At 52.2% G+C, this 56,155-nt stretch carries 50 protein-coding genes and 1 other annotated feature; of the genes, 40 read left to right on the top strand and 10 right to left on the bottom strand.

Going from position 1 to position 56,155, the window contains the following annotated elements:
• Window positions 1–211: 211 nt before the first annotated feature.
• The 6 genes from ACE99V_RS12975 to ACE99V_RS12950 all read left to right on the top strand — a co-directional run bounded on the left by ACE99V_RS12975 (window position 212) and on the right by ACE99V_RS12950 (window position 6,861).
• Window positions 212–565: a YisL family protein gene (locus tag ACE99V_RS12975; RefSeq protein WP_400491511.1), complete on the top strand. Its 354-nt coding sequence runs from the start codon at window positions 212–214 to the stop codon at window positions 563–565.
• Between the two features lie 108 nt (window positions 566–673).
• A complete protein-coding gene (gene hemQ, locus ACE99V_RS12970) occupies window positions 674–1,426 on the top strand; it encodes a hydrogen peroxide-dependent heme synthase (RefSeq protein ID WP_400491510.1) in 753 nt (250 codons plus the stop codon).
• A gap of 117 nt (window positions 1,427–1,543) precedes the next feature.
• Window positions 1,544–3,802 carry a YcdB/YcdC domain-containing protein gene (locus ACE99V_RS12965; RefSeq protein ID WP_400491509.1) on the top strand — a complete coding sequence of 753 codons (2,259 nt, stop codon included), beginning with the start codon at window positions 1,544–1,546 and terminating at the stop codon, window positions 3,800–3,802.
• Between the two features lie 16 nt (window positions 3,803–3,818).
• A complete protein-coding gene (locus ACE99V_RS12960; protein WP_400491508.1) occupies window positions 3,819–4,550 on the top strand; it encodes an Ig-like domain-containing protein in 732 nt (243 codons plus the stop codon).
• Window positions 4,551–4,676: 126 nt separating this feature from the next.
• Window positions 4,677–5,210, top strand: coding sequence for an RNA polymerase sigma factor (locus tag ACE99V_RS12955; RefSeq protein ID WP_400491507.1), 534 nt, complete (start codon window positions 4,677–4,679; stop codon window positions 5,208–5,210).
• Window positions 5,197–6,861 (top strand): hypothetical protein, encoded by a 1,665-nt coding sequence (locus tag ACE99V_RS12950; RefSeq protein ID WP_400491506.1) that lies wholly within the window; start codon window positions 5,197–5,199, stop codon window positions 6,859–6,861. Before ACE99V_RS12955 ends, ACE99V_RS12950 begins: the two co-directional genes overlap by 14 nt.
• A gap of 12 nt (window positions 6,862–6,873) precedes the next feature.
• Here ACE99V_RS12950 and scpC read toward each other — a convergent pair whose 3' ends face one another.
• Both scpC and ACE99V_RS12940 read right to left on the bottom strand, forming a co-directional pair.
• A complete protein-coding gene (scpC, locus tag ACE99V_RS12945; RefSeq protein ID WP_400491505.1) occupies window positions 6,874–8,397 on the bottom strand; it encodes a succinyl-CoA:acetate CoA-transferase ScpC in 1,524 nt (507 codons plus the stop codon).
• A gap of 134 nt (window positions 8,398–8,531) precedes the next feature.
• On the bottom strand, window positions 8,532–9,203 hold the full coding sequence (locus ACE99V_RS12940; RefSeq protein ID WP_400491504.1) for a LytTR family DNA-binding domain-containing protein: 672 nt from the start codon (window positions 9,201–9,203) through the stop codon (window positions 8,532–8,534).
• 144 nt (window positions 9,204–9,347) lie between these two features.
• On the opposite strand from ACE99V_RS12940, the gene ACE99V_RS12935 reads away from it, so the two are divergent.
• The 18 genes from ACE99V_RS12935 to ACE99V_RS12850 all read left to right on the top strand — a co-directional run bounded on the left by ACE99V_RS12935 (window position 9,348) and on the right by ACE99V_RS12850 (window position 30,933).
• On the top strand, window positions 9,348–10,319 hold the full coding sequence (locus ACE99V_RS12935; protein WP_400491503.1) for an aromatic acid exporter family protein: 972 nt from the start codon (window positions 9,348–9,350) through the stop codon (window positions 10,317–10,319).
• A 122-nt stretch (window positions 10,320–10,441) separates the two neighbouring features.
• Window positions 10,442–11,431, top strand: coding sequence for an ornithine cyclodeaminase family protein (locus tag ACE99V_RS12930; protein ID WP_400491502.1), 990 nt, complete (start codon window positions 10,442–10,444; stop codon window positions 11,429–11,431).
• A gap of 26 nt (window positions 11,432–11,457) precedes the next feature.
• Entirely contained in the window at window positions 11,458–12,579 is a 1,122-nt protein-coding gene (locus ACE99V_RS12925; protein ID WP_400491501.1) for an aminotransferase, read from the top strand.
• A gap of 143 nt (window positions 12,580–12,722) precedes the next feature.
• Window positions 12,723–14,135, top strand: coding sequence for a YfcC family protein (locus ACE99V_RS12920; protein WP_400491500.1), 1,413 nt, complete (start codon window positions 12,723–12,725; stop codon window positions 14,133–14,135).
• Window positions 14,136–14,152: 17 nt separating this feature from the next.
• The gene (locus ACE99V_RS12915; protein ID WP_400491499.1) at window positions 14,153–15,316 is read left to right on the top strand and encodes a M20 metallopeptidase family protein; all 1,164 of its coding nucleotides are present in this window, start codon (window positions 14,153–14,155) and stop codon (window positions 15,314–15,316) included.
• Window positions 15,317–15,320: 4 nt separating this feature from the next.
• On the top strand, window positions 15,321–16,289 hold the full coding sequence (locus ACE99V_RS12910) for a threonine ammonia-lyase (protein WP_400491498.1): 969 nt from the start codon (window positions 15,321–15,323) through the stop codon (window positions 16,287–16,289).
• Window positions 16,289–17,395 carry a mandelate racemase/muconate lactonizing enzyme family protein gene (locus ACE99V_RS12905; RefSeq protein WP_400491497.1) on the top strand — a complete coding sequence of 369 codons (1,107 nt, stop codon included), beginning with the start codon at window positions 16,289–16,291 and terminating at the stop codon, window positions 17,393–17,395. The genes ACE99V_RS12910 and ACE99V_RS12905 overlap by 1 nt, the downstream gene beginning before the upstream one ends.
• 147 nt (window positions 17,396–17,542) lie before the next feature.
• The gene (locus tag ACE99V_RS12900) at window positions 17,543–18,430 is read left to right on the top strand and encodes a LysR family transcriptional regulator (protein ID WP_400491496.1); all 888 of its coding nucleotides are present in this window, start codon (window positions 17,543–17,545) and stop codon (window positions 18,428–18,430) included.
• Window positions 18,431–18,532: 102 nt separating this feature from the next.
• The gene (locus tag ACE99V_RS12895) at window positions 18,533–18,820 is read left to right on the top strand and encodes a hypothetical protein (RefSeq protein ID WP_400491495.1); all 288 of its coding nucleotides are present in this window, start codon (window positions 18,533–18,535) and stop codon (window positions 18,818–18,820) included.
• 162 nt (window positions 18,821–18,982) lie between these two features.
• The gene (locus ACE99V_RS12890; RefSeq protein ID WP_491624844.1) at window positions 18,983–20,161 is read left to right on the top strand and encodes an ROK family transcriptional regulator; all 1,179 of its coding nucleotides are present in this window, start codon (window positions 18,983–18,985) and stop codon (window positions 20,159–20,161) included.
• A gap of 45 nt (window positions 20,162–20,206) precedes the next feature.
• Window positions 20,207–21,319 (top strand): extracellular solute-binding protein, encoded by a 1,113-nt coding sequence (locus ACE99V_RS12885; protein WP_491624845.1) that lies wholly within the window; start codon window positions 20,207–20,209, stop codon window positions 21,317–21,319.
• Window positions 21,320–21,374: 55 nt separating this feature from the next.
• Window positions 21,375–22,457 (top strand): ABC transporter ATP-binding protein, encoded by a 1,083-nt coding sequence (locus ACE99V_RS12880; protein ID WP_400491492.1) that lies wholly within the window; start codon window positions 21,375–21,377, stop codon window positions 22,455–22,457.
• A 12-nt stretch (window positions 22,458–22,469) separates the two neighbouring features.
• Complete coding sequence (locus tag ACE99V_RS12875) at window positions 22,470–24,197, top strand: ABC transporter permease (protein WP_400491491.1); 1,728 nt, start codon at window positions 22,470–22,472, stop codon at window positions 24,195–24,197.
• A gap of 124 nt (window positions 24,198–24,321) precedes the next feature.
• Window positions 24,322–26,850: an NEW3 domain-containing protein gene (locus ACE99V_RS12870; RefSeq protein WP_400491490.1), complete on the top strand. Its 2,529-nt coding sequence runs from the start codon at window positions 24,322–24,324 to the stop codon at window positions 26,848–26,850.
• Window positions 26,851–26,915: 65 nt separating this feature from the next.
• Window positions 26,916–27,689 carry a creatininase family protein gene (locus ACE99V_RS12865; protein ID WP_400491489.1) on the top strand — a complete coding sequence of 258 codons (774 nt, stop codon included), beginning with the start codon at window positions 26,916–26,918 and terminating at the stop codon, window positions 27,687–27,689.
• Window positions 27,686–29,194, top strand: coding sequence for an argininosuccinate lyase (gene argH, locus ACE99V_RS12860; RefSeq protein ID WP_400491488.1), 1,509 nt, complete (start codon window positions 27,686–27,688; stop codon window positions 29,192–29,194). The genes ACE99V_RS12865 and argH overlap by 4 nt, the downstream gene beginning before the upstream one ends.
• Window positions 29,194–30,174 carry an N-acetylglucosamine kinase gene (locus ACE99V_RS12855; RefSeq protein ID WP_400491487.1) on the top strand — a complete coding sequence of 327 codons (981 nt, stop codon included), beginning with the start codon at window positions 29,194–29,196 and terminating at the stop codon, window positions 30,172–30,174. The genes argH and ACE99V_RS12855 overlap by 1 nt, the downstream gene beginning before the upstream one ends.
• 21 nt (window positions 30,175–30,195) lie before the next feature.
• A complete protein-coding gene (locus ACE99V_RS12850) occupies window positions 30,196–30,933 on the top strand; it encodes a PIG-L deacetylase family protein (protein ID WP_400491486.1) in 738 nt (245 codons plus the stop codon).
• A 109-nt stretch (window positions 30,934–31,042) separates the two neighbouring features.
• Here ACE99V_RS12850 and ACE99V_RS12845 read toward each other — a convergent pair whose 3' ends face one another.
• From ACE99V_RS12845 to ACE99V_RS12820, 6 genes are all read right to left on the bottom strand, one after another.
• Window positions 31,043–31,696 (bottom strand): glycoside hydrolase domain-containing protein, encoded by a 654-nt coding sequence (locus ACE99V_RS12845; protein ID WP_400491485.1) that lies wholly within the window; start codon window positions 31,694–31,696, stop codon window positions 31,043–31,045.
• 104 nt (window positions 31,697–31,800) lie between these two features.
• Window positions 31,801–32,025, bottom strand: a complete 225-nt coding sequence (locus ACE99V_RS12840) for an alanyl-tRNA editing protein (protein ID WP_400491512.1) — start codon at window positions 32,023–32,025, stop codon at window positions 31,801–31,803.
• A gap of 276 nt (window positions 32,026–32,301) precedes the next feature.
• Window positions 32,302–32,925, bottom strand: coding sequence for a LysE family translocator (locus tag ACE99V_RS12835; RefSeq protein WP_400491484.1), 624 nt, complete (start codon window positions 32,923–32,925; stop codon window positions 32,302–32,304).
• A 16-nt stretch (window positions 32,926–32,941) separates the two neighbouring features.
• Window positions 32,942–33,760 (bottom strand): TrmB family transcriptional regulator, encoded by an 819-nt coding sequence (locus ACE99V_RS12830; RefSeq protein WP_400491483.1) that lies wholly within the window; start codon window positions 33,758–33,760, stop codon window positions 32,942–32,944.
• Window positions 33,761–34,110: 350 nt separating this feature from the next.
• A complete protein-coding gene (locus ACE99V_RS12825) occupies window positions 34,111–35,427 on the bottom strand; it encodes a Cdc6/Cdc18 family protein (RefSeq protein ID WP_400491482.1) in 1,317 nt (438 codons plus the stop codon).
• A gap of 109 nt (window positions 35,428–35,536) precedes the next feature.
• Entirely contained in the window at window positions 35,537–36,430 is an 894-nt protein-coding gene (locus ACE99V_RS12820) for a hypothetical protein (RefSeq protein ID WP_400491481.1), read from the bottom strand.
• 104 nt (window positions 36,431–36,534) lie between these two features.
• Window positions 36,535–36,785: a binding site (T-box leader), on the top strand.
• Between the two features lie 196 nt (window positions 36,786–36,981).
• On the opposite strand from ACE99V_RS12820, the gene ilvA reads away from it, so the two are divergent.
• From ilvA to ACE99V_RS12785, 7 genes are all read left to right on the top strand, one after another.
• Window positions 36,982–38,226, top strand: a complete 1,245-nt coding sequence (gene ilvA, locus ACE99V_RS12815) for a threonine ammonia-lyase IlvA (protein ID WP_400491480.1) — start codon at window positions 36,982–36,984, stop codon at window positions 38,224–38,226.
• Between the two features lie 179 nt (window positions 38,227–38,405).
• Window positions 38,406–39,215, top strand: coding sequence for a hypothetical protein (locus tag ACE99V_RS12810; protein WP_400491479.1), 810 nt, complete (start codon window positions 38,406–38,408; stop codon window positions 39,213–39,215).
• A gap of 141 nt (window positions 39,216–39,356) precedes the next feature.
• Entirely contained in the window at window positions 39,357–40,622 is a 1,266-nt protein-coding gene (locus tag ACE99V_RS12805) for an efflux RND transporter periplasmic adaptor subunit (protein WP_400491478.1), read from the top strand.
• A 9-nt stretch (window positions 40,623–40,631) separates the two neighbouring features.
• Window positions 40,632–43,760 carry an efflux RND transporter permease subunit gene (locus tag ACE99V_RS12800; protein ID WP_400491477.1) on the top strand — a complete coding sequence of 1,043 codons (3,129 nt, stop codon included), beginning with the start codon at window positions 40,632–40,634 and terminating at the stop codon, window positions 43,758–43,760.
• 72 nt (window positions 43,761–43,832) lie between these two features.
• Window positions 43,833–44,519: a response regulator transcription factor gene (locus ACE99V_RS12795; protein WP_400491476.1), complete on the top strand. Its 687-nt coding sequence runs from the start codon at window positions 43,833–43,835 to the stop codon at window positions 44,517–44,519.
• The gene (locus ACE99V_RS12790; RefSeq protein WP_400491475.1) at window positions 44,512–45,777 is read left to right on the top strand and encodes a sensor histidine kinase; all 1,266 of its coding nucleotides are present in this window, start codon (window positions 44,512–44,514) and stop codon (window positions 45,775–45,777) included. Before ACE99V_RS12795 ends, ACE99V_RS12790 begins: the two co-directional genes overlap by 8 nt.
• Window positions 45,778–45,917: 140 nt before the next feature.
• On the top strand, window positions 45,918–46,685 hold the full coding sequence (locus tag ACE99V_RS12785; RefSeq protein ID WP_400491474.1) for an Abi family protein: 768 nt from the start codon (window positions 45,918–45,920) through the stop codon (window positions 46,683–46,685).
• A gap of 154 nt (window positions 46,686–46,839) precedes the next feature.
• Here the strand turns inward: ACE99V_RS12785 and ACE99V_RS12780 are convergent, their stop codons facing one another.
• Window positions 46,840–47,538, bottom strand: a complete 699-nt coding sequence (locus ACE99V_RS12780) for a Crp/Fnr family transcriptional regulator (protein ID WP_400491473.1) — start codon at window positions 47,536–47,538, stop codon at window positions 46,840–46,842.
• A 186-nt stretch (window positions 47,539–47,724) separates the two neighbouring features.
• On the opposite strand from ACE99V_RS12780, the gene ACE99V_RS12775 reads away from it, so the two are divergent.
• From ACE99V_RS12775 to ACE99V_RS12735, 9 genes are all read left to right on the top strand, one after another.
• The gene (locus ACE99V_RS12775) at window positions 47,725–48,720 is read left to right on the top strand and encodes an aminotransferase class V-fold PLP-dependent enzyme (protein ID WP_420998571.1); all 996 of its coding nucleotides are present in this window, start codon (window positions 47,725–47,727) and stop codon (window positions 48,718–48,720) included.
• A 10-nt stretch (window positions 48,721–48,730) separates the two neighbouring features.
• The gene (locus ACE99V_RS12770; protein ID WP_400491471.1) at window positions 48,731–49,390 is read left to right on the top strand and encodes a YitT family protein; all 660 of its coding nucleotides are present in this window, start codon (window positions 48,731–48,733) and stop codon (window positions 49,388–49,390) included.
• A gap of 32 nt (window positions 49,391–49,422) precedes the next feature.
• Window positions 49,423–50,838: an amino acid permease gene (locus ACE99V_RS12765; RefSeq protein ID WP_400491470.1), complete on the top strand. Its 1,416-nt coding sequence runs from the start codon at window positions 49,423–49,425 to the stop codon at window positions 50,836–50,838.
• A gap of 286 nt (window positions 50,839–51,124) precedes the next feature.
• Window positions 51,125–51,559, top strand: coding sequence for an Lrp/AsnC family transcriptional regulator (locus ACE99V_RS12760; protein ID WP_400491469.1), 435 nt, complete (start codon window positions 51,125–51,127; stop codon window positions 51,557–51,559).
• Window positions 51,560–51,563: 4 nt separating this feature from the next.
• Window positions 51,564–52,160: a LysE family translocator gene (locus ACE99V_RS12755; RefSeq protein ID WP_400491468.1), complete on the top strand. Its 597-nt coding sequence runs from the start codon at window positions 51,564–51,566 to the stop codon at window positions 52,158–52,160.
• A gap of 74 nt (window positions 52,161–52,234) precedes the next feature.
• Window positions 52,235–52,444 (top strand): hypothetical protein, encoded by a 210-nt coding sequence (locus ACE99V_RS12750; protein ID WP_400491467.1) that lies wholly within the window; start codon window positions 52,235–52,237, stop codon window positions 52,442–52,444.
• A 178-nt stretch (window positions 52,445–52,622) separates the two neighbouring features.
• Window positions 52,623–53,000 carry a VOC family protein gene (locus ACE99V_RS12745; RefSeq protein WP_400491466.1) on the top strand — a complete coding sequence of 126 codons (378 nt, stop codon included), beginning with the start codon at window positions 52,623–52,625 and terminating at the stop codon, window positions 52,998–53,000.
• Window positions 53,001–53,050: 50 nt separating this feature from the next.
• Window positions 53,051–53,719: an NUDIX hydrolase gene (locus ACE99V_RS12740; RefSeq protein WP_400491465.1), complete on the top strand. Its 669-nt coding sequence runs from the start codon at window positions 53,051–53,053 to the stop codon at window positions 53,717–53,719.
• A 26-nt stretch (window positions 53,720–53,745) separates the two neighbouring features.
• Window positions 53,746–54,822 carry an NAD(P)H-dependent flavin oxidoreductase gene (locus ACE99V_RS12735; protein WP_400491464.1) on the top strand — a complete coding sequence of 359 codons (1,077 nt, stop codon included), beginning with the start codon at window positions 53,746–53,748 and terminating at the stop codon, window positions 54,820–54,822.
• Between the two features lie 440 nt (window positions 54,823–55,262).
• Here ACE99V_RS12735 and ACE99V_RS12730 read toward each other — a convergent pair whose 3' ends face one another.
• A complete protein-coding gene (locus ACE99V_RS12730; RefSeq protein ID WP_400491463.1) occupies window positions 55,263–55,955 on the bottom strand; it encodes a DUF421 domain-containing protein in 693 nt (230 codons plus the stop codon).
• Window positions 55,956–56,155: the final 200 nt, after the last annotated feature.

Raw genomic sequence — 56,155 nt, 5'->3', positions numbered from 1 at the left:
CAGGTACTTCTTTTTTCCGTAGTCGCTGGGGATTTTCCTTTGTTTAAGGACATTATTTCATACACCAGAATTTATAAATTTGGACATCCCATACAGCCGCTAGAAAAGTGTTCGGGGCCCCGCCCGGCGAAGCGTTAGCTAATGCCGGGTGGGTTTTCTTGCACATTCTGATATAATAATGATGCCAAAATGAAAATGGGAGTTGAAAGGTATGTACAATGCGTTGGTACAATCCCACGTAGGCGCATGGGAAGTAGCGTTTATCCTGCTTATCGCCGGTTACATCCTGTACCGTACCGGAAAGCATAAGCCGGCCAAAATCTTGCATATGATTCTTCGATTGATGGCAGTCATCATCGTCGTTTCGGGAGTGTGGATGCTGTTCCAGTTCCATGCTGCAGACGTCCTCTACTACGTGAAAGGGCTGCTCGGCATCATGACCATCGGATTGATGGAAATGGCGCTGGTTCGGGGTGGAAAAGGCACGCCCAGCGTCGGCTTTTTTGCGGGCGCACTGGTGCTTTTGGTCGTGGTCATCCTGATCGGCTATCGCGTGATCGTGTAGAAGAGGCGGGTTCTCGTCACGATTTCGCCCCGAATACCGATGAATCCCTTATGCTATACTGAATGTGTTGCGATACATACGTAATTCCGAACAAGGAGTTGATCCCTGATGAGTGCGAATGAAGCGCTTCTTACGCTGGAAGGCTGGTATACCTACCACAATTTCCGCAAGCTGAACTGGGAAAAGTGGAAAAAAGCGTCCGCCGAAGAAAGACAGGCGGCAGTAGACGAACTGCTCACCCTGATGCATACCTGGGAAGCCAACGAAGAAGCAAAGGAAGGCAGTACTGCGGTGTACTCCATCCTCGGCCATAAGGCGGACCTGGTTTTCATGTTCCTGCGCCCGACGATGCAGGAGCTGAACGAGATCAAAACAGCTTTTAACAAAACCCGCTTTGCCGACTACACGATTGCGGACTACTCCTATATCTCGGTGGTCGAGCTGAGCAACTACGTAAACAACCCCGGTGAAGACCCGAAAGCAAACCCGCACGTGCGCGAGCGTCTCTACCCGATTCTCCCAAAATGGGAGCACATCTGCTTCTATCCGATGAACAAGAAGCGGGACGGCAGCGACAACTGGTACATGCTTACCATGGAAGAGCGCGCCCAGATGATGCGTTCACACGGCTTGATTGGCCGCAAGTACGCCGGCAAAGTCAAGCAGATCATCGGCGGATCCGTCGGTTTTGACGATTGGGAGTGGGGCGTTACCCTGTTTGCCAACGACCCGTTGGAATTCAAGCACATCGTCTATGAAATGAGATTTGATGAAGTAAGTGCCCGCTTTGGCGAGTTCGGCAACTTCCTGGTGGGCAACCTTTTGACCAAGGAATCGCTGCAGACGATGCTGAACGTGTAAGAAGAGAGAACGACGACTCAGGTTGCGAAGCCTGAGTCTTTTTCGTTTTGGAATCAAAACCAGATTATGGTAAAATTCTCGTTGGTATCCATTTTGGGAGAGGGAGAGGGAGAAATCATGACAAAGTCGAGGAAACGGAATCGATCCTGGGGGCTGCTCATGGGGTTGTCAGCTGCCATTTCGTTGACGCCGGTGACGATGCAGGGAAACGGTATGATGGACAAAGCGTACGCCGCTGAACAGAAACAAAGCGGGATCACCCAAGAGGAAGCGATCAAATCGGCCCAGCAATGGGTGACGATACCGGGAGACTACAAGCTGGAACATTCCTCTTTCCTGGATGAGCGCCGTGAGCATTATTACGGAAAAGCGGTTTGGCGTCTCAGCTGGGAAAAAGGGCGGGACGGGCATATTGCCGTCACAATTGATGCGGCAACGGGTGTGCTGATGGAATTTTCCCACTATTCCAAAGAGCGGGAGGAAGGACATTCCAGTCAAACTGTTTCCACTGAGCAAGCAGTCGACATCGCTCAGAAGTTCCTGCAGCGAGTGGCGCGAAAAGAAGAGCTGGAAAAGCTGTCCAGGCCAAACGAGTATGGAAATACGTCTCCTTACTTTACCAGTCGGCTTGGCGAGCATGCCGTAATCTTTACCCGAATGGAAAACGGAACGCCGTTTTTGGAAAACGGCTTTCGTCTGATCGTGGGCGGTGACGGCCGGATCTTCCAATTTCAGCGGGAATGGTACGAAGGAGTGCTGCCGGACGCAAAGGAGGCGATCTCCCTCGAACAGGCGGAAAAGCTGCTGGAAGAGAGGCTGTCCCCCTCATTGGTTTACACGCGGATGGATCGGTTGACGGGGATCTATCGTCAGGGAAACAACCACTACCAGCTCGTTTACAGGTACAATGAGACGGATCCCCAGCTGCTCGATGCCGTCAAGGGGACGCCGCTGAATGTGTATGGTGAACCCGCCGGTCCATCGGTGCAGCCGAAGGCTTTGGGGACGACAATCCGCGTGAAAAAAGAGAGCGAAAAGGTAATCACGAAGGAGGAAGCGCAGAAGATCGCCGAGGAGTTGATCAAAAATCTGCCCGGATCCTATCGCTCGGAAGGAAGCCGCGGAAGCGGTGCAAGCACTGGCCCTGACGGCATTACCCGGCGCCATTGGGGATTTGATTTTACGCCGCTGCACGTTGCAGGCGAACAAGTGGAACCGGTGGAGTTGAGCATCAGCGATCGCGGAAAGCTGTTCGAGTATCGGGCGAATGAACGGGCCATTTACAGGGAAGACGGACGAAAGATCGAAAAGGCGGTCCCATGGGAACAAGCGCGTGAGAATGCACTCAAGCTGGTGTCGTCTCTCCTGGGAGACAGGCTCGGGGAGATCTATCTGATCGAACGGCAGCCGTCAGAAGCCGCGATCAAAGAAATTCTGGAGCGGGGGGGAAGGTACATCATCCGCTTTGGCTGGCTGAAAGATGGCATTCCGATAGAGGGGGCCGAATTCGACGTGTCCGTAAACCCGGAAAACGGGGAAGTGGAATGGCTGCGGGCACGGGATGATGATGCGCAAACCCCGGTGGGCAGTGATACGGAAAAAATCATCGACAAGGAAACAGCCAAGAAAGTGGAGCGGGAACAGAAAAAAGGGCTGCTGGCCTACTACCTGCCGCCCCTATGGAAAGATGACAGGATGTCAGAAAAAAGGGAGCCGCTGCTCGTTTATCGCTATGTGGGCGACAACGGGGTTGTCAACGCGGCTACCGGCGAGTGGCTCAGCTTTGATGCACTGCAGCAAAAGAAAAACCCGCAGGACATCGCCGAGCATCCGGCGAAGGAAGCGCTGCAGTTTGCGATCAACGCCGATTTGTTGACAGTGACGGACGGCAAGGTAGAGCCTGACAAGCAGTTGACACGCGGGGAAATGGCTGAGATGATGGCCCGTATGTCCAATCAGTACGAATTTCATAACAGGCTTCGTTCATCCGACATGGATGAGGAAACAACGCCATATGTGTTCACAGACGTTGATCAGAAACACCCGTTGTATTCCGCCATCCAAAAGTGTGTACAGGTAGGACTGATTGCCAAGGAAGGAAAACGGTTTGAACCGGATCGGGCAATCACACGCGTGGAAGCTGCGGAGATGGCCGTCCGTCTGCTGGGATACGAAGAACTGTTGCAGAAACAGGAGATTTTCGTATCCCCCTATCTGGACGTCAACAAGAAAATGGTGCCCGCCGTTTCACTGGCGTACGCGTATGGGTTGTTCCCGACAACGTCAGCGAAGGCGTTTGAACCGGATCGCTCATTGACCAGAGCGGAAGCGGCACAATTGATGCAAATCTTGCAGAAGATCAGTAAGAAAGAATAGTGGGAGGTTGGTTTGCATGAATCGGTTAACCAAATGGCTGGTCAGTATCATCATGGTGGTCGGTATCGTTCCAATGCCGCAGGCGAAGGCAATGACTTCATCCCTATTCCATCAGGGTGTGGAAAAAACCTGCCCTCTCCTGTTTCTGGCGATCGACCATCTGAAATGGAACGCAAAGGAAAAAATGAAGAAAAATGGACCGGATGCACGCGACATGGCAATCGAAACCGAACAAAACAGGGAGGTAAGGGGAAATCTGATCGGCTATCAAACGATCTTGGGAAAACGCTCGTTCACCATTGAGGAGAATGGTGCCAAAGGAAAGGCGAGAGTACTGGACCAAAATACGGGAGAGTTTCTCTACCAGCCTTTTGCCGACGACACAGGTACGGACACCTTCACCTATCGGGTGGAAGACTTGTTCGGCCACTACGACATCGCGGAGGTAACGGTCACCATCAACCTGCCGAACAACGCTCCTGTGGCGAAGGATCTTTCAGTCCATGCCAGCAAAGACAAGCCGGCTTCGAGCAGGTTGTTGGCGGATGATCCGGATGGAGACACGTTCACCTTCTCCATCGAAGTCCTGCCGGAAAAAGGCGCGGTAACCATCACCGATCCAAGAACGGGAGCGTTTACCTACACACCGGATCAGGGGGCAACCGGAAAGGATCGCTTCACGTTCTCCGTTTTTGACGGAAAAGCAAGATCCAACTGGGGTACCGTCACCATTGAAATCACCGAATAGAGCCATAAGCTGTTGGTACAGCCAACGGCTTCTTTTTTTGGAAAGCATCACAGGCTGTTTAGACGTGTCGGAAAAAGTGAAAGAAAATGCCGGAGCGACCGTCTAATGCATGAGGAGGTGAACAGGGTGAACGACGAGGAACGGGTGGAAACCTGGTTTCGCTTGTATCATCAGGATCTATACAATTATTTGGTCTATTTTACGGGGAACCGAGATGTAGAAGATTTGGTTCAGGAAGTGTTTATCAAGGCGATCAGAAAACAATCACAATACCAAGGGTTTGCCAGCGTGAAAACATGGCTGTTTCGAATTGCGCGCAACTGCGCCATTGACGAGGCGCGGCGTCGGCGTGTACTCAAGTGGATCCCGGAGGAATGGCTGCGGCTGGTCCTGTCAAAAGAAAGAGAACCATCAGAGATTGTCATCCTGCGGGAAGACGTGGATTTTCTCTACCAGGCCATTCGCACGCTAAAGCAGAGCTATCGAGATGTGGTTTTGTTACGGCATGTTCAGGGGCTGACGGTTAGCGAAACGGCAGAAATCCTTGATTGGAGTGAATCGAAAGTGAACACAACTGTACACAGGGCCCTGAAACAGTTGAAGAAAAAAATGGAAATGGAAAGAAACGGGATTGGGGTGGGTACATGTGCTCAAAGATGAAGAATTGCTGTCCCTCTTTAAGCAGTTGCCCCGATATGAAATGAAATCGGAGAGAGCCGTTCCGATGGTAGCGACTCTTCAAAAAATAGAGCAGCAAGAGCTTCGAATAAAGCGACAGCAGCTGATTGGGCGCCGGTTCCGTAGATGGATGGCGGTTGCAGGTGTACTAGCGATGTTCATGGTGTACTTCCCTTTTGGAGGAGAAGAGGTGCTTCAACGAATTCTCTTCAGGGTCACGACAACAACCCTTCCCGAAGTGAACGATACAAAACAGGTGGAGAAGACACTGGAAAAACTGTTTTCCTACTACCCCGAGCTGCGTGCGTATCAGCTATCTCGCCGTGATACAGGAAGCATCATTGAAATTCACTTGAAAAAACCGCAAAGTGCGGCAAATGCAGACATTCGGGTAGAGACTGTAACGGGAAAACTGCTTTCCTTCCATTGGGATATCAGCGAGTCCCCGGCACGTATATCGAATGCGGGAAATGACCAAATCGCCCGCTCGTTCATGGAAGCCATTCGCGGAACGGAAAGCGGCATCGATTTCTCCAATCCCCAGCCAAACCTTTTTCAGCGCGTGGTGAATGGGATCCCGGTTCAAGGTGAGTGGATCGATGTTTTGACGGATCAATCGGGACGCGTCATTTCCTATCAAGACCATATGGAACAGACGTTCATCCCGGACAGCCATTTTCCTGGGACATCTGACGTGTTGCCTGTTCAACAGCTGGCGAGCAAGCTGTCTTCCGAAATGCGCCTGGTCTATGTAGAAAGTGTACCGCAGAAATCGCCGCAGCCGCATGCATCTTCCCGTGAAGCGGCACTGATCTACACGCCGGGAGTGCGGTTTCCCGACAGCGTGAAGTTCGACGCCAAAACAGGAGCCATTCGTTATTCTTCCAATTATGATCGGGATTTTGCCCGCCGTACGGAGCCGCTCAAAGTTTCATCGCCAAGGAAAACCTTCACGGTAAAAAACAAGGCTGAAGCTGCCGATTTGCTTCGGACCTTTGGCTATCCGGTGAAAAACTCCAATGAACTGAAGCGGCAAGAGGCACCCGCGCGGAACGCATGGATGTATTTTATTGACTTCCTGGACGGGCCGAAAGTGTATGCGGATCGTGATACCGGGGCTCTCCTGTATGTTGGCGGACAACCGGCCGACAAGCCTGTGAGAGAGCCTTCCCTTTCAATGTCCGAGGCAGAAAAAATCGCGATCCGCCAACTGGAACCGTACCTCGATCCCGGCGTGAGCGAGGTTCAAATGGCCCATCGGCAGTATACGCCTGAAGCAGGAACGTACAGCTTTTATTATTTGGCAAGCTACAAGGGAGTTCCCGTTGTGAAATACCACGAAGGCGATTTGGCCTACAGCGTCACAATTGATGCGACAACGGGAGAACCAAGGGGATTTACGCGCGGTGATGTGCCGTATCAGCTTTTGACCAACATGCCCGTGAGACTGCAAAAGCCGTTTGTCATATCAAAAGAAGAAGCGGCAACCATCTTTCTCAAAGAAAGTGATTTCCGCCTGGTGTACATGTATGAGGGAACGGGAATACAGAGGCTGCCCCGCCTTGTGTATGTGCTTACGAACGAGCAGCCTGTCCGAATTGACGCCACGACTGGAAGTGTCATCACAAAATAAATGGCACTTCCATCACTTCGCCATGCACGCTTCCCTGCTCTCTGCCAGCATGGTTCCTTCTCGAGCAAATCGCACGTGCCAGGACAATGCTTTTTCCAAAACGTGAGGGGTCTGACCGCCTCTTTCCAGGGCTTCATGGTAGTACTCGTAAAGCTGCGCCCGATACGCCGGATGTGCGCACTTTTCAATAATCAGCGGGGCCCGTTCCCGGGGAGCCAATCCGCGCAAATCTGCCAATCCTTGTTCCGTTACGATAATGTCCACATCATGCTCGGTGTGGTCGATATGGGAAGCAAACGGAACGATGCTGGAGATGTTTCCGCCTTTTGCAGTCGATTTGGTGACAAATACGGCCAACCGGGAGTTTCGGGCGAAATCACCTGAACCGCCAATTCCGTTCATCATTTTGGTTCCCATCACATTGGTTGAATTGACATTGCCGTAGATATCCACTTCCAGTGCGGTATTAATGGAGATTAACCCCAACCGGCGAATGATTTCCGGGTGGTTGGAGATTTCCTGCGGGCGCAGCACGATTTTGTCCCGGTAGGTTTCAAAATGAGTCAAAACGTGCTGCATCTTTTGCGCCGACAGCGTAATCGAGCATCCGGAGGCGAATTTGATCTTGCCTGCATCCAGCAAATCAAACACGGCATCCTGAAGCACTTCCGAATACACTTCCAAATCAGAAAAATCAGAGTCTAAAAATCCGTTGAACACAGCGTTTGCGATGGTGCCGATCCCTGATTGAAGCGGTGCCAAATGCTTGGGAAGTCTGCCCGCTTTTACTTCGCGCTGAAGGAATTCAATCAAATGGTTCGCCATCACAGCGGTTTCCTGATCAGGCTCCACAATCGTAGAGGGAGAGTCCAGTTGATTCGTAATCACAATCCCTTTGATTTTATGGATGTCGACGGGAATTCCCGCGCAGCCGATACGCTGATCCACTTTTGTCAAAGGAATCGGCAGACGCTCGCCCTGCATTCCCGGATCATAGATATCATGTACGCCTTCCAGTGCAGCAGGTTGAGCGGTGTTTAACTCAACGATAACCTGTTTTGCCTGCTGGACGAAAATACTGGAATTGCCCACGGAGGTTGCCGGAATAATCAGTCCGTCTTCGGTAATTGCAACCGCTTCCACAATTGCATAATCGATCGGGGCCAGGATGTTTGCTCGGAGCAGCTCCGCCGTATGAGACAGATGCTGATCGACAAACAACATCTCCCCGTTGTTCATTTTTTGACGCATGACGGGATCTGCCTGAAAGGGCAGCCTCTTATGAATGATGCCGGCTTCCGCCATAATCGCATCCACATCCGAACCAAGTGACGCACCGGTATAGACGTTGATTTTAAACGGCCGGTTTTCCCTTTTTGCGCGTTCGGCCAGGGCGATTGGAACGACCTTTGCGTCCCCTGCGCGTGTAAAACCGCTGAGGCCGACTGTCATGCCGTCTTGAATCCAGCTGGCCGCCTCCTCGGCTGACACAATTTTCTGATGTAGATGTTGATCACGTAAGCGTTCCCATAACATAAGTCCACACCTGCCATCCCACGAGTTCTTGTTCATCAAGATAGCATGACGAAAAGAACCTCGCACTTGCTTTTCCATGAAGCAGAAAATACGGGGATGAAGCAGAAAAAATCGGGATAAACCGCCGGCGCCGTTTAAAACCTGAGAAACTGTCGGAATTGACTGGCGTATTTTTGGCTGACCGGTATATGGGTTCTTTTTTGATCCTTCATGACCAGCATGAAAGTGGAATGAAAATGGGGATGAATTTCCTCGATCGCGTTTACGTTTACAAAATAAGAGCGATGGGTGCGAATAAATTGGTCCATCGGCAGGATCTTCTCTAATTCAACCAGACTGTATTTATTCAGGTAGGACTGACTCTCCGTATGGATCACCGTCTTCCCGTCCAGGGCTTGCAGAAAGGAGATCTTGTGAAAAGGGACGGGAACCCATCGCTCTTCCCGTTTGCCGACGAGAAATGGATGTTTGGGCAGCGGGATGCTTTCTGAATCCATCACATGGGAAAAGATCGCGGTAAGGCATCCTTCAGCCTGTCCCTGATGAATGAGGGGAATGGACATCCCGTAATAAGCCACGCCAAACAGATCGCTGGCGACATACTGCGATACCTTCTGCTTCGTTTGCAATGCCTTGTACGTAACAGACCCTTTGCGAATCGAGTCCCCTGGCTTGATTTTTAAATCAATGCTGTCACTGGGTTGATAGTAAAGGTACTTGGAGCGATCGGAAATCGCAACAGACACTTCTTTTGAAAATACCTGGCTGAAAGCTGCGATGATTGGCGAAACCGATGAAATCTCCATCTCTGTCACTCCTGTAAAAATGGGTTCTCCCCCTATTTTAGCAGATCAACCCGGATCTCTCGCCCAACTGGAGCGCTTTTTTCCCTTCTTCTCCTTGTGGTACAGTGAAAAAAAGGCTTTAGAGTGGGGAAGGAATGTGTCTTCGTGAAAATCGGTTACAGAACGATCAAAACAGCCATCGGCACGGCGGTCTCGATCTTTCTCGCCCAGCAGCTCGGGCTTGAATTTTACGCGTCTGCGGGCATTATCACCATCCTGTGCATCCAGGTGACGAGGAAGCAGTCCTTTCAGACGGCGTTGAACCGGATTTTCGCTTGTCTCTTGGGCATACTGCTGGGCATCGTTTGTTTCCTTGCATTGGGCTATCAGCCGGTAGCCGTACTGTTGTGGATTCTCGTGTTCATCCCGCTCACTGTACGCTATCGGATTACCGATGGCTTCGTGACGAGCGCAGTCGTCCTCTTCCACCTGTATTCCTTGCAGCGGGTCGACCTGGCGAGTGTGTTAAACGAGCTGGCCCTCTTAAGCATTGGGGTAGGCGTGGCTCTTCTCGCCAATCTGTACATGCCCAACGTGGAAAAGGAACTGAAGCAGCTGCAGCGTCAACTGGAACACAACTTCTCCGTCATTTTCAAGGAGTTTTGCTTCTATCTGCGCAACGGGGAGAGTGACTGGGACGGCAAAGAGATGATTGAGACGGCGGGACTGTTGGAAAAGGCGCTCGATCTCGCCTCGAGGGACGTGGAAAATCGCTTCGTACGGCAGGAGAACTCCTACTACCAGTACTTCGTCATGCGGGAAAAGCAGTTTGAGCAGCTGGAGCGAATGCTGCCGATCGTCTCTTCGCTGCACCTTCAGGTTCCCCAGGGGCATCAGATCGCCGATTTTCTGGAAAACCTGAGCAATTCCATTCACCCCGGCAATACGGCGCATATTTTTCTCGATGAGCTGCGGAAGATGCGGGAAGCGATCCAGCGCACAGCCCTGCCGCAGACGCGGGAGGAGTTTGAAATTCGCGCCTCGCTCTTTTTCCTGCTGCGGGAGATTGAGGAGTATCTCTACATCAAGCATCGGCTGGGAAAAAATCAGGAAGGAAAGGTGGCTGCCCTCGGTTAGGGCGGCCTCAACCCAAAAATAAGACTTAATAATGGTAACCATTACTTTTTCTCATTTTTCTGCAGATTCCACTCTGTGTTACTGTTAGGCCAGAGCATATCTGACAGGAAAGGAGCTTGCGTATGTTGCCATTTCGTGTTGTGGATCAAGCAGCCATTGAAGAGATATTGGAAATGAAAACGGTTATTGAGGTGGTAGAACAAGCCTATGCCTTGAAGGCGGATGGGCAGGCAAGCTTGTTTCCGCTCGTGTTTCACGAGTTTGAACCGGGAAAGGCGGACATGGACATTAAGTCAGGCCATGTGACGGGCGCGCATGTATTCGGGCTGAAATTGGTTTCCTGGTTTGGAGAAAACAGCGCAAAAGGGTTGCCGCAGCTGAACGGAGTCGTCATGGTGCTGGACAGTCGGACGGGGATGCCGATGGGAATTCTCAGCGGCGAATATATCACCTGCATGCGGACCGGTGCCGCGGGAGGGATCGGAGCCAAGTATCTGGCGCGGCCGGAATCTGAGCACCTGCTGATCGTCGGCAGCGGACATCAGGCTCCTTTTCAAATCATGGCGACACTCCAAACCATGCCTCACATCAAGAAGGTATCGGTGTGGAATCCACGGTCGCATGCGAAAGCTGCGGCGTTTTGTGAAGCGGTACAGAACCAATTCCCGGTGCCATTGACTGCAGTGGAGGATGGTGAGCGGGCCGTCGGGGAGGCGGACATCATCATTACCGCCACATCCGCACGGCAGCCGCTGATCCGACGGGAGTGGGTAAGGCCGGGAACACATCTGAGCTGCATCGGTGCCGACATGGAAGGAAAGCAGGAAATCGACGAGCGGTTGTTCGCCGATGCGCGGGTGTTTGTCGATGACGTGCCGCAGGCGGTGCACGTGGGTGAAACGGAAATCCCCGTAAAAAAAGGAATCATTACCCCTGACCGCATTGTCGCCGAGATTGGGGAGGTCATTTTGGGCCGCGCAGAGGGGCGTCAGTCCGATCGTGACATCACCATTTTTGACAGTACGGGTATTGCCATCCAGGACCTGCTGACAGCCGGTCACGTTCTGAAAGAGGCGGAGCAGCGAGGATTGGGAACCGTCGTTCACCTGTAATTTGGGAGGTAGGGAGGAGGGTCATCATGCTGGTAAAACCGTTTAAGGTAGAAGAGTGGATGAACGCGTATGAACATGAAGCGGTATACAACATTGCGGAAACCTGCGTCGATTCGTTGACACTTGGGGAACTGATTGCATTGTCGGAGGAGCCGGAGGATTTTTTACGGGCGCTTTCCACAAAGAAGCTGACGTACGGCCATATTGAGGGGTCCCCGGAATTCCGCTCGCACATTGCAGCGCTGTACAAGACGATGAAGCCGGAAAACATCCTGTCCATGAACGGAGCGATCGGGGCGAACTTTCTGGTCTTTTACACGCTTGTACAGCCGGGAGATGAAGTGATCTCCGTGCACCCGACGTACCAGCAGATGTATTCCGTGCCCGAGTCGTTCGGGGCTTCGGTGAAACTGCTCAAGTTGAAGCCGGAAAACGGCTTTATGCCTGATCTGAACGAATTGCGTTCGCTCGTATCCGACAAAACCAAGCTAATTTGCATCAACAATCCAAACAATCCGTCCGGTGCGCTGATGGACGAAGCCATCCTCCGTGAGATCGTGGAAATCGCCCGTTCTTGCGATGCGTACATCCTCTGCGACGAGGTGTATCGCGGGTTGTACCAGGATCCTGAGGCCAACATTCCGTCCATCGTCGATTTGTATGAAAAAGGGATCAGCACTGGCAGCATGTCAAAGGTGTTTTCGCTTGCCGGACTGCGCCTGGGGTGGATCGCCGCACCTGCAGACGTCATCAAGTCCTGCTTCCAGCACCGCGATTATACGACCATCAGCTGCGGGATGCTGGACGACACTCTTGCCGTTCACGCACTGAAAAACTACGACAAAATCATGGAGAGAAATCTCAGGATCGTTCGCGACAACCTGCAAATCCTCGATGACTGGGTGCAGCGGGAACCCCTGATTTCTTATGTGAAACCGCAGGCGGGTACCACCGCGATGCTGAAATACGAGGCACCCATTCCGTCCGAACACTTTTGCTTGGAGCTGTTCAAGAAGACAGGCGCGTTCCTGACGCCCGGAAGCTGTTTTGATATGGAAGGCTGGGTCCGCATCGGGTATGCCTGTGATACCGAGATGCTGAAAGCGGGCTTGGAAAAAGTCTCAGAATTCTTGCACACCCTCTCGTAATCTCTCTCATAAAGCCCTTCCTGCCATCGAGTAAGGAAGGGCTTTCATTAACTTTGACAATAGAAACTATTAAAGAATGCAATTAGTTGTATAATTATAAGTGTGCTACTATTTAGAAAAAAGTTTTGGGGGGATTTTGTCCTATGAGTCAACTGCAACTGAATACGGAACCGGCAAAGTCTAAACTCAGAGAAATCAACGTGTTTGTACTGCTCTTCGCGGTACTGGCCATCGCAGTCATTCTCACGTATATTCTTCCGGCCGGTGAATACGCACGAGTAGAGATGAACGGGCGAAGCGTAGTCGATCCCGCCTCTTTCAAACTGGTAGAGTCGTCTCCGGTGAAACCGCTCGGCCTGGTCAACAGCATCCACACGGGTATGGTGGAAGCGGCCAACATTATCTTTTTTGTGCTGATAATCGGTGGGACGTTTGGAATCTTGACTGCTACCGGGGCGATTGAGGCTTTGATTGTAACCCTGTCCCGCAAGCTGGCCAACCAGGAGAGGTGGCTTATTCCGATCATGATGCTGTTCTTTGCCGTGGGCGGCTCTTTGATGGGGATGGCGGAAGAGACTCTTCCTTACATCGCCATCATGGTCCCGTTGGCCGTCGCTCTGGGCTTTGACGTGATGACCGGTGCGGCCATCGTGCTGGTGGGCGCTTCCGTCGGATTTACCTCGGCCATCATGAATCCGTTCACTGTCGGTGTTGCGCAAGGGATTGCAGAGCTTCCGACGTTTTCCGGAATGGGCTTTCGAATTGGGGTTTTTGTCGTCATGTATCTCGTTTCTGTCGGCTTTATCTATCGTTATGCGATGAAAGTAAAACGGGATCGTTCCCAAGGATTTTTTGGTGAGTTTCAAACGCAAAACGCGGATGCGCTGCTTCGATCCGATATTCGCTTGACCACCGCGCACAAATGGATTTTATCCTGCTTCCTGATCAACTTCGTCGTTCTGGCGTTTGGCGTGATCAAGTACGGCTGGTACATTACGGAGATTGCGGGCTTGTTCGTTCTGCTTGGGATCGTCATCGGTCTGATCGGAAAGCTTTCTCCCAATACGATTGTGGAATCGTTTATGAAGGGCGCAGCCGGGTTGATCGCCGGAGCGTTGGTGATCGGCGTCGCAAGAGCAGTGGTAGTGGTACTGAACGAAGGGCATATTCTCGACACCATCCTGTATTACGCGGCTGGAGCGATCAATCAGATTCCTCCTGCGTTCAGTGCGGTAGGCATGCTCATCCTGCAAACGGTCATGAGCTTCATCGTTCCATCCGGCAGCGGGGAAGCTGCGCTTACCATGCCGCTCATGACGCCGCTCGCCGACCTCGTAGGCGTAACCCGGCAAACGGCGGTGCTCGCCTATCAGTTTGGCGACGGGATTTCCAACATATTCATCCCGACCTCCGGGTACTTTATGGCCGGATTGGCTCTTGCAGGAATTCCGTGGACGCGTTGGATGAAGTGGATCCTGCCGTTGATTCTCGTTCAATACGGAATTGCCGTCGTTGCCGTTGTGGTGGCACAGATGATCGGATACGGACCTTTTTAACGTAAGGAGGGAGTCTCATGACGACCGCAGCTGCCCAATCACTGGCAGAATGGGCGGTGCACCATCGCCGCCATTTGCACCAGTACCCCGAGCTGTCGGGACAAGAGTTTGAAACGTGCGCCTACATCAGACGTTGTCTGGAAGAGCTTCAACTGGAAATTCTTCCGTATCAGCCCCCCAACGTGGTTGCGCTGCTTCGCGGAACCGGGGGGAGAAAAACGATCGCGCTCCGGGCCGATATCGATGCACTGCCCGTAATGGAAGAAGGAGACAAAAGCTATCTTTCAAAAAATGCGGGTGTAGCTCACGTATGCGGTCACGACGGACATGCTGCCGTTTTGCTGGCGGCAGCCAAGTGGCTGTCGGAAAACAGGCAGCAGGTGAAGTCGAATGTGCTGTTCATCTTTCAGTCATCGGAAGAAATGCTCCCCAGTGGGGCGGAAGCGCTGGTGAAGCAGGGTGTGGTTGATCAAGCGGATGCGGTATTCGGCATTCACCTGTGGCAGCCGCTCGCCAAAGGCAAGGTCGGGGTGGCACACGGTGCGATGATGGCTTCCGCCGACGATTTTCGAATCGAGATTGAGGGGAAAGGCGGACACGGTTCCATGCCGCACGAAACCGTCGATCCGATTTACATCGCCAGTCACGTGATCGGAGCCCTGCAATCCGTCGTCAGCCGCCGCGTCAATCCGATTCAACCGGCTGTGATCTCGGTGGGAAAAATCGAAGCGGGAACCACCTATAACATTATTCCGAACCGGGCTTACCTGTCGGGTACGCTTCGTGCCCAGTCGGAAGAGACCCGACGATTCATGGCGGCGGAGATGAAACAGGTGGTGGAGGGAATCTGCGCCAGCTTCGGTGCGAAGGGGACATTTGAAATAGACTGGGGAACGCCCGCTGTCGTCAACGACAAAGGCATGAGCCGGTACGTGGAACGGGTTGCGACCGAGACGTTTGGCAGGGAAAATGTCGTGCACGTTGATCCGGTAATGGGAGGAGAAGATTTCTCCTACTATCTGGAGCGCAAACCTGGGGCATTCGTGTTCATCGGAATGAACGGGGAAAAAAGCCGCTATCCACACCACCATCCGCGTTTTGATCTGGACGAAGAGGTCTTTCCGATTGCCATCAACTTGTTTGTCCAACTGGTGCGCCAGTTTGAAGAGGAGGTAGTGTAACCACATGTTGTCTGTATCGTTTCTCGATATCCTAAAAGCTCATAAACGCTTGGGCGGCGAAGTCATGCAAACCCCCCTGATCCGTTCCGCGGCGCTGTCCAAGGAATCCGGCGCGGATGTATGGCTCAAGCTGGAAAGCTTGCAAAAGACCGGTTCGTTTAAGGTGCGGGGGGCTCTCAACAAGATTGCCTCCCTCACCGAGACGGAGCTTCATAACGGTGTCATCACCGCCTCTGCCGGAAATCACGCACAGGGTGTGGCGTATGCCGCGTCTCTGCGAGGCGTTTCCGCGCTGATCGTCGTTCCAAAGACGGCGCCGGAGACAAAAAAGGCGGGGATCAAGCGGTACGGGGCGGAACTGGTCGTCTTTGGCGACAATTACGATGAGGCGGAAGCACACGCCTATCAGCTGGCCAAGGAGACCGGCCGGACGTTTGTCCACGCGTTTGAGGATAACGAGATTATCGCGGGTCAGGGAACAGTGGGTCTGGAAGCGCTTCTCGAAGAGCCTGACTTCGATACCATCGTCGTTCCGGCGGGGGGCGGAGGCCTGATTTGCGGGATTGCAATTGCGGCAAAAGCAATCAATCCGGACGTGCGCGTGATTGGGGTACAGACCCATGCTTCACCGCCGTGGTATTATTCGTTCCGCGAGAAGCGGATGGTCGACGTGGAGTACAGCGATTCTCTGGCGGACGGACTGCATGGCGGGATCAGCCAGGGGAATCTCGATCTGGCGCTTCAAATCGTCGATGACTTTGTCCTGGTGGAAGAAGAACAGGTGGCAGAGGCGATGGCCTGGATGGCCCGCGAGCACCACTATATGGTGGAAGGATCAGGCGCGGTCGGTGTGGCCGCCTTGTTGAATGAAGCGATTCCCGGGATCCGTGGACAAAAGGTATTGAATATCGTCAGCGGAAGCAATGTAGATGCGGCAAAGCTGGCTAAAATCATCAATCGAACGGTGTACTGATGAAGATCGAGTCGGTTGAGATCATGGGTTTGTCACTGCCCCTGCTACAGCCTTTTGTCGTCTCATATGACACCTATCACGAACTGCCGAGCATCATCGTCCGGATCAGGACGGATTCAGGTCTCGTCGGTTATGGGGAAGCGGTTCCCGACGAGCATGTGACGGGCGAGACGTATACCAGCACCCTTGAGGTATTAAAGACTCATCTGGCTCCGGCAGTCATCGGGGAAGATCCGTTTCGCATCGAATGGATCCATCAGAAAATGAACCGCGCGATCTGGGGCGTTCCCTCCGCGAAGGCGGCCATTGATATCGCCTGCTACGATCTGATGGGAAAGGCGGCCGGACTGCCTGTCTATCAATTGTTGGGCGGACCTTATCATCAACAGCTGCAAATCCCTTATGTGCTCAGCATTCAGGAAACGGAACGGATGGCCGAAGAAGCCGCAGCTGCTGTGGAAAAAGGGTTCCGTTCCATTAAGATAAAAGTGGGCAGCGACTTGCCGACAGATATCAGCAGGGTACAGGCCGTTCGCGCAGCTGTGGGACCTGACGCACAGCTTCGTGTCGATGTCAATCAGGGCTGGGAGAATGCTGCAAACACGCTGTACGCACTTCGCCACCTGGAAGCGTGCCGGATTGACTGGATTGAACAGCCGGTGCATGCCGATGACATCGACGGGTTGAGTGAAATCCGGGCCAAGACGTCCATTCCCGTCATGATCGACGAAGGATTGCACGGAAGCAAAGAGCTGCGTCTCGTCATCGAAAAAAAAGCAGCGGACTGGATCAACATCAAACTCATGAAATGCGGCGGGGTTTTTCCTGCGGTGAAACTGATCCATCAGGCGGAAATGGCCGGTATCCGCGTCCAGATTGGTTCCATGGTGGAATCCTCGGTGGCGACGGCGGCGGGAGCCCATCTTTCCCTGGCGAAGAAAAACGTGCAATCCAACGAGATGGTTGGCCCGCTGATGTTTGCAACGGACATCGGTGATCTTGGATATGAGGGGGACTGTCTGAAGCTGAACCAGGAGCCGGGACTTGGCATCCGGATCGATGATCAAATTCTGCAATCGTTGACGAGGGAGTTCATAAAACGTTGAAGATCAAATAGCGAATGCAAACAAGGCTGACGTTTTACGGAAAACGTCGGCTTTTTTCTTGTTCGATTGGAGAACATCAGGTACACTTGCTTTCAAAGATGAAGTATCGCCGGATTTTTGTTCAGGCATGCGGGAGCGTGTGACAAGATGGAATTGAGAAATTTAAAAACGTTTCAAGCGGTTGCCGATCATCTGAATCTGACCAAGGCAGCCGAGCAGTTGGGCTACAGCCAGCCGACCATTACTCTGCAGATCAAGGCTCTGGAAAAAGAGCTGGGGCACGCACTGTTGAACAGGGTGGGCAAACGGACGTTTCTCACACCGGCTGGAAAGGTGCTAAAGCAGCATGCAGACCGGCTGTTTGCCGTGCTGGATGAGCTGGAAGAGGGGCTGAAACGGCTTCACAACCCGTTTGGAACGCTGGTCGTGGCAGCACCGGAATACTACTGCACCGAGTACCTGTCGCTGATCATCAAGTCATACGTGGGGCTTCATCCACAGGTTAAGCTGCAGCTGATCTCCTGCAACAGCCAGGAGACGCTGCGAAGAGTAAGTGTACACGAAGCCGATGTGGGAATCATTGCCGGGATTTGCACGCAGCCGGAAATGGAGTCAATCATCGTGGACCATGAGGAATTCGTTCTTGTGACTACTCCGGAACTTTTGCAGGAACACGGTGTAGAACATGCGCTGGAGCAGTATCCGTTTTTATCCTATCAAGAAGGCTGCAACCTGGGTGGCTTTATCGACGAGTGTTTGAAGGAAGCCAACTACGTGCCGCGCTCGGTGATCCAGTGCAGCAGCGAAGAGACGATCAAGCGGGCGGTGCTCAATCACACAGGGATCGCTTTGCTGAGCACCGCCTTGGTGGAGCAGGAACTTCAAAGCGGCAATCTGAAGGAGCTGTTTCGCTTTTCGCGAAAGGCGGAGACGTCTGTCATTTTCCTGAAACAACGCGCGCAGGAACCGGCGATTCAGACGTTTGTCGAGTTGGTGAAAGACGTCTGGCAGACGGTTCGGGAGGGGCAACAGTAATGCGTCCTGCGGTTGGAGCAGAAAACTGCCTGCTCGAAACGGAAGCCTTTATGGAATTGCCGCGCAAATTTTTGGATAAAGAGAGAATCAGGAGGCCCGCAGATGAAAGGGATCGAGATCAAGGACAGGATTTTGGTGGCAATCGCACTGGAGACCGGAAAAAGGGCTGAGAATATGGGAGGAATCATTTTCTATACAAAAGGAGGGGACTCCTTTATCCACGCTCTCCACGAGCTGTATCTGGACCAGGAGATCACGAATGTGGAGTTCGTCTTCGGAGGGGATGATTCCAGACCGATCGAGGCCGTCTGGACACATGCCAGATTGACTGAGAAGGGAATGAGGCATGTGAAACAACTTTTGGATCAGGCGAAGAAAAGAAATTCATAAGTGTTCCAGGAAATTCGTGCGCTCTGCAAATCCTTACGTAAAAGTAAGGATTTTTATTTTTGCGGAGTATCCAAAATAGTTTAACTATTTTTACAAAATGGATGTATAATTTTGGTAACTTTGTTAGTAATGTTAACTAACTGTGGTGGTGAATCCATATCCGTGGGAGGAGCAAGGAGAACAGGCAATACCAGGCTCGTAAAAAAGCTGAATAAAGAAGAGATCCTGCAGCAGGTGATTCGCAGCGGGCAAATCTCGCGAGCCGACATTGCCAAGCGGACACAGCTCAGCCGGCCGTGCGTCTCCGCGCTCGTAGACGAAATGATCCGGGAAGGGCTGCTGCACGAAGTCGGGATAGGCGACTCCAGTGGAGGGCGGAAGCCAATCCTGCTGGAGTACAACTACCATGCGTACTCCATTGCCGGGGCCGTGTTTGAAGGCTCGACGCTCACGATGGCGATCGCTGACCTCAGAGGAGAATTTTTGGCCCGCTACCAGACACGGCTGGTACAGCCCACCAACGGTGAACTGCTGATCAAGGATCTGACGGACGGGCTGGAAAAGCTTCTGGCCAAAAGCGGCGTCGAACGCGACCGTCTGCTGGGCATCGGTGTCGGCCTGCCGGGGATCACCCAAAGGCGGAACGGTACCGTGAGCTTCTCCCCCAGCACAGGATGGATGGGGCTGCCGATCCAGCAGGAGATTGAACGGGTGCTGGGCATCCCGGTCATCATTGACAACGACGTCAATATGATGACACTGGGAGAGTACGCCCGCGGCGTGGGAGCAGGCGCATCCCATGTCGTCTACATGTACGTGGGTACGGGCATCGGCTCGGGTGTCATTCTGGACGGACAGTTCTACCGGGGAAGCCGGGAAGCGGCAGGTGAGATCGGCTACATGCCGATCGGGCCCGTGCATACCCGCCAGGATGGGGAGTTTGGTGTATTTGAAACGCACTATTCGGTCCCGGGCATTGCCCGCAAAGCGCAGGGATTTCTCTCTGGCCTCCAGGAAGGCTCGAGTATCATACATCAACTCATCCATCACGCCGATCAGGGGAACCAGGAAGCGCGGCAGCTGCTCGACGACGTGTACCGGCACTGGGCGTACGGCATGGCAAACATCATCAGCGTCCTCAATCCTGAGCTGTTGATCCTAAGCGGAGAGATGATCCACATGGATGAAAAAGGGGTGAATCGGATTTACGGTTGGTTGGAGGAGTGGGTTCCCGTCGTACCGCGCATGGAAAAAGCCAGCCTGGGCGATCAGGCAGGTCTGGTCGGCGCCGTTTACAGTGTGTTGGAAGCGTTTCCTTCCGCAAAATTGCTGGACAAATGAAATGAAAAAACGAGGGGGAGTATGGTTGTGAATAAGACCAACAGCTTGTTGAAGAAATGGGTTCACGGTTTGTTCGTCAGCTCGGTGGCGCTTGCCGTTACCGCCTGCGGAGGCGGAGGACAAACGGCCAAGCCCGCTGATACCGGCGGCAGCACACCTGCCGCTGCCAACCAACCGGCCGCTCAACCGGCGCCATCTGGTGAAGCGCAGAAATTGGTGATCTACACGGCACGCGACAAAAACGTGGTGGAAGAGATCATCCCGAAGTTTAAAGCGCAAAATCCAGGCATTGAAGTAGACGTGCTGACCATGGGTGCACAGGAAATCCTGGAGCGCGTGCGGGGGGAAAAAGCAAATCCTCAGGCTGATTTCTGGTGGGGAGGCACCCAGTCCGCTTTGATGACAGCAGCCGATGAGGGGTTGCTGGAGAGCTACAAACCTACCTTCAGTGACAAGATCCCGGATCTTTACAAAGACAAGCAGGATCGCTGGTACGGTGAAATGCTGCTGCCGGAAGTCATCATGTACAATCCGGATGCGTTGAAAAAGGAAGACGCGCCAAAGGATTGGGATGACCTGCTGGATCCGAAGTACAAGGACAAAATCATCATCCGCGGCGTACTCAAATCGGGGACGATGAGAACCATTTACTCTGCCATGATCTATCGTCAAGGCGCGGACAATCCGGAAAAAGGGTATGAATGGCTGAAAAAACTGGACGCCAACACCAAGGAATACGCCCAGGATCCGACCAACCTCTACCTGAAGCTGGCCCGTCAGGAAGGTTCGCTCTCGCTTTGGAACCTGCAGGATATCATGATTCAAAAAGAAACGAAAAAACAGCCGTTTGACTTCATTTATCCGGCGAGCGGAGCGCCGATTCTCGTCGATGGAGTGGGCATTGTCAAGGGCGCGAAGAACGCGGATGCGGCGAAAAAGTTCTACGAGTTCCTGTTCGATGAGAAGCTGCGCGTTGAGCTGGCGGAAAAACTGTTCCAAATCCCGACCCGCACCGATATCAGCAAGGACAGCCTGCCAGCCTGGCTGAAGGGTATCGAGTTGAAGCCGATGGATATTGACTGGTCCGTCATGGCGGCGAAAGAGAAAGACTGGATGCAGTACTGGGATGAAAACATCAAAGGAAAAGGCAAGAACTGATGAACAGACGGGGGGAAACCTCCGTCTGCTCGCAAGTGCATAGGGGGGGAATCTGTTGAGCGGTGTAGCACTGGATCATGTGAGTAAACAATTTGGCAGCGTGCGAGGCGTAGAGGACGTTCACATTGATATCAGACCAGGAGAGTTTTTTACGTTTCTTGGTCCCAGTGGATGTGGCAAGACGACGACGCTGAGGATGATTGCGGGCTTCTATTATCCCACATCGGGCCGAATACGGTTTGGCAATCAGGACGTGACCACCCTGCCTCCAAACAAACGAAACACAGGCATGGTGTTTCAAAACTACGCGTTGTTTCCCCATATGAGCGTGTTTGAAAACATTGCGTTCGGCCTGGAAGTGCGCAAGCTTCCCAAATCAGAGATCAGGGATAAAGTGGAGCGCGCGCTAAAGCTCGTTCATCTGGAAGGCTACGGCAATAGACGGATTGACCAGCTTTCCGGCGGTCAGCAGCAGCGTGTGGCATTGGCGCGGGCGCTTGTCATCGAGCCGCAGATTCTCTTGTTGGACGAACCGCTTTCCAACCTGGACGCGAAGCTGCGCGAGGAAACCCGGTTCGAGATCAAGCGACTCCAGTTGGAGCTGGGGATTACCACCATTTATGTGACGCACGATCAGGCGGAAGCGATGTCCATGTCGGATCGCATCATGGTGATGCAAAACGGCGTGGTGCAGCAAATCGGCACTCCGGAGGATATTTATCATCGTCCGTTGAACCGTTTTGTGGCCTCATTCATCGGCGAGACGAACCTGTGGGAAGGCACGGTCGTCGGCATCGAAGGAGACGAGGTCCGTGTCGAGATTGCACCCGGGCTGGTCCTGAGCGGCTATCTCAACAACGCTTCTCCGCAGTGCCAGATTCGACGGGGGGAGAAGCTCGCCGTCTCCGTCCGGCCTGAATCCGTTCAGGAAGCGGATCCAGAGAAGGCGGACGCCGCCAATGTGGTAACAGGATCTGTCATCATCTCCGAATTTACCGGGGCTACCGTCCATTATATAAGTGAGGCAGCCGGCAATCGGCTGCGGGCCACGTTCGTCAATCAGGGGCACCGCGTCAAACAGCGAGGCGAAGAGCTTTCCCTGCTGATTCCCAAAGAGAGCATCTACTTCGTAGGCTAGGGGGGGATTTGGATGAAAGTGGAACTGGCAAGGCGGACTGCGCCAAAGAACTGGACTGCGGTCACCTCTTCTCCCCATTTCGTGTACATACTGGTAGCCCCGTTGTTCCTTGTCCTGCTGGCGTACGTCGTATACCCGCTGTTTCAAACGTTCATGCAAAGCGCACAGCTTGACGGGCGATTTTCGTTGGCCAATTACGCCCGATTCTTTGACCCGGAGCATCCTGCCAACCTGGAAGCGCTGTGGACCAGCATTATCCTATCCGTATTAAGCGTAATCACCTGCGGCATCGTCGGGGTGACCATGGCGTTTCTGCTGGAGCGCTACGAGTTCCCCGGCCGCAAGATCCTGACCGTGTTGGCCATGGTGCCGATGGCATTGCCGCCGCTCGTCGGCGTGCTTTCGTTCACCTTTCTCTACAGCGAAAGCGGGATTATCCCCCGCACGCTCAAATTCCTGTTTGATCTCGAGCAGGTGCCCTTTTCCCTGAAAGGCGTCTGGGGTGTGTTGGTGGTACACACGTTTACGATGTATACCTATTTTTACATGACCGCCTCTGCCGCCATCAAAGGACTGGACCCGTCACTGGAAGAGGCTGCCGCCAGTTTGGGGGCAGGACGATGGTACGTGTGGCGTCGCGTCATTCTCCCCATGCTCACTCCCGCCATGGTCGCATCATCACTGCTTGTGTTCATGATCTCCATGGCGTCGTATACAGCACCGCTCATTTTTGGAATCGAGCGGACGATGACGATGCAGATTTACCTCTCCCGTACCAACGGGAATCTTGATATGGCGGCTACGCAATCGACCATTCTGTCCGTGGTCTCCATCCTGTTTCTGCTGCTGATGCGCTGGTATCAGGGCATCCGCAACTACCAGAACATGAGCAAAGGGGTAAGCGTACACCGAACCGAGGTGAAAAGCCCGCTGGGAAAATACGTGTCGATGCTTCTCTCCACGATCGGCGTCGTGATTTTGATGCTTCCCATCCTGGTGCTGGTGTTGATTTCCTTTTCTGAGGACGGGACTTGGACCGTGCAGATCCTGCCGCCTGTATACACGGTTGATCACTATGTGGAGCTGTTTACTGACAGCAAAACGTGGAAGCCGATCGCTACCAGCTTTGAATTGAGCTTTCTGGCCACAGTGGGCAACGTCATTTTCGGGGTGGCGGCGGCTTATGCCATGGTTCGGCTCAAATTCAAGGGAAAAACCCTGCTCGATGTGCTGATCATGCTCCCGTGGGCGCTCCCCGGCACTGTGGTTGCGGTCAATTTGATCACCGCCTTCAGCGAACCGAACCTGTTCAGCTTTCAACAGGTACTGGTCGGCACATTCTGGATATTGCCGCTTGCCTACTTTGTACGCCACCTGCCGCTGGTCTTTCGCTCCACCTCTGCTACCCTCATGCAGATGGACAGCTCGATCGAGGAAGCAGCCCGAAATCTGGGAGCGAGCTGGTGGTACAGCTTCCGTCGGGTGGTGTTTCCGATGGCGCTGAGCGGGGTGCTGGTGGGGACACTGCTCGCGTTTGTCCAGGGAATCGGCGAGTTCGTCGCTTCCATCCTGCTGTTTACCCCACGTACAACGCCGCTCTCTGTGGAAATTTTCCAGCGCATGTACGCGTTTGAGTTTGGGACGGCCTGTGCTTACGGCGTCCTGCAGATTACCCTGATCATCATCGTACTCTTTATCTCCCGCAAGGTGACCGGAGACAACGCCGGCACCGCTGTCTAACCCCCGTCGTGTCCATTCATGGCGGCAGCATGGGACGGCACAGGAAAAGCCATGATTGAACTTGCAGGAAACTGGCCACTTCCTGCGGATAGATCAATCACAAGGAGAAATGGAGGAAGGTTCATTGAGAAAGGGAATTGCGAAGCTTTTTTCCGTTGTTGCCACGGTAGCGATGGCGGGCAGCCTGGCACTGCCGGTTGCCCCCGAGCGGGCGTACGCCGATCGCGGCGTCGTGGACCTGTGGAAGTCAATCAAGCCGCTATCCACCATTGCCAGTGCCATGAATACGGGCGCCCACCCCGACGACGAGCACAGCGCCATGCTGGCCTATCTCGCGTTGGGTAAAGGCGTCGACACGTCAAGCATTATCGCCAACCGCGGCGAAGGCGGGCAAAACGAGATTGGCAGCGAACTGGGCAACGCGCTCGGGATCATCCGGACGCGCGAGCTGCAGGAAGCTTCGAAAGTTACCAACGTCACGTTAGGCATTCTCAGCGAACAAATCGATGATCCCATTTTCGATTTCGGCTTTTCCAAAAGCCCTGACGAGACCTTGACCAAGTGGGGCGAGCAGGTCGTGTACGAGCGGCTCATCCGCAAAATCCGCGAGCTTCGCCCGGACGTGGTGATCCCGGCTTTTTTGAACGAACCATCGACCCACGGCCACCATCGCGCCATCAACGTGATCACCGTCAAGGCGTATAAGGACGCTGCCGACCCCCATGTATTTCCAGAGCATATGAAACAGGGACTGCAGCCGTGGCAGATCAAAAAGCTGTATGTACCCGCGAAAAAAGAGGACCACAACGTCAGCGTGCCGGTCGGGGAGTACGACGAGATGTACGGGGCTTCCTACGTGCAGCTGGGTGAAGAATCGCGCTTCATGCACAAGAGCCAGGGCATGGGTCGCCACTACGACGAGGGGCCCAGCTTCAATTACTACAAGCTGGAGAAGTCGACTGTCGAGGCGAAGGAGAAGGAAGCGGATTTCTTCGACGGAATCGCCTACACCTTTGAGGATTTGGCCAAGGAGGCAAGCGGCAAACAGGATGGACAGAAGGTGGCGAAAGACCTGCGTGTGCTGCAAAAGGACGCGGATGAAGTGATGGCCGCTTTCCCTCACTTTGCCAAAGTGGCGAAGGAAGTCCACGAGATGAAGCTGGACGTGCAAACGGCTATCCAGGACGTAAGCAGCTCCAGGCTGGACGATGCGACCAAACAAGACCTGATGCACCGCCTGCAAGTAAAGGCGAACCAGCTGAACCTGGCAAGCGCAGAAGCGACCTCGTTCGTTGCCAAGGTGAAGCCGGAGACGGGCGAGCTGGTTGCCGGTCAGACGACCAAGGTGACCGTCACGGCTTATAACGGCGGGCAGGTCAAGTTGAGCAAGGTAAACCTGAAGCTGAACGTTCCGAAAGGCTGGGTGGCCAAACCAGAGGGAAGCACGCAGTTCCCGCAGCTGGGCTACAACCAGACCGTATCTGCGACATTTGACGTATCGGTACCGTCCGACGCACCTCTGTTCAAGCCTTACCAGCTGCCGACGCTTACTGCCGATGTGTCCTACGAGGCGTTTGGCGCGCTGAATACGGTTCGGGCCGTTCCGCAAAACGCCGTCGCTGTGCTGCCGCCATTCGCCCTGTCGTTGACCCCCAGTGCGACGGTGCTGAACACCCTGAAGCCGGAAGATCCGATTCCGGTGAAAGTGACCGTGCGCAACTACACACCGGGGAAAGCACAGGCCGACGTCTCCCTGCGTCTGCCGGACGGATGGAAAGCGGAGCCGGCCGTTCAGCCGGTTTCCTTCAGCGCAAAAGGGGAAACCAAATCGGTAGCCTTTACCGTGAAGCCGCCGTCCTCTGTCAATATGGGCAAATACACGGTGTCCGCCGTGGCTGCCAGCGGCTCGGCAACAAGTGAGCACGGAGCACAAGTCATCAGTTATCCGCACATTGGGAAAACGTACTTTGTCCAGCCGGCGGCATTGTCGATCCAGGCCTTTGACCTGGAGGTGCCGGAGGGTCTGAAAGTAGGGTATGTCTCCAGCGGGTTTGACAACATCGACCAGTACCTGGAGCAGGTTGGCGTAGACGTGACCCGCTTGAGTGAAAAGGACATTGAATCGGGAGATCTGAGCCAGTACGACACCATCGTGCTTGGCATCCGCGCCTACGGGTTCCGTCCCGAGCTGATCACAAGCAACGGCCGCCTGTTAAAATACGTCGAAAACGGAGGCAATCTGGTTGTGCAGTACCACAAGCCGGAAGACAAGTGGAAGCCGGAGCTGGCTCCGTACCCCATCACCATCGGAACGCCGCTGATCCAATGGCGAGTCACGGACGAAGCCTCCAGGGTGACGATGCTGGCACCCGATCATCCGATCTTTACGACACCGAACAAGATTACAGAAGAGGATTGGAACCACTGGATTCAGGATCGTTCCGCCTACAACCCGGACAAGTGGGGAAGCGAGTACGTGGAACTGATCACAAACGGCGATCCGGGTGAAAAGGAATTCACCGGCACGTTCCTGACCGCCAAGTACGGCAAGGGTACCTACACCTACAGCTCTCTTGTCTGGTATCGGGAAATCCCTGCTCTGGTACCGGGCGCCATACGGATGTTCGTGAACATGGTCAGCTTGAAGCAATGAGTTGAACAGGGGGAGGGCCCTCCCGCGGGTCCTCCTTCCCTAACATTAAGAAGGCGGGTGAACTCATGAAAGCGATCAAACTGCACGGGCGACGGCTCAACGACGTGCTGGCAACAGCGCCGTTTGCCGTTTTGCCGCTCGGGTCCGTCGAGTACCATGGGCCCCATTCGCCTCTCGGTACCGACTTTTTCCTCGCCGAGGGATTTGCCGATGCCATTGACCCGGCGCTAAACCCCCTGATTTACCCGACCGTTCCATTCGCGCCTTGCCCGGGGAAAACGCAGGACTACCTGGGAACGGTTTCCGTTCGGCCCGAGGTATTTCTTTCCTATCTTACCGATGTAGTAGAGGGGATCTGCCGTCAAGGCATTCGCAACATTGTCCTGCTGAACGCTCACGATGCCAATATGGGTCCGTCGCGTACCGTTGCGGAAGCGGTTACGGGAAGGTACAAGGACGCAAGCTTTCTCATTGTCAATTGGTGGCAAATGGTGGCTGTTCCGTTTGCCGAAGAGCAGGGGTTGTTCCAGGGGACGGCGGGTCGCGGGCACGGCGGTCCGTACGAGATGTCAGCGGTGAAGGCCTTTTATCCGGAACTGGTTTTGGTCGGGGAGGAAGATGCGGAACTGCAACCGCCGCCGCCGTTGTCGCCGCTTCCCTACGTACTGGTAGAAGGGACCCCGCAGGGATGGGCGGGCTACACAGGCAGCATCAGGCAAACCTCCTTGCAGGCTGGGCAGACCATTGTAGCCGAGGCTGTAAAGAACATGAATGAACTGATCCGCCATTGGCTTCTTATGCGAAGGCAGGAATATGCGGGAGAGGAGATAACAAGATGAACTACCGTGACAAAATATTTCGAGAAGAGGGAACGAGCTTCCCGGGCAAAACCTACACGGAAGCCGTTCTGGAGCCCGCGTATAACGAAGCCAAAGCGCACTTGCTCAGGCCCATGATGGCGATTCATCATGCCCATCTGATCATGCTGCGGGAGCAGGAGCTCATCACCGAGAATGATGCGAAACGAATTGCCCGAGCCCTTCGCTCGCTTGACCTGGAAGAACTGCGCCGTGCCAGCTATTCCGGACAGTTTGAGGACTTGTTCTTTCAGGTAGAGAGCCAGCTGCTGGAGTCCGCTGGAGACATCGCCGGCAACCTTCATCTTGCCCGCAGCCGCAATGACATGGGCGTCACGATCTACCGGATGGTGCTGCGCGACAAGCTGCTCGTCACCCTGCATTCGGCCCTCTATCTGAAAGAGCATTTGCTCCTGTTTGCGGAAGAGCACGTGGATACCGTGATGATCGGCTACACGCATACCCAGCAGGCGCAGCCGACGACCATGGCCCACTACGTAATGGCCGTCGTCGATTCGCTCAACCGCGACATCCAGCGTCTCGTCAACGCCTACCGTACCTGCAATCGCAGCAGCATGGGCGCAGCCGCTCTGACCACCTCCGGCTTTCCGATCAGCCGCGAGCGGATGATGCAGCTCCTGGGCTTCGACGGCCTGGTGGAGAATTCCTACGATGCCATCGGCGGAGCCGACTATCTCGGGGAAACAGCCGCGGCATTTCAGCTTGCCGCCATTAATCTGGGACGGACGGTGCAGGATCTGCTGCAGTGGTGCACGATTGAGTTTGCCGTGCTGAAAGTGGCGAGCCCGTACGTGCAAATCAGTTCGATCATGCCGCAGAAGCGAAATCCGGTCTCGTTTGAGCATATGCGCTCGCTTTTATCAAGCGTGGTGGGAAACGCCTCCGCCGTACTGACCATGATGCACAACACGCCGTTCGGCGACATCGTCGACACCGAGGACGACATGCAGCCGTACGCGTGGAGGGGTCTGGCCGTCTTGGAACAGATGTACCGCCTGATGGCATGCGTAGTCGGCACCATGGATGTGAACAAGGACGTATTGCTGGAACGGGCAAAGGGCAGCTTCGCCACGGTTACCGAGCTGGCTGATACGCTGGTGAGGACGGAAGGACTTTCGTTCCGCACGTCCCATCACATCGTCGGCCGGGTTGTAAACGAAGCGGTCCGCCAGGGGCTTACAGCCGATCAGATCAGCCTTGATCTGGTAAACGAGGCAGCGGAAACGGTCATCGGCCGGAAACTGCGCATCACCGAAGAACAGCTTAGACTGTCACTCGACCCGGTCCATTTTGTGACGATTCGATCCCTGCCGGGCGGTCCCAGCCCGACAGAAATGAAGCGGATGATCTGCGAGCGCAAACGGCAGCAGCAGGAGCAGGCAGAATGGCTGGAAGACGTGAAACGTTCAGGTGAAAACGCCATGCGGTACCTGGATCAGGTCATTTCCCGATGGAGTGAAGCGTGATGAAACGCATACACATCCCCTTGCTGGCAGTGGACGGAGGAGGCACCAAGTGCCTGGCTGTCTTTGCCGACACGGATAAAAGCATACGGGGCACGGGCCGGGCCGGTTCCTGCAACTATCAGGGAATCGGAGTGGAGTCGGCGGCCCGCGAGTTAATCAAGGCAATCGGTCAGGCGATGGATGACACCCTGCGAGACCATCAGGAAAACCATGTCCAATGGGATGTAGAGTGCGCTGTCTTCGGTCTAGCCGGACTGGATACGGAGCACGATCGCCGCATCCTCAAACAGATGGTAGAGGGAGTACTGCAGCAGCTGCAGATCCGCGTTCGACATCTGATTGTGGAAAACGACGGCTTTGCCGCCCTGTTGGGAGCGACCAACGGGGAAGCCGGTATTCTCGTCATCGCCGGTACGGGGTCCATTGCCTACGGCGTCAACGGGCAGGGAGTGACGGCTCGGGCCGGCGGCTGGGGCCATCGTGTCGGTGATGAAGGGAGCGGATTCTGGATCGGCAAGCAGGCGATCACGGCGGTATTAAAGGCTGCCGATGGGCGCGGTGAGGCAACCAGCCTCTCTGCCCTCCTGCTTCCCTATTTGGGTCTGTCGCACGTGGAGGATTTGTTTAACTGGACGTACGGAGACGAGTATTCCGTAGAAAAGGTCGGGGAGCTGTCCCGCCTGGTCAGTCAGGCAGCAGCGTACGGGGATCAGGCGGCCGCCCGTATCCTCGAAGCGGCCAGTGAGGAATTGTATCATGCGGCTCGTGCTGTCATTCATGCATTGGAGATGACAGACAAACCGTTCAAGATGATTCTGCAGGGCGGTGTTTTGCAGAACGATGAACGCGTGAGGGGCATGGTGCTGGGCAAAATTCGCCGGATTACTCCTTTCGTGCAGATCGAGACGGCAAAAAACGATCCGATCTACGGCGTGATCGCCAAAGGGCTGGCGTTTTTGCAGAAGCAGTCCAAAACGTAAGCAGCATAGAGGTGGTTTCCAATGAAAAGGCTGTTGTTCGTGTTTCCCCATCCGGATGATGAATCGTTTGCCTGCGCCGGTACGCTTGCCAAATGCCACGAGGCCGGGCATGAAACCTATCTGGTTTGTGCCACATCGGGTGGCAAAGGGAAGTCGGGCGCTTTCTCCTTTTCCTGCGGGGAAGAATTGGCCCGGCACCGTGAGCAGGAGCTGTTGAAGGCTGCGGCGATTCTCGGGGTCAACCGTACTGTTTTGTTCGGCTTTCCCGACGGGGGACTTGCCTCCCACGACTTTCAGGAGATCGTCGAGCGGATCACGGCCACCATCGTGGAGATCAAGCCAGACGTCATCGTCACCTTTCCGCCGGACGGCGTGACGGGACATCCCGACCACATCGCCCTGTCCAAAGCGACGGAACAGGCCGTGCTTCAGGCGGAAAGCTCACTTGCCCCCGGACAGGGGTGTGATTTTTACTACGTCTCCATCCCTCACTACTACGACCACTGCAAGGAGAAAGGACCGGCGGCAGCCGTCCCGATCACCGGAAAAGTGGACGTCACCCGCTTTCGGGAGAAAAAGGGAGAAGCGCTCCGTGCCCACCAAAGCCAGGTCTACTCGGTCAACCGGGCATACCCTGGAGTGATGGAGGGAGACTTCGGCGTGATTGGCAGCTATGAGTACTATACCTTGGTTCGCGCCCAGGGAAGAGCGGTCCAGCCGGCCGCTCCGGAGGGTGGCATTCCCGTGATTGAGTTGTAGTTCGTGCAGCTCATTGCCCTATGGGAATCATCGAAAATAACGAAGAGAGGTTGTCCCGAAAGTCTCAGGCAGACTTAGGTACAACCTTTATGATTCACGGTTGGACACGCTACCATAAATACGGAAACAGCCTGCGGTCCATCAGATTGGTGTCGATCGGACATTCTCTCGCATTCTCACCATATTGCCATGCCCAGACCTGTGCTGGACAGGAAGGGCGCACAGGGGAATACGCTGGTGCTTGACGCGGGGACGATGTGCCTGGAGTTGGCTCCTGGCTCCACAGCACCGTTTGAATTCGCACTCTTTCACTCTTTTCCTGTGCGAGACAATAGGCAATGTGAAAAGCGGGTTGACTTGGATCACAGTAAATCCCCGAACGATACCCCCCCTGATAGATGGTATCCACCCAACCGCGAATCCACGCCTCATCTACCGGAAACCGTTTCTCGATATTGGCGAAAAGAATGTTTCCTTTGGGAATGCCGAGCAGTTGAGCATAATACATACTGTTTCTTGCGATGATTCGTCCTTGGTCATAGCCGACCGCTTGGCGGAATTTGCTGTAAATCGGCAGGATCTTCACGTTGTTGCGATGAAGAAAAGACGCTTCTTCTCTCGTAAGCCCATCAGCCGCATTCGGTACGGTTACCAAATACCTTCCCCAGAATGCGGGCTTACCGAAGTTACGAACTACGCACTGATACAAACGGTTCCCCACTCTTGCTGCTGAGTCAACTCCCCAGAACATTCGTTCCGGCATTCTCGCAGGCCCCCTCACAAACGTGATACCTCCATTTATATGGAAGAAGCAGGGGAAATGACAAAGAGGATGGACCTCGGCCGGTAAAGGACAGAGCGTTTGTGCTATTTTTGAATAACGACTTCCAGCCTTTTTATCTTGTCACCTTTATTTTTCACGTTAACGATTGAAAATGCTCCTATTTCTTTGGTGTATCGCACATGAGTTCCGCCACACGCTTGTTCATCTATGTCTTGAATCGCTACTAACCTGACATGTTGAAAAGTATGATTCTGGAACGTTCTCTTCAAACTTAAGATCGATACGCGCCCGATTTTCGTAAATCTCATTACTGGCAGCCAGCGCGCCAAACTTCTTGTACAGATGGCCTGCGATGACATGAAGAAGAGTATGATATCTCATAAATGTGTACCGTCTGTCCCAATCAAGCTCAGCTTCGACACTCTCTCGTTTTAAATGGGTTGTATCATCCAAATAATGGACGATTTGACCTTGTTCTCGTTTCACCTGTACGACATGATATAGACTGCGATACCCCTGTCTTAAGATCCCTGTGTCGGAGGGTTGGCCGCCACCTGTAGGATAAATTCCAATAAAATTTCCCCTTACAATTTTATGGTTGAAGCAACGATAACCACGGCAAAATAAATCAAGATCCCACCTAAACATCGATCAAACCAGTAATGATATCGTCCATAAAAATCCCTGAACTTTTGATAGGAAATGACAGCGGATAAAGAAATAAACCATAATCCAACAGCGAAAACGATTTCCAAACCATAAATCCAACGAACCCAGTTGCCCGTATCGGTCGAAATAAACTGAGAAAAAATGCTCAAGAAAAATAAAGCGGCTTTTGGATTCAAAACATTGCAGAGAAAGCCTTCGCGAAATCCCTGCATAAACGTTTTGTTCCCATTTGTTTTTTGGTAATTGGTTTCACTATGTCCATTTTGCGGTGTTGACCGAATCGCTTGAAATCCAAGCCATAATAAATAAAGAGAGCCCATTAGTTTCATGGCTAGAAATATGCTTGGAACTTTTTCAAGGATATAGGTAAAACCCAAAATCGTATACGTAATATGAATAAACAAGGCAAAGGCAACACCGAGTGCTGTGGCAATTCCTATTCGACAGCCAAACCCCAGGCTGTTTTTCATCACGATAAAAAAGTCAGGTCCTGGGGACAGACCAGCCAGTATCCCAATGAGAAACACCTCAAGATACATGAATACCATCTCCTGCTTATTTTTCATTGAACATTTTGTTCGTGACAAGATAAAAAAGGTCCGGATCTCCTTTCCAAATCTCCTCCATTTTTTCTACACCCAACTTTTCAGTCATCACTTTCATCATGATATCGTGACGAATATATTCTTTCGCGAGCAGCACCAACAGAGGGTCCTCCGTGTGTAAGGCAAACGGAATGGTTTCTTTGGAAAACCCGGCTATCAGCACCTCTTCATTATCACAAACGACGACGGATAAACGTTTCCCTAAACGTTGCTCCTCAACATCAGCAGTTGAAGGGGGATGATAATAGGTCTTTCCGAAATGATTTGTAGGTTCGCAATGAAATAAGAGGGAGTAAATTCGCACGCCTGAATCCAGTGCTTTTTTCGTGTACGGCTTCAAATCCTCCAACTCAGAATCCCACAAAGACAGCCAAACTTCATGCCGAGCTTTTGAAATCAAGGTCTTCATTTTTTCAAGAACCGGTAATCTCTCTTTGATATGACGAATGACATGAGCTTCAGGAGGGGATTCCAGCGTCTGTAAATTTTCTTCAAGATAGTTGAAGGTTTGATCGTTTTCATCCCGTAAACGTCCAAGAAATTCCTTTGGAGGCACTGGAGTGTATGTTAAAGGATCCGTACGCAATTCATGAATGGCACCTTGAGCAATAAGCTTATTGATTGTTTGATAAATCATTGACCTTGGAACACCGCTTTGTTTGCTTAATTCATAACCGGTAACAGGCGACCGTCTCAGAAGTGACAAGTATGCTTTGCTTTCATAGGTTGAAAAACCGATTTTCATCAGGCAGTCAATCAGTTTATCCATTGAAGCCTCCATTGTAGTAGTTATGTTTATAACGACTATAATGCAAAATGTAAAGAATTTCAAATTAAACTTAAGACAAAAAAATAAAACTTTTTGAAGGAAGAACACTCGGCTGTTTTCTTGGCGTGGCAAATCCGCGTTTTGCTGGCGGTACCCCTTATGAGAAAATGCAAAGAGAGGCCAAACCAGGTTTGACCTCTCTCCGTTTTGTCTGTACCCAGTATGGGCGTTATCACTAGGGGGGAGTCCCTGTTTTTCTTGAAATTTCGCCGTTACTTGTGGTATGGTTCTGCGTGTTGTCTGTAACGGCAAGTTTAAAGGGCACCCTAAATGGATGCCCTTAAAAAAATTTAGTCAAACTTCCAGTTTCTAATTTTCGCATACACTTTAAATACAGGGTCAAGGAAACGAAAATATCTATCCCTTACTTTTACAAGAACTGGTCTCTTATCTTCTGGAGCCGTTAGTTCTTTCATCAAAGCGGAAGGATTAGTCACACCCATTGCCTTGACAAGGCCGTAAACATCCTCTGTATAAATTTCGTCCTCAGGTCTTTCGGCAAAGGCCTTTAGTAATAACTCCCTTTGGGGTGAGTTTTTGACAGCATCGTGATAAATTCCCTCATATATCGTCGATAAACGTCCTGCCTTAATTTTAGTATTTAAATCATCCATAATACTTTTATCAATAATTTTTTTGCCGAGGTCAAAAGCAACTAGCATAGCTTCACGACCTAATAAATGGACGAAATAGGGAAATCCCTCTGCTTGTTTTACAATTAATTCTTTGGAGTGTTGATCAAACCTTATTTTATTGCCTACTCTCTCTTCGGCCTTGTCAAGTATCGACATTAATTCTATCTTCGGCATCAGAGTAACTTCTATTGATTCAATTTGCCTTCCTACGGAAGCATGATCTACTACTAGTTCTGTTATAGTGTTAGCTATTCCTATTACTCCAAATCTTACAAAATCGGATGAACATGTTTTCACTAAAGATGCAAAGCCATCCTTATTTTTCAAAACGTCAAACTCGTCAATTAATATTAACAAACCACTTTTATTTCTGTTATTATCTTCTATTGTGCGGAGTAATGCTTTAAAGTTTTGGATAAGGTCGTCCGTCCGTATTGTCTTATATGAACTTTCTTCTTTTCCAGAAGTTGATGCTTTAGTACTAAAAACTCCAACTGAACCATCCACTTGAATAGTTCGCTTGAAACTTTCTAACATACGTTCTCCATCTTTACTAAAGGAAAACAAAGAAGGATTGCTATCATCACCAAACATTATTCGTTTTATTAAATCGGAAACATTATCCATAAAATGGTCTACTTTTGTATAAATGGTAATAAAGTCAAAACCTTTTGAAGGTATATATTGTGTTAAGTTAAGAATATTAGGGAGCTCTGTTTTCCCTTCAGCAATTAATTTTATTTGAGAGGCAATTGATGATTTGCCCACACCACGGAGTCCATATATAGCCATAAAGGAACCTTCATTTGTTAGGGAAACCATTGCGTCTTTTATTTGTTCTCTTCTTCCAACAAATTTACTAGGATCTAATATCTCTCTGGCAGGAGAAAATGCCGCTTTTATTTCCTCAATACTAATAGACATTGCCCACACCAACCATTGGAATTTTTTCATTTTGTTTAATATTGTCATATATTTTCCATTTTATCAAGAAAACATTAAGTAAACTTACCGCTACTTATGATACGGTTCTCCTCATCACGATTAAACAGCCCGTTCTTGAAACAGAAGGCCCCACGTGTCATTTTCCATGCGTCACATCAAAGAAGTAATCCACTTCACCCTCACAGCTAGATGACCTGGTTGAACCGGTGGTAGTTTCATATGTTTCCTTCTTTCCACAAGCGGTTACGTAGTATCCTCTTACCGGAAGCTGATCGTCTGTGATCTCTTTCATTTCATTTCCGTGTATCCAATATTTCTTCCGGTCCTTGATTGCGTAAGAGGCCAATTCCGCATCGCTATTCAGGACGATTCGTTCATACGGGTGTTCGGGTGACAATTTGCGAACCTGAACTTGATCCAAAACTTCGAAAAATCTGGAAGCCGATACCGTTCGATCGTATTGCGGCCACTGGTCACCAACCTTGCGACGCTTGATCGTATATGTCTTCGTTTCGGTTGAATAACGGATGTCATACAGGATAAATCCTTCTTCCGATCGGCTGACTAGATCAAAGGTCAGCCTCTTTATCTCGCCATGTTTTTGATACTCTGCACGAAAATTTTCCAGATGAGCATCTGGATCGATGTTGAGCTGATCCCGAATCTTTCCCCAGTCATTTGTAAAGCGAACCTCGGAAATCGTTGCGCTGGATCCGGCTACTTCACGCGGGCGCTCATACATATACTCATCCAATGCCGGAATCATCAGCTGAATCATTAAAATCGCGAGTCCGAGAAAAGCGGCATGTTGTTTGGTTTTCACATTTTTTGCAGGTCGGAAAAACAATAGAAACAGGAGAAAGCCCAAGGGCAAAGGAATGTCATTCATCCTGAACGTAAAGGCGCCTAACAGATAATACCCGACGATTTTCCATCCAAGATGAGGTTCGGATTCAACGCGCCTTTTGTAAATGGAGATCAGCAAAAAAATGACAACAATTGTTAACAAACCATTCATCGCAAGAATCAATGAACATTCACCCCTTTTAAGGACTTCCTCAGTAACGCCAGCTTCCTGTTTCGAATGTTGACAATACAGAAGATGGTGTCTACAATCTTTGTAAGAGTTTGAAAACTTCGGCGAAGATAAGGACAAGTAAAAGAAGGCGCTGATGCCAGAGAGCCGTCCGCCCTGCTGAGAGGACGGTCATCATCTTTCTTTGAAGATCACCTTGGAGCCTTGCTTTGGAAAGGGCTCTGTCCGAGTAAAAAGCAACGGAGTCGTCCACGTTACCGGACGGGAGTTCCCGATGGGGACTTGTTGAGTCTGTTTTTCGCAAGAGAACAGAGAAGCTGGGTGGTACCGCGAACCTCTCGCCTCAGTATGGGGCGGGAGTTTTTTGTTTATCGTGTAGGAAGTTTACGTTTGCTACAGCGTTAACGCATCAGTGTCTTAAACTTTCCGGAACGCATAAAAAGTTTCCTCTAACGAAGAACCAGCTTCTTCGAGAGGGCTTCAATCGAAGCTTTTTTTATCCAAAAACAAAGAGAGACAGTAGAGATGTGGAGGAAGTGGAAAGAATGAGCATCAAATTGGAAGACTTCGTGGTGGCCCACCACGCCCTGAAAGACGTGATTGAAAAGACGCCGCTGCAAAAAAACAAGCGTCTGTCCGAGCGCTACGGCTGCAACGTCTACCTGAAACGGGAGGACCTCCAGGTGGTGAGATCGTTCAAGATCAGGGGAGCGTACAACCTCATCCGCAGTCTCACCGACAGCGAACGAAAAAACGGAGTCGTCTGCGCCAGCGCAGGCAACCACGCCCAGGGGGTGGCCTACTCCTGCAGCCTGCTGGAGATTCAGGGGAAGATCTTCATGCCGACGACAACACCGCGGCAAAAAGTATCCCAGGTCAAGCTGTTTGGCGGTCCCTTTGTGGAGGTGGTGCTGACCGGCGATACGTTTGACGATTCCTTCGCAGAAGCGATGAAATACTGCACGGAGGAAAACATGACATTCGTTCACCCGTTTGACGACCTGCGAGTCATCGCCGGACAGGGTACGGTGGGAACGGAAATCCTGCAGGACATGGAGGAACCGATTGATTACGTGTTCATGAGCATCGGCGGAGGCGGCCTCGCAGCCGGAGTCGGTTCGTACGTCAAAACGCTCAGCCCTTCCAGCAGAATCATCGGAGTGGAGCCAGAGGGAGCAGCGTCGATGAAGCGCTCTCTGGAGCAAAACGACATCGTGACGCTGGTCGACATCGACAAGTTCGTGGACGGCGCCGCCGTCAAGCAGGTCGGCCGGTACACCTGGGAGATCTGCAAGGAAGTGCTGGATGACATCGTGTTGGTGCCGGAGGGAAAAGCCTGCACCACCATTCTGGAGCTGTACAACGAAAACGCCATCGTCGTAGAACCGGCGGGCGCACTGCCGATTGCCGCTCTTGATTTTTACCGCGACCAAATCGCGGGGAAAAACGTGGTCTGTGTCATCAGCGGCGGCAACAACGACATTGACCGCATGCAGGATATCAAGGAGCGCTCCCTCTTGTACGAAGGCTTGAAACACTACTTCATCATCAACTTCCCGCAGCGTGCAGGCGCTCTCCGGGAGTTCATCGAACGGGTGCTGGGCCCGCATGACGACATTGCCCGCTTTGAATACACCAAGAAGAACAATCGGGAAAACGGCCCTGCCCTCGTCGGCATCGAGCTGAAGTCGCCGGACGACTACCAGCCCCTGATCGAGAGGATGAACCGCCACGGGATCGGCTATACGGAGATTACAAAAGATCCGTATTTGTTCCATTTGTTTATTTAGGATACAGTCTGATACAGCCAAAAACTGCGCTGTATCAGGCTTTTTTTTTGCTGGCTCTACAATTCCTCCACCACATTTCCTCCAGTTTTCCACAGTTCTCAAAGGAAAATCAAAGATTCACAGCCTACACTAAAGCTGTGCCTGGGTACCATTATACAAATTCTGACAGGATGATGGATATGTTTTGGAAAGCAAAAACAGGAATGCTCCTGGGAACCATTGCTGCGGCGGTGAGTATCGGAAGCATCGGAAGCGTGTACGCGGCTGACCAGAGTCAGCCGGCTGCGGAGCAGAGTGTAAAGAACTTCGATCATCATAAAGAGGCAATGGGCTGGTTGAAAGGATTCAAAGGGGGACACGGAAACCATTTCCTCAAAGGAACCCCTCTTGGTGAAAACGCTGATCTCTTGGCACTGCTGAAATTGGATTCGGAAGAACTGCATAATCAGTTGAAAGCAGGCAAATCCCTGGCGGAAATTGCAGCGGCGCAAGGTGTTTCTGCAGACGCAGTAATCCAACTGCTGACCAAACAGCAGGAAGATCAGCTGGCAGCTGCCGTAAAAGAGGGCAAGCTCACACAAGAACAGGCAGACAAGCTGAAGGAAAGAACGGCTGAGAGAGTGAAAGCTCATGTTGAAAATGCCCACCACGGTAGAGGAATGGGCAAAGGCTTTAAACTTGGCTTTAAGGAGAACGAGGAACTGCTGACGCTTCTGAAAGTAGACGCCGCCAAGCTGCAAGAGGAATTGAAAGCAGGCAAATCCCTGGCGGAAATTGCAGCGGCGCAAGGTGTTTCTGCAGACGCAGTAATCCAACTGCTGACCAAACAGCACGAAGAACACCTGGAAGCTGCCGTAAAAGCGGGCAAGCTGACACAAGAGCAAGCGGACAAACGGAAAGCGGAACTCGAGACCTTTGTGAAGAAAATGGTTGAGCATAAATTTAAAGGCGAATTCTCGAAAAAGACCGATGCAGATCAGTCGTCCTAAAACCGTTGCAATAAGAGGCAGGTGATTTTTCACCTGCCTTCTTCAAATCTGTTTCAAAAAAACAAATGGTTTACTAGTATTATTGGAATTTTTTAGATGCATACCTATTTTGTTTGCCAGAAAGAGAAGGAGGAAGCCGGTTTGAGGTCAAGCAAAGTGAAGGGGATCGCTGCAGCCGTCATGATCTTTGGATTGATTACAGGATGCGCCCCGCAGCAGAACCATTCAGGGGCCAGATTCAGCCAGTCACAAAGAGCAGTGCCTGTGGAAGTAAAAAAAGCAAGCCGAGAGGAGTTTGGTCTTACCCTTTCTCTCAGCGGCCGGTTGGAAGCAAGCCAGCAGGTTGCGGTTACGTCCAAAACAGCGGGGCGCATCAAACAAATTCATGTGAACATGGGGGACCAGGTCAAAGCGGGTCAACCCATTGTGACACTGGATGGGGAGGAAGCGAGGATACAGCTGCAGCGTTCTCAAGCTTCGCTTTTGGCGGCACAGGCAAGATACATGGAGGCAAAGGCTGGAACGCCGGCAGAATCTCTCGTGCAGACGCAAAACTCCATTGCGGACTTGCAAAACAAATACGAAGCGGCGAAGAAAGATCTGGAGCGAACGGAGACGCTTTACAAGGAAGGGGCCGTCTCGATTGCAGAATGGGAAAAAGCCAAAGCGGCTCTCATCAGCGCGTCAACCAATCTGGAAAACCAGAAGCAAAAGCTTCAACTGGATAAAAAAGGGCCGACACAAACTTCTCTGGATGCCGCAGCAGCACAATGGAAGCAAGCGGAAGCAGATTATGCGCTTGCCCAGTTGAATGCCGCTAATCTGATTGTGAAAGCACCGATCGACGGAGTGATCGGTTCTTTGCCGGTTACAGTCGGCGCCAATGTCTCCAGTAATACGGATATTGCTCAGATTATCAACATCGCGACCATGAAAGTGAAAACACAGGCGACGGAAAGCCAGATTGGGCTCTTTCAAAATGGACAGACCGTTTCTATTAAAATACCTTCCATTAACCTCACCACAGCAGGAAAAGTATCGTCCGTAAGTCCGCTTGCGGATTCGACAAAATCGTATCCGATCGAAATGGATATCCCCAACCCGGATCTTCGTGTGAAAGTCGGCATGATTGCATCCGTAGAAATGACGGGCAAGCCCCATCAGGCGCTGGTTGTTCCCAGGGAAGCGGTGATTTCAAGAGATAAACAGAATTACGTCTATGTCGTTGAGGCAGGAAAAGCAAAGCAGGTAAATGTGAAAGTGGGAGAATCCGATGGAGAACGGGTAGAAATATTGGAAGGCTTGACAGGCGGAGAAGAAGTGGTTGTGAAGGGGCAAAACACGTTGGTTGCAGGTTCGGCCGTTGTGATTATCGATCCAAACGGCCAGACCCAACCAAAAGGATAGGTGAACCCCATGCATATATCTGATCATGCGATTCGTCGTCCTGTGACTGTCATGATGGGTATCCTCATTGTCATCATTTTGGGGATCATCTCGTTAACGCGCATTCCGATCGATTTGTATCCGCCGATTGAAATTCCTACCGTGGCCGTGTCAACCGGCTACTCGGGAGTCGGGCCGGAGGAAATGGAAAACCTGGTAACCCGGCCGATCGAACAGGCTGTTGCAACGGTCGCCGGGATTAAAACCGTGAGATCCACCTCGCGGGAAGGTTCGTCCCAGGTCATCGTTGAATTTGATTACGGAGTGGATATCGACGCGGCGGTCACAGAGATTCAGCAAAAAGTGGAACGAGCCCGCCGCTCCCTGCCAGACGATGCAGATTCGCCAACCGTGCTGCGGTTCGACCCCAACAGCACGCCGGTGCTAACTCTGGCCATCTCCTCGGAGATGGGCGCAGATCAATTACGGTCGTTCGTGGATGAACAAATCGTACCCTCTCTGGAGAGAGTGAACGGAGTCGCATCGGTCACGGTTTCGGGAGGATTGGAAAGGGAGATCAAGGTTCGGCTGGATCAAAGCAAACTGGAGCAATACGGGGTTACGCTGGCAGAGATCAACCAACAGCTCCGGAGTCAAAACCTGGATTCCCCCGGGGGGCAGGTAACCGAGGGGGGAACCACGTACACGGTCCGCTCCATAGGCAAATTCACTTCTGTGGATGATATACGAAAAGTGTCCATTCCGTTGCGAAATAATGGCCACGTGTTTTTGGAAGACCTTGCCGTCATACAGGAAGGGTACAAAGAAGTATCGATTGAAAACAAAATGAATGGTCAGCATACGGTTTCCCTGTCCGTTATGAAACAGTCGGGGACCAATACGGTGACGGTTGTCGACCGCATCTATGAAGAGCTGGAGAAGGTGAAGGGTACCTTCCCTGTACATGTATCCGTCATGAGCCTATCTGATCAATCGGAGTTTATTCGGGCGTCCATCAATACGCTTGTTCATGATACGTTGATCGGCGGACTGCTGGCGATCCTGGTGATCTGGTTCTTTTTAAAAAGCATCAGCAATACCCTGATCATCTCCACGGCGATTCCGATCTCTGTCATCGCTACCTTTGCCTTGATGTTTTTCTGGGACATGTCGATCAATATCATGAGCCTGGGGGGCTTAACCCTCGGGATCGGGATGATCGTGGACGACGCGATTGTGGTACTGGAAAACATTCACCGCCATCGTGAAACGGGTTTGCCGATGAAAGAAGCAGCCGTAGCAGGAACCAGGGAAGTAGCCATGCCGGTTATCGCGGCGACCTTAACCACGGTCGCGGTATTTTTCCCGATCGTTTTCGTCGAAGGGGTAACCGCACAGATCTTTAAAGACCTCGGCATCACGGTTTCTTTTGCGCTATTGGCCTCTCTGGTTGTTTCGCTTACCGTTACCCCCATGCTGTCGGTCAAATGGACGGCGGCACACGCAAAGCGAGCAAAACGGCATCGGAAGGATCAAACGAATGGAAAAGGAGTTTATCAAAAACTTCTCGTTTGGTCCCTCGGCCACCGAAAAACGGTTGTGTCGATTGGCCTGGCGTCCTTGATCGCAGGCATTGCCCTAATTCCCTTCATCGGCATGGAATTAATGCCGGCCACCGATCAGGGACAGATAAGCATCTCGATCTCCCTGCCGAACGGAACGGAGATCGAACAAACAAGAGAGGTTCTGACACAGGCGCATACCATCGTTTCCAAAATTCCGGAGGTGAAGACGATCTTTTCCAGTCTGGGCAGCTCAAATGCCGGTCGGGGGACCAACGCTTCAAGCGCTTCCGCTTCCTTCTTGCTGATGCTGTCGGATCCTTCCGAACGTACGCGAAGTACGGCGGAAGTGGTGGACGACTTACGCACCAGATTGAACCGGTTCCCGGGAGCGAGAGTCAGGGTTAGCGAAGCAGGGGGCATGACGCTGCCCGGTCTGGGCGGGCAAGGCTTCGGAGGGAGTTCGGCTCCCATCTCTTATGCTGTCAGGGGAAACGATGAAGGGACATTGAAAGATGTGGCAGAGAGATTGACCGAAGCGATCAGCGAGGTGGAGGGAGTGCGTGAAGCGGACAATACCCTGGAGGAATCCCGTCCGGAAATCCAGGTAGCGCTCGACCGGATCAAAGCGGCTTCGCTCGGGATCACGCAAGCCTCTCTTTCCAGCGCGATTCAGACTGCCCTGCGTGATCAGGTGGCCACCCGCATTCAAACGGGCGGGAGCGAAATCGATGTGACCGTCACCTATGAGAAAGAGCGGACTGCGAGCATGCAAGACATTGAAAATCTGTTGTTGACCGCTCCCACCGGAGAAAAGGTACAAGTCAAGGAAGTGGCGAAAGTCTCCATCGAAAGCGGGCCGCAATCGATCCAGCGGTTTAATCAGGCGAGGGTTGTGAACGTGACGGCCATGCTGGCACCCGGACGGGACTTGGGCAGCGTCACGGAAGCGATCAACCAGGTCGTTGCCGGCTTTCCGACACCTCCGGGATACGTGATTGAACAGCAGGGTCAAAACCAGCAGCTGCAGGATACGACCAACGGAATGATCCTGGCCTTCGTCCTGGCCGTCGTATTGGTCTACATCATTTTGGCGGCACAGTTTGAGTCCGTAGTGTACCCGTTGTCGATCATGCTGTCCGTGCCGTTGTCGTTCTTCGGAGCCAGCTTCAGTTTATGGGTGACGGGTCGTCCGCTCAGCATACCGGCTTTCATCGGCATGATCCTGCTGGCGGGGATTGTTGTGCGCAATGCGATCGTGCTGATTGACTTTACCAATATCCTTCGCAGACAAGGGATCGAAAGGTCGGAGGCGATATTGACCGCGGCGCCGATTCGCTTACGCCCTATTCTCATGACCACGTTATGCACCGTGTTGGGATTGCTGCCTTTGGCGCTGGGTCTTGGGGAAGGAGGAGAGAGTCAGGCGCCAATGGCTACCGTGGTGATTGGCGGTTTGATTTTCTCGACACTCTTAACCTTGATTGTAATCCCTGTGGTCTACACCATACTGGATGACCTGGCCATCCGGATGAAGAGAGTCTCCCATCGATTGCCTTCTTTTCGCAAGATGAAGGCAGTTGGTGCGGATGAATAGGCGTGTATAATGGAGATGTACCCCGCCCGGTGCAGCGTTATCACCGGGTGGGTTTCGGAAAGAGGGATGTGGATGCGTATTTTGGCAGTAGAGGATGAACGCTCGTTGCTTCAGGCGGTTTCCGCCGTCTTGACGGAGGAAGGCTACCAGGTCGACTGCGCCGATCGGGGCGATGAAGGGCTGATCCTGGCGGAACGGGGAATGTACGATTTGCTGGTGCTGGATATTATGATGCCCGGGCTGGACGGCTTGTCGATCGTGAAAAGACTTCGGTCAAAAGGGAATCTCACACCGGTATTGTTTCTTACCGCAAAAGACAGCGTGGAGGCGCGCGTTCAGGGTTTGGATGCGGGAGCGGACGATTACCTCGTGAAACCATTCGCAGTGGAAGAGCTGCTGGCGCGGACGAGAGCCCTCTTGCGCCGAAACGGAAAAATCGGCGTGGAAGGGGAATTGACGTACGGTCCGATTTCCCTGAAGGCGAATGAGCATGATGGCTATGTCGGCACCCATCCTTTGAGATTGACCAGCAAGGAATACGACCTGCTCAAGTATTTTCTGCATAACCGCGAGCAGATTCTGACTCGCGATCAGATCTTCGACAGGGTCTGGGGAATCGATTCCGAGGCGAATTACGGAATCGTCGACCTGTATGTGCATTACCTGCGAAAAAAACTTGCCGATCACGGGTGTGACCACTATATTCGAACGATTCGAAATGTCGGTTATATCCTGAAGGGGAATAAAGAGCATGTTTAGAAAGACCCAGATTCGTCTGGTCACTCTCAATGTGATTGTGTTTGTATTGCTTTTGTACGGATTGGGGAGCGCGCTGTACTTTTCCATGCAGTATCGATTGTTTTCCCAGGTGGATCGGGAGCTGCAGCGGATTGCCAATCGCATGGAGCAAGGCCCGCCGCCTCATTTTCGACCAGATTTCAAGCGGTTGCCCGATGTAGACCGCAGGATTGTTTTCCTGCTGTGGGATGATCAGGGCCAAATCCTCAGCAAGTCTTCCGGAGAATCCATCGACAGGGAGGATCTGGTCAAATTCCGGCCGGTGGAACAAGCGGAAGAAATCAAAACCATGTCGGTGAATGGACAGCCCTATCGGGTGTATACCTTGTCCATGAAGAAACAAGTCCGAATGGTGGTTGACGGCGACGTCAGGACGGTGCGTCATGTTCAACTGATCTTCAATCTGGAACCGGAAGAAAAGATGCTCAATACCTTGCTGTACGTTTTATGGATCGGCGGTCTTGTCAGCATCATTATCGCCGTCTTTGCAGGGCTTTTTCTGGCAAAGAGGGCCCTCGTTCCCATTCAGGTCTCCTGGGAGAAGCAGCAGCAATTCATTGCGGATGCCTCTCATGAGTTGAGGACCCCCTTGTCGGTGATTTTGGTTCACCTCGAACGGCTGTTTCGTTATCCAGACCATACGATTGAACAGGAGAGCGAAAATATCTCCGTAAGCATTCAAGAGACAAAACGATTGAATAAACTGGTTGCCGATCTGCTTACATTGGCCCGCTCCGACTCGAACGAGCTGCAGATTATGAGACAGAAAATCAGGCTGGATGAAATTGTGCAAAAAAGTGTTCAGACCTTTCGGCAGCTTGCGGTCCTGAAAAACATCGAAATCGAAACACGGATCGAGCAGCCTCTTGAAGTGTCAGGTGACGGGGAACGCCTGCAGCAGCTGCTGGTGATCCTCCTCGACAACGCTTTGAAGTACACCAACGAAAACGGGAGGATTGCCATATCCTGCAGACGGGATGGCAATTGGGCCGAGATTGCTGTGGCGGACACCGGGATCGGTATTTCCAAAGAGGACATCCCTTTTATCTTTGACCGGTTTTTTCGGGGGGACAGAATGCGCTCCCGTGAAACAGAAGGCACCGGATTGGGATTGTCCATTGCCAAATGGATTGTGGATGCGCACGGCGGAAAGATTCGCGCAGAAAGTGAAGAAGGAGCAGGTAGCAGATTTACGGTAACGTTACGCCGATTTGAATAGAACCTTCCGTTTACGAGGGAACAGATTGATACATTATTTGACAAAGAAATAATCATAAACGAGAATGACATTAACAGAACCCACCGCGCCTCTTTTTAATGCGTACCAGGTGGGGCTTTTTATTTTATGGGGGTTGCACTGTGGAGGAGAAAAAACGAAAGCCTGCTCTTACCTTCGATAAGCAACTTGCACTGCTTAAAGAAAGAAAATTGATCGTTGAAGATGAATCCCATGCTATGGAGAAATTAAAAAGTCACAACTACTATCGTCTCAGCGCATACATGAAACCATTCATGAACGGTAACTCCTTTAGAGCGGGAACAAATTTTGATCAAATCATTCAGTTATATGATTTTGACAAGAATTTGAGGCACCTAATTTTGACTCAATTAGAGCCTGTTGAAATTGCAATGAAAACACAAGTAGCTTATCTGCTTGCAATCAAATACGACGATTCCTTAAGTTACAAAAATAAAGAATATTTTGCGAATGAAGTGAAACACGAAGAGTTTATCAAGAAATTTGAAAAAGAGCTTGAACAAGCAAGTAAAGTACAAACCACATTCATTCTTCATCACATGGCACAGTATGGCGGACAAGTTCCGGTCTGGGCTGCCGTTGAAATGATGTCTTTTGGAACGATTTCTCAGCTATTTAAAAACATGCTGGAAGAGGATAAGCAGGCAATAGCTAAAGGTTACTTCGGCCATAGACATAATTATCTTTCCAGTTGGTTGTATACACTATCTTACGTTCGAAATATTATAGCGCATCATGCAAGGTTATTTAACAAGACACTTACATTCCCAGTAAAACTATCAGATAAAGATAAAAGGCTTGGTTATCCTCGGATGTACGGAGATTACACTGTTGATCAAACAGGAAGACTGCCCGGTTCCCGTGTTTGACACCACCGCCATACACGCAGAAGTGTCGGTGGAGTATGCTTTAAGCGAATGAAACAGCTGGAGCGGGACACAACCGCCTGTGGCTGTTTTTTCTTTTTTTCAAAAATGTAAAGTGCTTTACTGAATAAGCCCCTTTTTGCCTTGTACAGTGGTACTAATCGAACGAGGGTACACCCTCGAAGACAAAACCGTGAAGCTGGGCCGCATCCTCAATGACATAGAGCCCGTTTTGCTTGGAAAGGACCTTTTTCCGCTCCAGCCACTTCATCGTATTGGCCACCGTTACGCGGGAGGTTCCTACGACATTGGCCAGCTCCTGGTGAGTAAAGCGAACGCTGATGGTTCGCTTCTCTCCATTGGTTTTTCCGTACGTATTGCCGAGCTGCAGCAGGGTGTAGCAGATTCGCTGAGTGGCCGAGTAAAAACTGAGCTGCATGGTATGGGAGGCCAAAATCCGATTCTTGCTGTTCAGAAAATACAGAACTTGATTGGCGATGTCGGCTTCCGTTTCCATTTTCTTCCGGAATGTGTCGATCGGCAGTTTGAGCAGCATCACCTTGCTGGCGGTTATGGCACTGGAGTTGTAATGGGGGGGATCAAACAAGCTGCATTCTCCAAGCAAACCGTTTTGGCCGATGATGGCAATCGCCTTTTCCTCTCCTGCGGGAGACGTGAGGAACAGGCGGATACGCCCGTGCAGAACCACATAGACATACGCTGCCGATTGGTCCTGATGGAAAACCGTTTCATGCTTTTGCAGCATCATCTTTTGTCCGAGCGGCTCCAGAGAATGCCAGGAAAACGGAAGATTCTCCATCCAAGGGGACGCTTTGTCGTCCAACCATGTCACCATGTTTGTCATCACTCCATAATTCTTTGAAAGCAGGGATCACCTATGACGTTTCCATTCGCCCGAGAGAGAGAGTATTTTCCCATTTTATCGGAAAAGGTTCAGTTATCCAGTTGTTCGCAAAGCGCTCTTAGCCTTCAGGTTCAGGCCGCCATATCGGAATATACGGATAGCCTGCGGTATGGGGGCATGGACTGGATGCTCTGGATGGAACGGGTGGAGCAGGCAAAAGCCAGGTTTGCCGCACTGATCAACGCGTCTCCTGATGAAGTTGCCGTCTTGTCCTCCGTCTCCGAATGCGCGTCTGCTGTCGCCAGCGCTTTGGATTTTACACGCGGACGAGCTGGGATTGTGACTACGGAAATGGACTTTCCGACGATCGGCCATGTCTGGCTGGCGCAGGAGAGAAGGGGGGCACAGGTTTCGTTCATCCCCGAGCATCATCATACGATACCATTAGAGTACTATACCCGGGCGATACATGAACAGACCTTGATTACGTCCATTTCGCACGTTTCCTATTACAACGGATTCAAGCAGGATGTGAAGCAAATTGCTTCCATCGTTCACGAGAAGGGGGCTTACCTGTTCGTCGACGCCTATCAATCGGCGGGGAGTGTACCGATTGACGTAAAAGAAATGGACATCGATTTTCTCGCCGCCGGCGCCCAAAAATACATGCTCGGAATCCCCGGTATCGCCTTTTTGTACGTGAGAAAAGAGCTCGCAAACCAGTTGGAGCCAACGATCACCGGGTGGTTTGGCCGCATCAATCCGTTTGCCTTTGACATCAAGCAATTGGATTATGCCCACGGCGCCCGGCGATTTGAAACGGGGACGCCGCCGATGATCAGCGCCTACGCGGCAAACGCTGCCTTGGAAATGTTGAACGCCATCGGTGTAGACAAGGTGGAAACGTATCTGCAAGCCCTGTCGTCGAAAGCCGTCTCCCATGCTCGGGAGAAAGGGCTGACCGTTTTGAGTCCAATGGAGGTCGAGCAGAAAGCGGCGAACACCGCCATATACGTCCCGCAAGCGGGAAAGGCGGAAGCGTTGATGAAGGAAAAAGGCTTTATCGTTTCCGCGCGCAATGACGTGATCCGCATCGCGCCGCATTTTTACAACACCGAAGAAGATGTCGTCGCGGCGATTGATACGCTTGCTTCAGTCCTAAAAAGCTTGTAGGGGGGTAACCATGGCGGGAATCGTGGGAAAGCGGACGCGGTTTTGGGTGGAGTTGGGGATGATTTTGTTCGGAACGGCTTGTACGGCCATTGGCTACTACCTGTTTATGAAGCCGAATGACATTACCGCACCCGGGCTGGGTGGAATTGCCGTACTGCTCGGCTACTATCTCCCCCTCTCCCTCGGGGTGATCTACTTTCTTCTCAATGTCCCCCTCTTCTTGTTGGGATATCGATACGTGGGGGGACGCTTTGTTCTCTACAGTTTAATGGGCATGTTCAGCTTGTCCATGTTCCTGTCTCTGTTCGAAATCATGCCCGGACTTCAGCAGCCGATTGCCGGTGCCATACTGGGAGGAGTCATGAGCGGAGCGGGGGTTGCCCTCGTCCTGATCGCTGGCGGGTCAACCGGAGGAATGGACATCGCGAGCGTCGTCATCAACAAGCTGTGGCCTACACTGACGATCGGGAAAGTGATGATCTTCTTGAACGCCCTGATCGTGCTCGTTTCCGGTCTGGTCGTTGATTTTCTACACTCGTTGTACACGCTTCTCTCGATATACGTGGCGGGAAAAGCGGTGGATATCTGCTTCGCCGAGGGAACAAAATGGTGGAAGCGAGGAGGTGTTGCCGAAGATGTAAGCGCTATCAATTTGAACGATAAACCTTAAGACACAGACAATTTTGAAATGGGGGAGACACGATGAAGGACAACATGATGGAGCGCGAGTCAGGTTTGCATCGCGGATTGACCAAAGGCCAGTTAACCATGATTGGATTAGGCGGGGCGATCGGGACGGGACTGTTTATGGGCAGTGCGATCGCGATCAGCTACGCCGGTCCGGGTGTTATTCTTAGTTACGTGATTGCTGCCTTTATTGCCGTTGTCATGATGTACAGTTTATCGGAGATGGCTGTAGCCCACCCGACCGCAGGGTCTTTCGGCGTCTACGCGGATAAGTATCTGGGGGGATGGGCAGGGTTTACCACGCGCTGGACCTATTGGGCCGCACAAGTCATCGCTGTCGGCGGCGAGGCTGTAGCCGTGGGCATTTATATGACATACTGGTTCCCCGACATACCGGTGTGGGTGTGGACGCTGGCGTTCGGGGCGACGCTGATTTACGTCAACTCCCGTTCCGTCGAGAATTTTGGAAGCTTCGAGTACTGGTTTGCCATGATTAAAGTAGTTGCCATTGTTGTCTTTATCGTTTTTGGGGTGGCAACCGTACTCGGTATCGGAACACCTGCCGTGGGATTTGAAAACTTTACGAAGCACAACGGATTTTTGCCCAACGGATTCTCCGGCGTCTGGATGGCAGTGCTGATGGCCATTTTCAGTTTTGTCGGCGTTGAAGTGATCGCGGTGACCGCGGGAGAAGCAAAAGATCCGCGCACGGCTGTTCCCCGCGCCATGCGCACGATGGTTCTCCGCCTGATCGTGTTCTACTTCCTGGCGATCAGCATCATGATTGCGGTGGTGCCGTGGATAAACGCAGGGGCAAAAGAGATATCGCAAAGCCCGTTTGTTCAGGTGTTTGACCACGTGGGCATCGCCTATGCGGCCGGCATTATGAATTTCGTGGTCATGACGGCGGCTTTGTCCAGCATGAATACCAATCTCTATTTAACCTCGCGGATGATGTTCTCGCTTTCGCGAAACGACTACGCGCCGGAAGCGTTGGGCAAGCTGTCGAAGAACGGGACTCCGGTGAACGCCTTGCTGCTCTCCAGCCTGGGAGTTGCCACTGCAGCCCTGATCGCCAAATTCAGCCCGTTGGCCTATAACTACTTGTTCGGGATCGCCTTGTTCGGGGCGCTGTATGTCTGGCTGCTTACACTGCTCAGCCATCTTCGCTTCCGCAAGCAGTGGGAGAAAGACGGCGGAGAAGCGCTTCCGGTTCGCGCTCCTTTGTTCCCGGTCTTGCAAATCATCGGCATTTTGCTGATCGCCGCCGTCTTGATTACCATGGGCCTTGATCAGGAATTTTGGAACATTTCCTGGATTGTCGGCGTGCCGTGGCTGGGCTTCCTTAGCCTGATCTACTACGGGAAGTACAAGAAAAGGCTGACCCGTCCGACCGCGGATGCCGCAGAAAAAAAAGACAGGTTGGCCTGATCGCAACGAAGACTGCCTGTCCTGCAGGCGGTCTTCTTTGGTAGATAAGTTATAACATTGGGATATCGAATACAGCCACTAGAGAAGTGTTCGGGGCCCCAGCCGACACCAGCGATCGCTTAAGTCGGCTGGGTTTTCTTATGATTCAACCAACGGACGCGACACCGTAAATTTTTTTGTCAATTACCGCTTATTGTTTAAAATTTATCGTAATATCAGATAAATCTTTCTGTTTGGAAAGTTCCGGGATATAATGATGAAAAATGATCGGCAGAGGAGCGAACGTGTGGACGGCCTTGATCAAAAAATCATGGAACTATTAAAGCAGAACAGCAGGATGACCAGCTCGGAAATCAGCAGACAGATTCACCTGTCTGTGCCGGCTGTGGCAGAGCGGATTCGCAAACTGGAAGAAGGGGGAGTCATTCAGAGCTTCACGGTGAAGCTGAACCGGGAGAAAAGCGGGATTCTGCTGGTTGCCTTCATTCTCATCCAACTGGATAAACCAGAGCATATCACCGGCTTCAAGGAGATGGTGCTCCAGGAAAAACGCGTGCTGGAATGCCATCACATCGCCGGCGGATACGACTACCTGCTAAAGGTGGCGGTGGCCAACACTGGCGAGCTGGAACACCTGATTTCCCATACGTTGAAAAACGGAGCCGGAGTCGCAAAGACCAATACCATGATCGCGCTCTCCACCGTAAAAGAGGAGATGTAGAGGAATGTGGCTTGCGTTTTGGCAAGGGCTCGGCTTTGGATTGACCTTGCAGCTGTCGGTAGGACCGGTCTGTCTGGCGGTTCTGCGACAGTCCATCACCGGAGGATGGCGAGTCGCTTTGCGCATGACGTTGGGGGTAGCCCTCGTCGATGCGCTCTATCTGCTGGCCTCGCTGCTGGGCGTCGCAGCGCTGCTAAAGATCGAGGTAATCCGGCAAATCGTCTTGTTTGCCGGTGCATGTGTACTGATGTACTACGGCGGAAAGCACTTGTGGACGGCGGGTCGCACGCTGCCGCAGGATCAAAGCGAAGCACGGGGCGGTTTCTGGAACGGTGTCGGTATTACGCTGACCAATCCGCTTACCGTTCTGTTCTGGTCGGGTGTTTTCGGTTCGTTGATGGCTTCCGGAGCGCTGATGGGAAAGGGTGAACTGCTGTTGTTTTCCCTGGGCTGTGTTCTCTCGACGATCTTCTTTTTGGCACTGATTTCGGCAGGAGGATCCTCGGTGAAGAAAGTGATGGATCATCGGTTGTTGAAATGGCTGGATCGGTTGGTGGGCGTCGCGCTGTTGTGTTTTGGAATTGTCATGTTGATTGGTTGAAAGGATGTGTTTCATTGGAGTGAACCATTCCAGTATTTGGGTAAATCGCATTTTTATCTTGCTGCTTTTCGCCGATGTTTTGGCTCAGGGGCCGATACTTTGCCTTTCAGGAAATGTGGCGCCGGATTACCTCCCAGGCCGCTTTGCTGCTGACCGGAATGATGTTTGACTGGATCAGCATGCAGGCGTATCTGCTGATGCTGTCCGGGGTGATCTTCGCCGCGGCGATCGGACTGAGCCTCGTCGTGCGTACCAGCCGAGTCAGAGTGGAAGCGGCGCAATAAATGGAGAAACTACCATAACGAGAAGAATCATGATTCTTCCACTGCATCCACTTTCTCGACAATCTAAGCGGAGCCTTTGCCAAAGACTCCGCGTTTTCATTGCTCAATTTGGAAAATACAGGTACGATAGATTTGGAAGGATAAAGAATAGAACGATTGAAATGGGAGGCGATTGACCGTGATTGACCGGTTGGATCATTTGGTATTGACGGTAAAGAATGTGGATGCCACCTGTGAATTTTACAACCGCGTACTGGGCATGGAGGTTGTCACGTTTGCCGGAGGGAGAAAGGCGCTTCAGTTTGGCAGCCAAAAAATCAACCTGCACGAAGCAGGCAAGGAGTTTGAGCCCAAAGCGCACAAGCCGACGCCGGGCTCGGCAGACCTGTGTTTTATCTCCAAGCGGCAGCTTGCGGACGTCATCACGCACTTGCAATCCTGCGGAGTGGAGATCATCGAAGGGCCGGTGCCAAGAACAGGAGCGACAGGTTCTATCGAATCCGTCTATTTCCGCGATCCTGACGACAATTTGATTGAAGTCTCGAGGTATCAGTAAAATATCCATTTTGCCTGTGACCAGCTTTGTTACTGAAGGGGAGTACACGATTGAACAAAGGGAACATTCAGAAGGGACAGCATCAATCAGACCGTCTTTTTGACATTTCGAACAAACTGCAAACTCATACGCCCGGGCTGATGGGAGAAAAACGGCTGACCAAGTATGCCGTCCTGGTACCGCTGGTGCAAACAGAGGAAAGCGGGCTGGCGGTGCTGTTTGAAAAGCGGGCAAGCACCCTGAAACGACAGGCGGGAGAAATATGCTTCCCAGGCGGACGAATTGAGCAGTCGGACGGCTCGCCGTGGAAGGCAGCGAGAAGGGAGACCAGTGAGGAATTGGGCATCTCCCCGGAGCAGATTGATTGTCTCGGTGAACTGGATACGCTGGTGATGCCGTCTCAGCTGTGCATTTACTCGTTTGTCGGCCTGATCAGGGAACCGGAGATCATCTGCCCCAATCCGGACGAAGTGGAGGAGTTCTTTCTCCTTCCACTCGAGCGCTTGCTGGGCACCCGCCCTGCCGTCTACCATGCTTCACTGAAAATACAGCCGGGGGAGGATTATCCCTATCATCTCATTCCGAACGGCACGGACTACCCCTGGCGGACGGGAAAAGTCTCTCATTTGTTTTATCAGGTTGACGATCGGGTGATCTGGGGATTAACCGCCCGTATTCTGGAGCATTTCCTCGAATTGATCGGCAGAAAAGACAAGTAGGGAAACAGGAGAGGAGAGTGCCTTCATTGTGGCCGAAAACGATCGCATCGCAAAGACTGCAGATTGACTATCCGATTATCCAGGCGGGAATGGCTGGAGGGGCAACCTCACCGCAGCTGGTAGCCGCCGTTTCCCGGGCAGGCGGATTGGGAACGCTCGGGGCGGGCTACATGACAGCGGAGCAGATCCGAACTGCCATACGGGAGATTCGCCGACTGACGGATCGGCCCTTCGGGGTCAATTTGTTTCTCCCCGAGCCCTATGAGGTGGAGCAGCCGAATCAGGACGTGGCAAGAGTGTTGAACGAGATACGGAACGAGTTGGGTTTGGCCCCCGATCCAGAGGTCACCCGATTCGCGGAACCGTTCGAAGAGCAGATGGCGGCGGTACTGGAAGAGCGAGTACCGGTGTTCAGCTCTACATTCGGTATACTGGAAGCGGAGTGGGTGGCGGAGCTGAAGCGGCAGGGCAGTGTCGTAATCGGTACTGCCACGACTGTGCGGGAAGCGAAAGCATTGGAAGAAAGTGGAGTGGACATGGTGGTGGCGCAGGGAAGCGAAGCGGGGGGGCACCGCGGTTCGTTCCTGCCCGACGCCGCCAGCAACCTGATCGGGACGATGGCGCTTGTCCCGCAGGTGGCAGATGCAGTCAATCTTCCTGTGATCGCAGCAGGGGGAATCATGGACGGCCGGGGAATTGCCGCAGCGCTTGCCCTGGGAGCATCGGCCGTACAGCTGGGCACGGCGTTTCTCACCTGTGAAGAGAGCGCGGCTCACGTCCGGCACAAGCATGCGATTCTGGACAGCGCCGATGAAAGCACGGTGATTACCCGCGTCTTTTCCGGCAAGCCGGCGCGGGGCATCCGCAATGCCTTTATGGACGCGCTCGCTCCATATGAACAGGACGTACCGGTGTATCCCGTGCAAAACGCGCTGACCCGCGATATCCGCCAGGCAGCTGCAAAACAACAGCGCAGCGATTACCTCTCCATGTGGGCGGGTCAAGCATCCCCGCTAAGCCGGGCCATCAGCGCGGAGGAATTGATCCAGCAGCTGGTTCGGGAGACTGCGCAGGTGTGCCGCGGGTTGTCGATCTGTTTGTGAGCCGGATCTGTGCAACGTTCAGCGTGCTCCTGGCGTTTTACAGCCGGGAGGGAATATCACAAAGACGGTTCTGTTTGAGGTCAAAGATACCTGGAAGGGCGTATCCCAATCCCAAGTCATCATTACGACCGGAATGGGAGGAGGAGATTGCGGATATGCATTTACTCCCGGAAAAGAATACCTGGTGTACGCTTCCAAATCTTCCATGTACGGAAAAGAAGCGCTGGTCACGACCATTTGTGACAGAACCAGCGAGTTGTCTCTGGCAAGCGAAGATACAAACGCAGCACTCCGTAACAGGGTGCTGCGTTTCATTAGATATCGAATACAGCCACAATAGAAGGGTTCGGGGCCCCGCCCGGCGAAAAAAGGGACCCCACTCGGCTCAGCGATAGCTACCGCCGAGTGGGGTGAGAATAGCTAATGCCGGGTGGGTTTTCTTATCCACTCTGAAAATCCAGTTCCTTTCCATCCCCCAAATCAACGGTTAGCGAATGGTCTGTGTCCCTGACGGCGGCATAAAAGATGCTTTTCAGCTGGGAATACCCCAGCGCTTCCAATTGATTCATGAGCCACTTCTCATCCTTTTGAATCAGTTTCAGGTTTTGGTGCTGAATCTTCCCTTCGATGATGACGGAGATGGGGAGGCCTTGATATTCAATCGAGATATCGAGATGCCGCGGGGTAACCGGGGTTACATCTCTGCGGGGTAAAATGCTGATCTCGCCTGTTGGTTCCAGAATAGCGTACTCCACGTCTTGCACGTCAGGATAGCCTGCTGTGCGAATGCTTGCCAGCAGTTCCACCAGGGAATATCTGCTTCGTCTCAAATTGGATTTAATGATTTTTCCGTGTTTAATCAGCAGCGTCGGATGTCCGATCAGGTAATGATTCAGCCAGCGAAAAAGGGTGAGCCGGGTAATCAGGATGTGAATCAGCGTTACGATGACGATCCCCGCAACCGCTTCTCCGAAGTTGTCTGTTGCGATTGGACTTATCGCCAGCGTTGCCAAAAACACGATGGCCGTTAAATCGTGCGGAGTCAATTGAGCCAGGGCTGCCTTGCCCATCAAGCGGATCGCCAGGACAGACAAACCGTATAACACTATCACTTTTCCCAAATAAACAAGCATGGTATCCACCTGTTATTTCAAGATGACATTCATAGATATCAGGTATTCCCAAACCGTTTTTTCCTATACGTCAAACACAAGATATTTTTGATTAATCTTTTTTAAACTTTCAGTCATTTATAGTGTTATTGTTCTGTGATATTGTCACTGTGTAACTGTTCTATGAAAATGTCACCATGGGACAGGAGATAATCACATTG

Source organism: Brevibacillus soli (genome assembly GCF_044759095.2).
GTDB lineage: Bacteria > Bacillota > Bacilli > Brevibacillales > Brevibacillaceae > JBIYSM02.
Note: the sequence above shows the minus strand (reverse complement) of the source record. Positions and strands in the feature narration are given on the sequence as shown.

What these genes read in the sequence shown, in the direction of transcription:
- ACE99V_RS12975 (WP_400491511.1), top strand. Translation starts at nt 212, where the DNA reads ATGTACAATGCGTTGGTACAATCCCACGTAGGCGCATGGGAAGTAGCG.
- hemQ (WP_400491510.1), top strand. Translation starts at nt 674, where the DNA reads ATGAGTGCGAATGAAGCGCTTCTTACGCTGGAAGGCTGGTATACCTAC.
- ACE99V_RS12965 (WP_400491509.1), top strand. Translation starts at nt 1,544, where the DNA reads ATGACAAAGTCGAGGAAACGGAATCGATCCTGGGGGCTGCTCATGGGG.
- ACE99V_RS12960 (WP_400491508.1), top strand. Translation starts at nt 3,819, where the DNA reads ATGAATCGGTTAACCAAATGGCTGGTCAGTATCATCATGGTGGTCGGT.
- scpC (WP_400491505.1), bottom strand. Translation starts at nt 8,397, where the DNA reads ATGTTATGGGAACGCTTACGTGATCAACATCTACATCAGAAAATTGTG.
- ACE99V_RS12940 (WP_400491504.1), bottom strand. Translation starts at nt 9,203, where the DNA reads ATGGAGATTTCATCGGTTTCGCCAATCATCGCAGCTTTCAGCCAGGTA.
- ACE99V_RS12930 (WP_400491502.1), top strand. Translation starts at nt 10,442, where the DNA reads ATGTTGCCATTTCGTGTTGTGGATCAAGCAGCCATTGAAGAGATATTG.
- ACE99V_RS12925 (WP_400491501.1), top strand. Translation starts at nt 11,458, where the DNA reads ATGCTGGTAAAACCGTTTAAGGTAGAAGAGTGGATGAACGCGTATGAA.
- ACE99V_RS12920 (WP_400491500.1), top strand. Translation starts at nt 12,723, where the DNA reads ATGAGTCAACTGCAACTGAATACGGAACCGGCAAAGTCTAAACTCAGA.
- ACE99V_RS12915 (WP_400491499.1), top strand. Translation starts at nt 14,153, where the DNA reads ATGACGACCGCAGCTGCCCAATCACTGGCAGAATGGGCGGTGCACCAT.
- ACE99V_RS12910 (WP_400491498.1), top strand. Translation starts at nt 15,321, where the DNA reads ATGTTGTCTGTATCGTTTCTCGATATCCTAAAAGCTCATAAACGCTTG.
- ACE99V_RS12905 (WP_400491497.1), top strand. Translation starts at nt 16,289, where the DNA reads ATGAAGATCGAGTCGGTTGAGATCATGGGTTTGTCACTGCCCCTGCTA.
- ACE99V_RS12900 (WP_400491496.1), top strand. Translation starts at nt 17,543, where the DNA reads ATGGAATTGAGAAATTTAAAAACGTTTCAAGCGGTTGCCGATCATCTG.
- ACE99V_RS12895 (WP_400491495.1), top strand. Translation starts at nt 18,533, where the DNA reads ATGAAAGGGATCGAGATCAAGGACAGGATTTTGGTGGCAATCGCACTG.
- ACE99V_RS12875 (WP_400491491.1), top strand. Translation starts at nt 22,470, where the DNA reads ATGAAAGTGGAACTGGCAAGGCGGACTGCGCCAAAGAACTGGACTGCG.
- ACE99V_RS12865 (WP_400491489.1), top strand. Translation starts at nt 26,916, where the DNA reads ATGAAAGCGATCAAACTGCACGGGCGACGGCTCAACGACGTGCTGGCA.
- argH (WP_400491488.1), top strand. Translation starts at nt 27,686, where the DNA reads ATGAACTACCGTGACAAAATATTTCGAGAAGAGGGAACGAGCTTCCCG.
- ACE99V_RS12855 (WP_400491487.1), top strand. Translation starts at nt 29,194, where the DNA reads ATGAAACGCATACACATCCCCTTGCTGGCAGTGGACGGAGGAGGCACC.
- ACE99V_RS12850 (WP_400491486.1), top strand. Translation starts at nt 30,196, where the DNA reads ATGAAAAGGCTGTTGTTCGTGTTTCCCCATCCGGATGATGAATCGTTT.
- ACE99V_RS12845 (WP_400491485.1), bottom strand. Translation starts at nt 31,696, where the DNA reads ATGCCGGAACGAATGTTCTGGGGAGTTGACTCAGCAGCAAGAGTGGGG.
- ACE99V_RS12840 (WP_400491512.1), bottom strand. Translation starts at nt 32,025, where the DNA reads ATGAGATTTACGAAAATCGGGCGCGTATCGATCTTAAGTTTGAAGAGA.
- ACE99V_RS12835 (WP_400491484.1), bottom strand. Translation starts at nt 32,925, where the DNA reads ATGTATCTTGAGGTGTTTCTCATTGGGATACTGGCTGGTCTGTCCCCA.
- ACE99V_RS12830 (WP_400491483.1), bottom strand. Translation starts at nt 33,760, where the DNA reads ATGGATAAACTGATTGACTGCCTGATGAAAATCGGTTTTTCAACCTAT.
- ACE99V_RS12825 (WP_400491482.1), bottom strand. Translation starts at nt 35,427, where the DNA reads ATGACAATATTAAACAAAATGAAAAAATTCCAATGGTTGGTGTGGGCA.
- ilvA (WP_400491480.1), top strand. Translation starts at nt 36,982, where the DNA reads ATGAGCATCAAATTGGAAGACTTCGTGGTGGCCCACCACGCCCTGAAA.
- ACE99V_RS12810 (WP_400491479.1), top strand. Translation starts at nt 38,406, where the DNA reads ATGTTTTGGAAAGCAAAAACAGGAATGCTCCTGGGAACCATTGCTGCG.
- ACE99V_RS12800 (WP_400491477.1), top strand. Translation starts at nt 40,632, where the DNA reads ATGCATATATCTGATCATGCGATTCGTCGTCCTGTGACTGTCATGATG.
- ACE99V_RS12795 (WP_400491476.1), top strand. Translation starts at nt 43,833, where the DNA reads ATGCGTATTTTGGCAGTAGAGGATGAACGCTCGTTGCTTCAGGCGGTT.
- ACE99V_RS12790 (WP_400491475.1), top strand. Translation starts at nt 44,512, where the DNA reads ATGTTTAGAAAGACCCAGATTCGTCTGGTCACTCTCAATGTGATTGTG.
- ACE99V_RS12780 (WP_400491473.1), bottom strand. Translation starts at nt 47,538, where the DNA reads ATGGTGACATGGTTGGACGACAAAGCGTCCCCTTGGATGGAGAATCTT.
- ACE99V_RS12775 (WP_420998571.1), top strand. Translation starts at nt 47,725, where the DNA reads ATGGACTGGATGCTCTGGATGGAACGGGTGGAGCAGGCAAAAGCCAGG.
- ACE99V_RS12770 (WP_400491471.1), top strand. Translation starts at nt 48,731, where the DNA reads ATGGCGGGAATCGTGGGAAAGCGGACGCGGTTTTGGGTGGAGTTGGGG.
- ACE99V_RS12765 (WP_400491470.1), top strand. Translation starts at nt 49,423, where the DNA reads ATGAAGGACAACATGATGGAGCGCGAGTCAGGTTTGCATCGCGGATTG.
- ACE99V_RS12755 (WP_400491468.1), top strand. Translation starts at nt 51,564, where the DNA reads ATGTGGCTTGCGTTTTGGCAAGGGCTCGGCTTTGGATTGACCTTGCAG.
- ACE99V_RS12750 (WP_400491467.1), top strand. Translation starts at nt 52,235, where the DNA reads ATGTTTTGGCTCAGGGGCCGATACTTTGCCTTTCAGGAAATGTGGCGC.
- ACE99V_RS12730 (WP_400491463.1), bottom strand. Translation starts at nt 55,955, where the DNA reads ATGCTTGTTTATTTGGGAAAAGTGATAGTGTTATACGGTTTGTCTGTC.